Annotated in this window: 56 protein-coding genes, 1 tRNA gene and 3 pseudogenes (1 of these 60 only partly in view); 25 read left to right on the plus strand and 35 right to left on the minus strand. The window is 51.6% G+C overall.

The genetic code is table 11. The annotated features are described in order from the left end of the window. The 5 genes from AL515_RS04245 to AL515_RS04265 form a co-directional block, all read left to right on the plus strand. On the plus strand, positions 1-810 hold the 3' portion of the coding sequence (locus AL515_RS04245; protein WP_061067122.1) for a DgaE family pyridoxal phosphate-dependent ammonia lyase. The gene continues 309 nt to the left of window position 1, outside the view; the window shows 810 of its 1,119 coding nt (coding positions 310-1,119); the start codon falls outside the window, past its left edge; it ends in the stop codon at positions 808-810. Continuing rightward, complete coding sequence (gene dagF, locus AL515_RS04250; protein ID WP_048212847.1) at positions 807-1,547, plus strand: 2-dehydro-3-deoxy-phosphogluconate aldolase; 741 nt, start codon at positions 807-809, stop codon at positions 1,545-1,547. The genes AL515_RS04245 and dagF overlap by 4 nt, the downstream gene beginning before the upstream one ends. A gap of 21 nt (positions 1,548-1,568) precedes the next feature. Beyond that, a complete protein-coding gene (locus tag AL515_RS04255; RefSeq protein WP_061067123.1) occupies positions 1,569-3,482 on the plus strand; it encodes a BglG family transcription antiterminator in 1,914 nt (637 codons plus the stop codon). Positions 3,483-3,559: 77 nt separating this feature from the next. Then, positions 3,560-3,802: a type II toxin-antitoxin system RelB/DinJ family antitoxin gene (locus AL515_RS04260; protein WP_003839576.1), complete on the plus strand. Its 243-nt coding sequence runs from the start codon at positions 3,560-3,562 to the stop codon at positions 3,800-3,802. Continuing rightward, entirely contained in the window at positions 3,792-4,076 is a 285-nt protein-coding gene (locus AL515_RS04265; protein ID WP_003839578.1) for a type II toxin-antitoxin system RelE family toxin, read from the plus strand. The genes AL515_RS04260 and AL515_RS04265 overlap by 11 nt, the downstream gene beginning before the upstream one ends. Before the next feature lie 3 nt (positions 4,077-4,079). Here AL515_RS04265 and nrdG read toward each other — a convergent pair whose 3' ends face one another. The 5 genes from nrdG to treR form a co-directional block, all read right to left on the minus strand. Beyond that, entirely contained in the window at positions 4,080-4,544 is a 465-nt protein-coding gene (nrdG, locus tag AL515_RS04270; protein WP_005134199.1) for an anaerobic ribonucleoside-triphosphate reductase-activating protein, read from the minus strand. 106 nt (positions 4,545-4,650) lie between these two features. Continuing rightward, positions 4,651-6,789 (minus strand): anaerobic ribonucleoside-triphosphate reductase, encoded by a 2,139-nt coding sequence (gene nrdD / locus AL515_RS04275; protein WP_061067124.1) that lies wholly within the window; start codon positions 6,787-6,789, stop codon positions 4,651-4,653. Positions 6,790-7,197: 408 nt separating this feature from the next. After that, the gene (gene treC, locus AL515_RS04280) at positions 7,198-8,850 is read right to left on the minus strand and encodes an alpha,alpha-phosphotrehalase (protein ID WP_061067125.1); all 1,653 of its coding nucleotides are present in this window, start codon (positions 8,848-8,850) and stop codon (positions 7,198-7,200) included. Between the two features lie 49 nt (positions 8,851-8,899). Continuing rightward, positions 8,900-10,318 (minus strand): PTS trehalose transporter subunit IIBC, encoded by a 1,419-nt coding sequence (treB, locus tag AL515_RS04285; RefSeq protein WP_048212842.1) that lies wholly within the window; start codon positions 10,316-10,318, stop codon positions 8,900-8,902. A 157-nt stretch (positions 10,319-10,475) separates the two neighbouring features. After that, complete coding sequence (gene treR / locus AL515_RS04290) at positions 10,476-11,423, minus strand: trehalose operon repressor TreR (RefSeq protein WP_061067126.1); 948 nt, start codon at positions 11,421-11,423, stop codon at positions 10,476-10,478. 417 nt (positions 11,424-11,840) lie between these two features. Here treR and mgtA point away from each other — a divergent pair, with 417 nt between their 5' ends. The 7 genes from mgtA (at position 11,841) to AL515_RS04325 (ending at position 19,438) form a co-directional block, all read left to right on the plus strand. Next, positions 11,841-14,549, plus strand: a complete 2,709-nt coding sequence (gene mgtA, locus AL515_RS04295) for a magnesium-translocating P-type ATPase (protein ID WP_061067127.1) — start codon at positions 11,841-11,843, stop codon at positions 14,547-14,549. Positions 14,550-14,926: 377 nt separating this feature from the next. Continuing rightward, positions 14,927-15,904: a TRAP transporter substrate-binding protein gene (locus AL515_RS04300; RefSeq protein ID WP_061067128.1), complete on the plus strand. Its 978-nt coding sequence runs from the start codon at positions 14,927-14,929 to the stop codon at positions 15,902-15,904. Positions 15,905-15,966: 62 nt separating this feature from the next. Beyond that, positions 15,967-16,476, plus strand: a complete 510-nt coding sequence (locus tag AL515_RS04305) for a TRAP transporter small permease (protein ID WP_061067129.1) — start codon at positions 15,967-15,969, stop codon at positions 16,474-16,476. Between the two features lie 30 nt (positions 16,477-16,506). After that, complete coding sequence (locus AL515_RS04310) at positions 16,507-17,793, plus strand: TRAP transporter large permease (protein WP_061067130.1); 1,287 nt, start codon at positions 16,507-16,509, stop codon at positions 17,791-17,793. 193 nt (positions 17,794-17,986) lie between these two features. Next, positions 17,987-18,661 (plus strand): hypothetical protein, encoded by a 675-nt coding sequence (locus tag AL515_RS04315; protein WP_225807932.1) that lies wholly within the window; start codon positions 17,987-17,989, stop codon positions 18,659-18,661. Further along, complete coding sequence (locus tag AL515_RS04320) at positions 18,654-19,073, plus strand: hypothetical protein (RefSeq protein WP_071887313.1); 420 nt, start codon at positions 18,654-18,656, stop codon at positions 19,071-19,073. Before AL515_RS04315 ends, AL515_RS04320 begins: the two co-directional genes overlap by 8 nt. After that, entirely contained in the window at positions 19,070-19,438 is a 369-nt protein-coding gene (locus AL515_RS04325) for a hypothetical protein (RefSeq protein ID WP_048212837.1), read from the plus strand. The genes AL515_RS04320 and AL515_RS04325 overlap by 4 nt, the downstream gene beginning before the upstream one ends. A 34-nt stretch (positions 19,439-19,472) precedes the next feature. Here the strand turns inward: AL515_RS04325 and ridA are convergent, their stop codons facing one another. The 5 genes from ridA to pyrL form a co-directional block, all read right to left on the minus strand. Further along, positions 19,473-19,859 (minus strand): 2-iminobutanoate/2-iminopropanoate deaminase, encoded by a 387-nt coding sequence (gene ridA, locus AL515_RS04330; RefSeq protein ID WP_000047544.1) that lies wholly within the window; start codon positions 19,857-19,859, stop codon positions 19,473-19,475. 76 nt (positions 19,860-19,935) lie between these two features. After that, on the minus strand, positions 19,936-20,397 hold the full coding sequence (gene pyrI / locus AL515_RS04335; protein ID WP_003025816.1) for an aspartate carbamoyltransferase regulatory subunit: 462 nt from the start codon (positions 20,395-20,397) through the stop codon (positions 19,936-19,938). 13 nt (positions 20,398-20,410) lie between these two features. Beyond that, positions 20,411-21,346 (minus strand): aspartate carbamoyltransferase, encoded by a 936-nt coding sequence (gene pyrB, locus AL515_RS04340; RefSeq protein WP_061067131.1) that lies wholly within the window; start codon positions 21,344-21,346, stop codon positions 20,411-20,413. Positions 21,347-21,348: 2 nt separating this feature from the next. Continuing rightward, complete coding sequence (locus tag AL515_RS24065) at positions 21,349-21,402, minus strand: pyrBI operon leader peptide (RefSeq protein WP_106875647.1); 54 nt, start codon at positions 21,400-21,402, stop codon at positions 21,349-21,351. Further along, positions 21,383-21,484: a pyr operon leader peptide gene (pyrL, locus tag AL515_RS04345; protein ID WP_016155570.1), complete on the minus strand. Its 102-nt coding sequence runs from the start codon at positions 21,482-21,484 to the stop codon at positions 21,383-21,385. Before pyrL ends, AL515_RS24065 begins: the two co-directional genes overlap by 20 nt. On the opposite strand from pyrL, the gene AL515_RS04350 reads away from it, so the two are divergent. Next, a complete protein-coding gene (locus tag AL515_RS04350) occupies positions 21,464-21,586 on the plus strand; it encodes a hypothetical protein (protein ID WP_086523826.1) in 123 nt (40 codons plus the stop codon). The genes pyrL and AL515_RS04350 overlap by 21 nt on opposite strands. Here AL515_RS04350 and AL515_RS04355 read toward each other — a convergent pair. From AL515_RS04355 to arcA, 5 genes are all read right to left on the minus strand, one after another. Then, the gene (locus AL515_RS04355) at positions 21,583-22,062 is read right to left on the minus strand and encodes an arginine repressor (RefSeq protein ID WP_043018242.1); all 480 of its coding nucleotides are present in this window, start codon (positions 22,060-22,062) and stop codon (positions 21,583-21,585) included. The two genes, AL515_RS04350 and AL515_RS04355, sit on opposite strands and share 4 nt — an antisense overlap. A 144-nt stretch (positions 22,063-22,206) precedes the next feature. Next, complete coding sequence (locus AL515_RS04360) at positions 22,207-23,610, minus strand: YfcC family protein (RefSeq protein WP_048212835.1); 1,404 nt, start codon at positions 23,608-23,610, stop codon at positions 22,207-22,209. A gap of 55 nt (positions 23,611-23,665) precedes the next feature. Beyond that, the gene (gene argF, locus AL515_RS04365) at positions 23,666-24,670 is read right to left on the minus strand and encodes an ornithine carbamoyltransferase (RefSeq protein ID WP_048212834.1); all 1,005 of its coding nucleotides are present in this window, start codon (positions 24,668-24,670) and stop codon (positions 23,666-23,668) included. Between the two features lie 56 nt (positions 24,671-24,726). After that, entirely contained in the window at positions 24,727-25,659 is a 933-nt protein-coding gene (gene arcC, locus AL515_RS04370; protein ID WP_061067132.1) for a carbamate kinase, read from the minus strand. Between the two features lie 9 nt (positions 25,660-25,668). Continuing rightward, on the minus strand, positions 25,669-26,889 hold the full coding sequence (arcA, locus tag AL515_RS04375) for an arginine deiminase (protein WP_048212832.1): 1,221 nt from the start codon (positions 26,887-26,889) through the stop codon (positions 25,669-25,671). Positions 26,890-27,562: 673 nt separating this feature from the next. Here arcA and AL515_RS04385 point away from each other — a divergent pair. Further along, the gene (locus tag AL515_RS04385; RefSeq protein WP_008786059.1) at positions 27,563-28,015 is read left to right on the plus strand and encodes a YhcH/YjgK/YiaL family protein; all 453 of its coding nucleotides are present in this window, start codon (positions 27,563-27,565) and stop codon (positions 28,013-28,015) included. 48 nt (positions 28,016-28,063) lie between these two features. Here AL515_RS04385 and argF (AL515_RS04390) read toward each other — a convergent pair whose 3' ends face one another. Both argF (AL515_RS04390) and argL read right to left on the minus strand, forming a co-directional pair. Further along, positions 28,064-29,068, minus strand: coding sequence for an ornithine carbamoyltransferase (gene argF, locus AL515_RS04390; protein ID WP_061067133.1), 1,005 nt, complete (start codon positions 29,066-29,068; stop codon positions 28,064-28,066). Then, a complete protein-coding gene (argL, locus tag AL515_RS24070; protein ID WP_371414776.1) occupies positions 29,038-29,133 on the minus strand; it encodes a putative translational regulatory protein ArgL in 96 nt (31 codons plus the stop codon). Before argL ends, argF (AL515_RS04390) begins: the two co-directional genes overlap by 31 nt. Positions 29,134-29,231: 98 nt before the next feature. On the opposite strand from argL, the gene rraB reads away from it, so the two are divergent. The 3 genes from rraB to AL515_RS04405 all read left to right on the plus strand — a co-directional run bounded on the left by rraB (position 29,232) and on the right by AL515_RS04405 (position 31,462). Next, the gene (rraB, locus tag AL515_RS04395) at positions 29,232-29,657 is read left to right on the plus strand and encodes a ribonuclease E inhibitor RraB (RefSeq protein ID WP_003025845.1); all 426 of its coding nucleotides are present in this window, start codon (positions 29,232-29,234) and stop codon (positions 29,655-29,657) included. A gap of 51 nt (positions 29,658-29,708) precedes the next feature. Next, positions 29,709-30,467: a tRNA isopentenyl-2-thiomethyl-A-37 hydroxylase MiaE gene (miaE, locus tag AL515_RS04400; protein ID WP_061067134.1), complete on the plus strand. Its 759-nt coding sequence runs from the start codon at positions 29,709-29,711 to the stop codon at positions 30,465-30,467. Between the two features lie 164 nt (positions 30,468-30,631). Next, on the plus strand, positions 30,632-31,462 hold the full coding sequence (locus AL515_RS04405) for a hypothetical protein (RefSeq protein WP_003839625.1): 831 nt from the start codon (positions 30,632-30,634) through the stop codon (positions 31,460-31,462). A 26-nt stretch (positions 31,463-31,488) separates the two neighbouring features. Here AL515_RS04405 and AL515_RS04410 read toward each other — a convergent pair whose 3' ends face one another. The 4 genes from AL515_RS04410 to pepA form a co-directional block, all read right to left on the minus strand. Beyond that, positions 31,489-31,992 carry a GNAT family N-acetyltransferase gene (locus AL515_RS04410; protein WP_061067135.1) on the minus strand — a complete coding sequence of 168 codons (504 nt, stop codon included), beginning with the start codon at positions 31,990-31,992 and terminating at the stop codon, positions 31,489-31,491. A 215-nt stretch (positions 31,993-32,207) separates the two neighbouring features. Next, entirely contained in the window at positions 32,208-35,063 is a 2,856-nt protein-coding gene (locus AL515_RS04415; RefSeq protein WP_061067136.1) for a valine--tRNA ligase, read from the minus strand. After that, a complete protein-coding gene (gene holC / locus AL515_RS04420; protein ID WP_048212826.1) occupies positions 35,063-35,506 on the minus strand; it encodes a DNA polymerase III subunit chi in 444 nt (147 codons plus the stop codon). The genes AL515_RS04415 and holC overlap by 1 nt, the downstream gene beginning before the upstream one ends. A gap of 127 nt (positions 35,507-35,633) precedes the next feature. Continuing rightward, complete coding sequence (gene pepA / locus AL515_RS04425) at positions 35,634-37,145, minus strand: leucyl aminopeptidase (protein ID WP_005134172.1); 1,512 nt, start codon at positions 37,143-37,145, stop codon at positions 35,634-35,636. A gap of 153 nt (positions 37,146-37,298) precedes the next feature. Between pepA and AL515_RS23760 the strand changes: the two genes are divergently transcribed. From AL515_RS23760 to AL515_RS24075, 4 genes and pseudogenes are all read left to right on the plus strand, one after another. Then, complete coding sequence (locus AL515_RS23760; protein ID WP_212723231.1) at positions 37,299-37,349, plus strand: hypothetical protein; 51 nt, start codon at positions 37,299-37,301, stop codon at positions 37,347-37,349. A 62-nt stretch (positions 37,350-37,411) separates the two neighbouring features. Then, entirely contained in the window at positions 37,412-38,512 is a 1,101-nt protein-coding gene (lptF, locus tag AL515_RS04435; protein WP_048212825.1) for an LPS export ABC transporter permease LptF, read from the plus strand. Next, positions 38,512-39,594 carry an LPS export ABC transporter permease LptG gene (gene lptG / locus AL515_RS04440; protein WP_048212824.1) on the plus strand — a complete coding sequence of 361 codons (1,083 nt, stop codon included), beginning with the start codon at positions 38,512-38,514 and terminating at the stop codon, positions 39,592-39,594. The genes lptF and lptG overlap by 1 nt, the downstream gene beginning before the upstream one ends. 15 nt (positions 39,595-39,609) lie before the next feature. After that, a pseudogene (locus tag AL515_RS24075) lies at positions 39,610-39,688 on the plus strand (hypothetical protein); the annotation flags it as partial. Between the two features lie 11 nt (positions 39,689-39,699). Here AL515_RS24075 and AL515_RS04445 read toward each other — a convergent pair. The 5 genes from AL515_RS04445 to idnD form a co-directional block, all read right to left on the minus strand. After that, positions 39,700-41,202 carry a helicase HerA-like C-terminal domain-containing protein gene (locus AL515_RS04445; RefSeq protein WP_048213481.1) on the minus strand — a complete coding sequence of 501 codons (1,503 nt, stop codon included), beginning with the start codon at positions 41,200-41,202 and terminating at the stop codon, positions 39,700-39,702. A gap of 79 nt (positions 41,203-41,281) precedes the next feature. Continuing rightward, entirely contained in the window at positions 41,282-42,280 is a 999-nt protein-coding gene (gene idnR / locus AL515_RS04450) for a DNA-binding transcriptional regulator IdnR (protein WP_048212823.1), read from the minus strand. 52 nt (positions 42,281-42,332) lie between these two features. After that, positions 42,333-43,652 (minus strand): gnt-II system L-idonate transporter, encoded by a 1,320-nt coding sequence (gene idnT, locus AL515_RS04455; protein ID WP_016155581.1) that lies wholly within the window; start codon positions 43,650-43,652, stop codon positions 42,333-42,335. A gap of 123 nt (positions 43,653-43,775) precedes the next feature. After that, a complete protein-coding gene (idnO, locus tag AL515_RS04460) occupies positions 43,776-44,540 on the minus strand; it encodes a gluconate 5-dehydrogenase (RefSeq protein ID WP_061067137.1) in 765 nt (254 codons plus the stop codon). A gap of 11 nt (positions 44,541-44,551) precedes the next feature. Beyond that, on the minus strand, positions 44,552-45,595 hold the full coding sequence (gene idnD, locus AL515_RS04465; protein WP_061067138.1) for an L-idonate 5-dehydrogenase: 1,044 nt from the start codon (positions 45,593-45,595) through the stop codon (positions 44,552-44,554). Positions 45,596-45,812: 217 nt separating this feature from the next. Here idnD and idnK point away from each other — a divergent pair, with 217 nt between their 5' ends. Further along, complete coding sequence (gene idnK, locus AL515_RS04470; protein ID WP_048212820.1) at positions 45,813-46,334, plus strand: gluconokinase; 522 nt, start codon at positions 45,813-45,815, stop codon at positions 46,332-46,334. Between the two features lie 30 nt (positions 46,335-46,364). Here the strand turns inward: idnK and ahr are convergent, their stop codons facing one another. After that, positions 46,365-47,384: an NADPH-dependent aldehyde reductase Ahr gene (gene ahr, locus AL515_RS04475; RefSeq protein ID WP_061067139.1), complete on the minus strand. Its 1,020-nt coding sequence runs from the start codon at positions 47,382-47,384 to the stop codon at positions 46,365-46,367. A gap of 220 nt (positions 47,385-47,604) precedes the next feature. Here ahr and AL515_RS04480 point away from each other — a divergent pair. After that, positions 47,605-47,689, plus strand: a tRNA-Leu gene (locus tag AL515_RS04480). 115 nt (positions 47,690-47,804) lie between these two features. Further along, positions 47,805-48,788: pseudogene (locus AL515_RS04485) on the plus strand (tyrosine-type recombinase/integrase); the annotation flags it as partial. 54 nt (positions 48,789-48,842) lie between these two features. Here AL515_RS04485 and AL515_RS04490 read toward each other — a convergent pair. The 4 genes and pseudogenes from AL515_RS04490 to AL515_RS04505 all read right to left on the minus strand — a co-directional run bounded on the left by AL515_RS04490 (position 48,843) and on the right by AL515_RS04505 (position 53,188). After that, positions 48,843-49,325: a restriction endonuclease subunit S gene (locus AL515_RS04490; RefSeq protein WP_061067140.1), complete on the minus strand. Its 483-nt coding sequence runs from the start codon at positions 49,323-49,325 to the stop codon at positions 48,843-48,845. 1 nt (position 49,326) lies between these two features. Beyond that, positions 49,327-51,201 (minus strand): N-6 DNA methylase, encoded by a 1,875-nt coding sequence (locus AL515_RS04495; RefSeq protein ID WP_061067141.1) that lies wholly within the window; start codon positions 51,199-51,201, stop codon positions 49,327-49,329. A gap of 471 nt (positions 51,202-51,672) precedes the next feature. Continuing rightward, positions 51,673-52,096: pseudogene (locus AL515_RS04500) on the minus strand (phage polarity suppression protein); the annotation flags it as partial. A gap of 219 nt (positions 52,097-52,315) precedes the next feature. Further along, positions 52,316-53,188, minus strand: coding sequence for a phosphorothioated DNA-binding restriction endonuclease (locus AL515_RS04505; RefSeq protein WP_082759566.1), 873 nt, complete (start codon positions 53,186-53,188; stop codon positions 52,316-52,318). Positions 53,189-53,384: 196 nt separating this feature from the next. Here AL515_RS04505 and AL515_RS04510 point away from each other — a divergent pair, with 196 nt between their 5' ends. Next, complete coding sequence (locus AL515_RS04510; protein WP_061067143.1) at positions 53,385-53,711, plus strand: DUF1493 family protein; 327 nt, start codon at positions 53,385-53,387, stop codon at positions 53,709-53,711. Between the two features lie 217 nt (positions 53,712-53,928). Here the strand turns inward: AL515_RS04510 and AL515_RS04515 are convergent, their stop codons facing one another. The 4 genes from AL515_RS04515 to symE form a co-directional block, all read right to left on the minus strand. Continuing rightward, positions 53,929-54,408, minus strand: a complete 480-nt coding sequence (locus AL515_RS04515) for an Hcp family type VI secretion system effector (protein ID WP_048219803.1) — start codon at positions 54,406-54,408, stop codon at positions 53,929-53,931. A gap of 2 nt (positions 54,409-54,410) precedes the next feature. Continuing rightward, complete coding sequence (locus tag AL515_RS04520) at positions 54,411-54,758, minus strand: hypothetical protein (RefSeq protein ID WP_061067144.1); 348 nt, start codon at positions 54,756-54,758, stop codon at positions 54,411-54,413. Between the two features lies 1 nt (position 54,759). Further along, positions 54,760-55,434 carry a hypothetical protein gene (locus tag AL515_RS04525; protein WP_061067145.1) on the minus strand — a complete coding sequence of 225 codons (675 nt, stop codon included), beginning with the start codon at positions 55,432-55,434 and terminating at the stop codon, positions 54,760-54,762. A 249-nt stretch (positions 55,435-55,683) separates the two neighbouring features. Continuing rightward, entirely contained in the window at positions 55,684-56,046 is a 363-nt protein-coding gene (gene symE / locus AL515_RS04530) for an endoribonuclease SymE (protein WP_005134143.1), read from the minus strand. Positions 56,047-56,537: the final 491 nt, after the last annotated feature.

Here is a 56,537-nt window from a genome sequence, read left to right on the forward strand (position 1 = left end):
GAAATCGTGCTGCCCAGAGGCCACAACGTCAACTTTGGCGCACCGGTAGGCACTATGGTGGCGCTCGGCGGCGGCAAGCTGGTGGAAGCGGGCTATGCCAATGAATGTTCCGCGGCACAGCTGGCGGCAGCCATTACACCGCGCACGGCGGCGATTCTGTATATCAAATCTCACCACTGCGTACAGAAAAGCATGCTCAGCGTGGAGCAGGCCGCGGTGGTGGCGCGCACGCATAACCTGCCGCTGATCGTGGATGCGGCGGCGGAAGAAGATTTGCAGTGCTACTACCGCCTTGGTGCGGATCTGGTGATTTATAGCGGCGCAAAGGCGATTGAAGGGCCAACCAGTGGACTGGTGATTGGCAAAACCCAGTATGTTGAGTGGGTGAAACGCCAGACGGCGGGGATCGGCCGGGCGATGAAGGTGGGCAAAGAGGGGATTCTTGGCCTGACCTGCGCTATCGAACTGTATCTGAACGCGCAGAAAGAGAGCGGTGCGGAGATGGTCGAGAAAATGACGCCGTTCATTAATGCGCTAAATTCCTTTAATGGCGTCAGCGCCCGCGTGGTGTGGGACAGCGCAGGGCGCGACATCGCCCGTACCGAAATTAAGTTTGACGAAGCGGTAACTGGTATCGCCACGGGCGAACTGGTTGAAGCCCTGAAACACGGCGAGTACGCGATTTACTTCCGTGGGTACAAAGCCAACGAAGGCATTATCGAAGCCGATGTGCGCAGCGTGGATCGCGCGCAGCTGGAAATTGTGGCCCGTCGAATTGGTGAAGTGATTTCGCAGGAGAAAAACGCATGAAACTGACCCCTAACTTTTATCGCGACCGCGTCTGCCTGAACGTGCTGGCAGGCTCCAAAGAAAATGCGCGGGATATTTACGCGGCGGCGGAAGGACACGTGCTGGTCGGCGTGTTGTCAAAAAATTACCCGGATGTCGCAAGCGCGGTCGCGGATATGCGTGAATACGCAGCGCTTATCGACAATGCGCTTTCAGTGGGGTTGGGAGCGGGCGATCCAAACCAGTCGGCGATGGTCAGTGAGATCTCCCGTCAGGTACAGCCGCAGCATGTTAATCAGGTCTTTACCGGCGTGGCGACCAGTCGGGCGCTGTTGGGCCAGCAGGAGACGGTAGTCAACGGTCTGGTCTCGCCAACGGGTACGCCGGGGATGGTGAAAATCTCCACCGGTCCGCTGAGCAGCCAGACGCCGGACGGCATTGTGCCGGTAGAAACCGCAATTGCGCTGCTCAAAGATATGGGCGGTAGCTCGATTAAATACTTCCCGATGGGCGGCCTGAAATGCCGTGACGAGTACATCGCCGTCGCGCAGGCCTGTGCCCGGCATGACTTCTGGCTGGAGCCTACCGGGGGTATCGATCTGGATAATTTTACTGAAATCCTGCAGATCGCCCTGGATGCCGGAGTGAGCAAAATCATTCCTCACATCTATAGTTCGATTATTGATAAGGTGAGTGGTAACACCCGCCCGGACGACGTGCGCCAACTGATGGCGATGACCCGGGCTTGCATAGGCTAACTGACAGATGAGGAGACTGACGTGCGATTCCCCAACCAACGTTTAGCACAGCTGTTTGATATGTTGCAAAACGAAGCGCTTCCACAGGACGAGCTGGCGCAGCGGTTGTCGGTTTCCACACGCACCGTACGGGCGGATATCACTGCGCTAAACGCGCTGCTTACTCAGTACGGCGCGCAGTTTGTCCTCAGCCGGGGCAGCGGTTATCAGCTCAAAATTGACGACCCGGCAAGTTATCACTCTCTGCAAACGCAGCAGCCTGAAACGTTGCTGCGCATCCCGCGAACCAGCCAGGAGCGGGTACACTGGCTGGTGGTCCGTTTTCTGACGTCGGCCTTTTCGCTAAAGCTTGAAGATTTAGCTGATGAATGGTTTATCAGTCGTGCGACGCTGCAAAACGATATGGCCGAAGTCCGTGAACACTTGCAACGTTATCGTCTGACGCTGGAAACGCGCCCCCGTCACGGCATGAAATTGTTTGGCAGCGAGATGGCGATCCGCGCCTGTTTGACCGATCTGTTGTGGACGCTGGCACAGCAGGATCCGCAGCACCCGTTAGTGATGCAGGAGGCGCTGAATGCCGGGATCCCTGAGCAGCTACAGCCCGTTTTACAGGATATTTTTGCTCGTTTTCATATTCGTTTGACCGACGAGGGCGAGCTGTTTTTACGCTTGTACTGCGCGGTGGCGATACGGCGGATTAGTGAAGGGTATCCATTGCCGGAGTTTGCTGCTGAAGAAACTGAACAGGCGGTGTGCCTGGCCGCGCGTGAGATTGCTGCGGTCCTGCACCGGCTGGCAGACAAACCGCTTTCCGTTTCCGAAGAAAACTGGCTACAGGTGCATATTGCTGCCCGCCAGGTACAAGAGATCGCGCCCAGTGCTATCAATGCGGATGATGATGAAGCGTTGGTCAATTACATCCTGCGTTTTATCAACACCCAGTACAACTACAACCTGTTGAATGACAAACAGTTGCATGCTGACCTGCTGACGCATATTAAGACGATGATCACCCGCGTGCGTTACCAGATAATGATCCCTAATCCGTTGCTGGAAAATATTAAACAGCACTACCCGATGGCATGGGATATGACGCTGGCCGCCGTCTCGGGATGGGGGAAATATACGCCGTATACCATCAGTGAAAATGAGATTGGCTTTCTGGTCCTGCATATTGGCGTGGGGCTGGAACGTAGTTACAACATTGGTTACCAGAGACAGCCGAAAGTTCTGCTGGTATGCGATGCCGGAAATGCGATGGCGCGGATGATTGAAGCGGTGCTGGCGCGTAAGTATCCGCAGATAGAGATCGTCGATACCGTCACGCTGCGCGACTACGAACAGCGGGAAAGCATCAGCGAAGATTTTGTTATCTCTACCGCGCGGATCGGTGAAAAAGATAAGCCCGTAGCGATGATTGCGCCGTTTCCGACCGATTATCAACTGGAGCAAATTGGCAAGCTGGTGCTGGTGGACAGAACCCGCCCGTGGATGCTGAATAAATTTTTCGATGCCGCCCATTTTCGCGTGATCGACGGCACCATGGATCAGCAGACGCTGTTCAAAACGTTATGCCATCAGTTGCAGGATGAAGGTTTTGTCGACGCGGAGTTTCTTGATTCGGTGGTTGAACGTGAGGCCATCGTCAGCACTATGCTGGGTGATGGCATCGCGCTGCCGCACGCCCTCGGTCTGCTGGCAAAGAAAACGGTGGTCTACACCATCCTCGCCCCGCAGGGTATTGCCTGGGGCGATGAAACCGCGCACGTGATCTTCCTGCTCGCCATTAGTAAAAGCGAGTACGAAGAAGCGATGGCGATCTACGATATTTTCGTCACCTTCCTGCGTGAACGCGCCATGACGCGGCTCTGCGCATGCCGGAATTTCACCGAGTTCAAAACCGTCGCCATGGAGTGTGTCAGTCGTTTTTGAGAGGCGTTATCCAGAATTCGATGTAATGCGTATGTAATGCTAAACTGCATTACACATTCGATTCTACTGGAGGCATAATGGCCACGCTGAACGTCCGTCTGGATGACAAACTCAAAAATGAGGCTTATGCCGTGCTGGAAAAACTGAACATTACTCCAACGGAAGCTGTGCGATTACTGTTTCAGTACGTCGCGGAAACGGGGCGCATGCCAGTGAAAACCGTCACCGTTAGCGACAGCGAAGATACACTGATTCAGACAGTCCGGGAGAGGCTGGCCAGCCCGCAAAAAGGAATCAAGGTTAGTCTGGATGACTTATGAACTGGAATTCGACCCGAGAGCCTTAAAAGAGTGGCATAAACTGGGTGATACGGTGAAGGCTCAGTTTAAGAAGAAGTTGGCCGACGTGTTGTTGAACCCCAGAATTGACTCTGCCCGTTTAAACGGTCTTCCAGATTGCTATAAAATTAAGCTTAAATCGTCCGGCTATCGTCTGGTGTACCAGGTTCGGGATGAGGTTGTGACCGTGTTTGTTGTCGCGGTCGGCAAGCGAGAACATTCGGCCGTTTATCTCGATGCAAACAAACGGCTTTAGCGATCAACGCAAATGATGTACGACCTGGTTGCTGCTGCCGCGCCAGATTAGCGCCGGGTCTTTGAGATCCTGCACGTATTTGCCATCGACCAGCACGTTGATGAGATCGACCACCTGCATTTGCGCGGCGTTGAGTTCATCGAGCTTGTAGCCAGTCCACACCCAGATATCTTTGCCGGGGCACTCAGCGCGAACGCGCTGTACCAGTTTCAGGATATCCGGCACGTTTTGCGGATGCAGCGGATCGCCACCGGAGAGCGAGATCCCCTGACGCTTGATTCGCGTATCGTTCAGATCGGCAATGATCTTGTCTTCCATCTCTTTGCTAAACGGCTGGCCGGAATTGAGCCGCCAGGTGCTTTTGTTATAGCAGCCGGGGCATTCATGCACGCACCCGGACACAAACAGCGTGCAGCGGGTGCCGGGGCCGTTAACGATGTCGACGGGATAGTATTGGTGAAAGTTCATAGCTTGTAACCATGCCGGGTGGCGCTGCGCTTACCCGGCCTACAATAAGAGTGCGGTCCGTAGGCCCGGTAAGCGCAGCGCCACCGGGCATTAACGTAACAGCGGATTAACCTATCTGCCCGTTACCCAAATGCTTAACGCGGCGTTTCACTTCTTCCTGCTTACCGGCGTTAAACGGACGGGCGTCCGGGCTGCCTAAATAACCGCAGACGCGGCGGGTGACCGACACGCGCGCGGCGTCGTGGTTACCACATTTCGGGCAGGTGAAGCCTTTGCTGGTGCATTCGAACTCACCGGTAAAGCCACACTCGTAGCATTCATCGATTGGCGTGTTGGTCCCGTAATACGGCACGTGCTGGTAGCTGTAATCCCACACGTCTTCCAGCGCTTTCAGGTTGTGCTGAATATTCGGGTATTCGCCGTAGCAAATGAAGCCTCCGCTTGCCAGCGGCGGGTACGGCGCTTCGAAATCGATTTTGTCGTACGGGTTAACCTTTTTCTCCACGTCGAGGTGGAAGCTGTTGGTGTAGTAACCTTTGTCGGTAACGCCTGGCACCACACCAAACTCGGCGGTATCAAGACGGCAGAAACGGTCGCACAGGTTTTCGCTCGGCGTGCTGTACAGGCTGAAGCCGTAGCCGGTCTCGTCTTTCCACTGGTCGACCGCCTGACGCAGACGTTCCACAATGGCGATACCCTTGGCGCGCAGCTCCTCGCTGTCGTACAGATGTTTGTCACCAAACAGCGCGTTAATGGTTTCATGAATGCCGATGTAACCCAGAGAGATGGATGCGCGACCATTTTTAAAGATTTCAGACACATCATCGTCCGCTTTCAGACGCACGCCGCAGGCGCCTTCCATATACAGGATTGGCGCAACGCGGGCTTTCACACCTTCCAGACGCGCAATGCGGGTCATCAGCGCTTTACGCGCCAGCACCAGGCGATCGTCGAGTAGTTTCCAGAAGGTGGCTTCATCGCCGTGTGCTTCCAGCGCGATACGCGGCAGGTTGAGGCTGATAACGCCGAGGTTGTTACGCCCGTCGTGAATCTGTTCGCCGTTCTCGTTTTCCCAGACACCGAGGAAACTACGGCAGCCCATTGGGGTTTTGAATGAACCGGTGACTTTCACTACCTGATCGTAGTTCAGGATGTCCGGATACATACGCTTGCTTGCGCACTCCAGCGCCAGCTGTTTGATGTCGTAGTTTGGATCGCCGAACTTGTGGTTCAGACCGTCACGAATGGCGAACACCAGTTTCGGGAAGACGGCTGTTTTACGGTTTTTACCCAGTCCCGCGATGCGGTTACGCAGAATGGATTGCTGAATCAAACGTGATTCCCAGCTGGTTCCCAGGCCAAAACCAAAGGTGACGAATGGCGTCTGACCGTTGGCGGTATGCAGGGTATTCACTTCATACTCAAGGGACTGGAATGCGTCATAGCACTCTTTCTCGGTACGAGAATGCGCATAGCCGTCGGCATCCGGGATCTGCCACTCTTCAGCGGTTTTACGGTGCTTATTAAAGCTCTCGGTGACGAACGGCGCGAGAACTTCGTCAATACGGTTAATGGTGGTGCCGCCATAAATGTGGCTGGCAACCTGCGCGATGATTTGTGCAGTGACGGCGGTCGCGGTCGAGATGGATTTTGGCGGCTCAATCTCCGCGTTACCCATCTTAAAGCCCTGCGTCAGCATGCCTTTCAGGTCGATCAGCATGCAGTTAAACATCGGGAAGAACGGCGAGTAATCGAGGTCGTGATAGTGAATATCACCACGCTCATGTGCCTGGACGACATCACGCGGCAGCAGGTGCTGACGTGCATAGTGTTTGGCGACGATACCGGCCAGCAGGTCACGCTGGGTCGGGATCACTTTGCTGTCTTTGTTGGCATTTTCATTCAGCAGAGCAGAGTTGGTTTGCTCAACCAGACCACGAATTTCCTGGTTCAGACGGCCACGTTTTTCACGCTGGATATCACGGTCGTGGCGATATTCGATGTACGCACGGGCGAGTTGTTTGTACGGACCAGACATCAGTTGGTTTTCTACCGCGGTCTGGATCTCGTTGATATCGACCTGGCTGCGCTCATTCATCTGACTGCTAACGACTTCTGCGACGGTGGCACAGTAATCTGCGTCATCGACTCCCGCTGCTTTAGCTGCACGCAGAATGGCTTCTTTGATGCGCTCTGATTTAAACGGCACTTTACAGCCATCTCGTTTCATCACATGCGGTGTCATGATCACTCCATATTTATAAGAACAGGTTATCCACAGAGGTTGGGGAAGCGGTTATGGGTTTATTCATCTATCAGGCCAATGACTTCCCGCAATCCTGACCCACTTTATCCACAATTCCACCGTAAAGCGGTGCACTGTAGTTGTAGCAATTGTAGTCGATTAATACAACATATTGGGTCGGCGTGCATTTTAAGTTCTATATGTAGTGATTTGCATCAAGGATGTTTACGATTTATTTGATGTAGCGCAAAGTAAAAATCGGAGCGTACAGATGACGGGCAGTACAGCGATTGTAAATTGTGGCAAGAAAAATCTGATTAATTATTCAACAAAAACAGGAAGGTAAATGCAGTGTCAGCATTGAAGCCCGATAGCGCTATACGTACCGGGCTCAAAACCAATTGCAAGCTATTTTTGCACCCACCAGACGGCTTCGAAAGGACGTAGCGTCATGTCTGCGGGTTGGCTGGCGACCTCGGCATAGTTGTGCATCAGCACCTGCCAGTTTCCCCCGGTATGGGGCGGCTGCCAGCGTTGGAAGGTATCGCTCAGATTGGCAATGACCAGCAGTCGCTGCCCTTGCCACTCGCGCTGATAGCACCACAGATGCGGGCTGTCCGGTAACAGATCCTGATAGTCGCCCCAGGTGATCACCGGCTCCGTTTTGCGCAGTGCGATCAGCCTCTGATAGGCATAGAACACCGAGTCGGTATCGTTCAGCGCTGCCGCCACGTTGATCTCCGCCGCGTTGTCACACAGATTGATCCACGGCTCGCCCTTGGTGAAGCCCGCGTGTTGGCTGGCATCCCACTGCATCGGCGTGCGGCTGTTATCGCGGGATTTACTGGCGAGGATCGCCAGCAATTCGTTGGCATCTCGCCCCTGACCGTTCAGTTCGGCAAACATGTTATGGCTTTCCACATCGCGATAATCGGTAATCTGGCTGAAGTGCGGATTGGTCATGCCGATCTCTTCACCCTGGTAGATATAGGGCGTGCCCTGCATGCCGTGCAGCACCATCGCCAGCATTTTGGCCGACGGAATGCGGTATTTACCTTCATCGCCAAAACGCGACACGATGCGCGGCTGATCGTGGTTACACCAGAACAGCGCGTTCCAGGCCTGATTGTGCATGCCCTGCTGCCAGTGGCGGAACAGGGTTTTCAGCGCCACATAGTCGGGTTTGGCTAACGTCCACTTCTCACCGTTGGGGTAATCCACTTTCAGGTGGTGAAAGTTAAAGGTCATCGACAGTTCGCTGCCATCGAGTGCGGCATACTGCTGGCAGTTTTCCAGTGTGGTGGAAGACATCTCTCCCACCGTCATCAGGCCGCGTGGCGTGAAGACGTCGCGGTTCATCTCGCGTAAAAACGCATGCGCGCGCGGGCCATCGGTATAAAAACGGCGTCCATCGCCGTCGGGATCGTTCGGGAAGCTCTGATCTTTAGAGATAAGATTCACCACGTCGAGGCGCAATCCGTCCACGCCGCGATCGGCCCAGAATTCGCACACTTTTTTCAGCTCGGCGCGTACCGCCGGGTTCTCCCAGTTCAGGTCTGCCTGTTCAGGAGCAAAGAGGTGCAGATAATACTGCTCGCTTGCGGCGTGCCAGCCCCAGGCGCTGCCGCCAAATTTGGAACGCCAGTTGTTCGGTGTACTGTCTGGCGTACCGTCACGCCAGAGATAAAACTGGCGATACGGGCTGTCTTTATCCAGCGCCTCACGAAACCACGCATGCTGGGTTGAGGTGTGGTTAAACACCATATCGAGAATAATACGGATACCGCGCGCTTTCGCCTGCGCCACCAGTTCGTCAAAATCTTCCAGCGTACCGTAGGCCGGATCGACAGACAGGTAATCCGCGACGTCGTAGCCGTTATCAACCTGCGGCGAAATATAGAACGGCGTCAGCCAGATGGCATCGACACCCAGCTTTTGCAGATAGTAGAGACGCTGGGTCACGCCGCGTAAATCGCCGGTGCCGCTGCCGGTGGTGTCCTGAAAACTCTTGGGGTAAACCTGATAGATAACGCCGTTTTGCCACCAGTGTGGAATAGTCATGGTTGTTTCCTGGAAATACGCTGGGGCGCAACTGCGCCCCGAAGAAAAGTTAGATAATTTGTAATGTGCCCAGACGGTATTTACGCTGGTAAACAAATGAGGTCAGTATCATTGGGATAACAATCGCAATGACCATCGCCATGCCAAATACCTGCCAGTAGGTCGGCTGGATGGAGAGGATGCCCGGCAAACCGCCGACGCCAATCCCGTTTGCCAGCACTCCGTTCAGGCCGCACAGCAGTCCGGCGAGACCGGAGCCGATCATCGCGCACAGCATCGGGAAGCGGTATTTCAGGTTGATGCCGTACATTGCCGGTTCAGTGACCCCGAGATACGCGGAGATGGCTGCAGGGACTGAGATTTCACGTTCGTTGTGTTTGCGACTGGAGATAATGATGCCCACCACCGCAGAGGCCTGAGCGATATTCGACAGCGCGATCAGCGGCCATACCGGCGTGCCGCCCATGCTCTGAATCATCTGCATGTCGATGGCAAGCGTAGTCTGATGCACGCCGGTGATCACCAGCGGGGCGTACAGGAAGCCGAACAACGCCGCGCCGATCGGGGCAAAACTACCGGTCAGCAGATGACGGACCGCAAACGCGACACCATCGCCGATCATGCGGCCAAACGGACCGATAAAGGCGTGCGCAAGGAATACCGCAAGGATCAGCGAGCACACCGGGACGATCACCAGATACAGATAATCCGGCACGATGCGCTTCATGCGCGTTTCAATAAACCCGAGCGCCAGCCCGGCCAGCAACGCCGGAATAACCTGCGCCTGGTAGCCCACTTTCTCAATGCTGAACAGACCGAAGTTCCACACCTCCGGCACTTGCTGACCGAGCAAATAGGCGTTCATCAGTTGCGGTGAAACCAGGGTTACGCCCAGCACAATACCGAGGATCGGCGTACCGCCCATTTTTTTCACTGCCGACCAGCAGATCCCGACCGGCAGATAGAAGAAGATCGCCTCGCCAATCAGCCACAGGAAGTCGTAAAGGGTTTTCAGCGAAGGATGCATCTGCGCCAGCGTCTGGCCGTTGCTCATGGGCAGATCGCCGATTACGTTACGGAAACCTAAGATCAAACCGCCGCTAATTAGCGCGGGCAGCAACGGGAAGAAGATCTCCGCAAAATGAGAAATCAGCTGTTCGTGCCATTTCATATTCTGCCGCGCCGCTTTTTTCGCCTGCTCTTTGTCGGCGCTGGCCTGTCCGGTTGTCGCCAGCAGCGCTTTGTAGTAATCGCCCACCTCGGTGCCAATCACTACCTGAAACTGCCCGGCGTTGGTGAAGCAGCCTTTGACCATCGGTAGCTGTTCGATCTCTTTGGGTCTGGCATTCGCGGGTTGATTCAACACAAAACGCAGGCGCGTAATGCAGTGACTCACCGTGGCGATATTGTCGCGCCCGCCTACCAGCTCAATCAGCCGGTCGATATCCGCTTGTTTTACTTTGCTCATGATGACGTGTGTTCCCCGTAGGTCGGATTAGACGCTTTTGCGACGTCATCCGGCAGATGTCTCGTTGTTGGTGCCAGAGTATATCGTCGGTGAATATTTAAAAATGGGAACGTTCCCGAAACGCAGTGAAGATCACAAATTAGTGCTCAGAAAGCGATCAGGAGAGGGTGGCGGGGATGACGATTTGCCGCAGTTCGCTGCGGCCGTTGATCTGTTCGATCAGCTGCGAGGCCGCTTGCCGTCCGGCTTCAGCGTAGCCGGGATCGACGGTGATGATCTCCGGATGGAGGAATTTCATCAGCGGCGTATTACCGACGCTTGCCAGTTGCAGGTTGTCGATTCGCTGTTCCTGCAGATATTTGCTGACGCCAAGGGCAAGCGTGTCCGTCGCACAGACTAACGCAGTTGTTTCCGGCGTAATGACATCGGCGGCATGCTCATAGCCCTGTTTCATGGCCAGACCAGGCAGAGCAGCGACAGGATGCAGCTTATGTTTCTTGCAGAAGGTCAGGTAGGCCTCATGACGGCGCTTACCGGTGGTCACGTCGCTATGGGGGACGCCAAGGAAACTGATATGACGATGTTCGCGATCGTACAGACGCTGCATCAGGGTATGAATGGCGCCTTCGTCGTCATAACAGACGGAGGCAAAGCCTTTGGCATCCCTGGCCAGCAGAACCAGAGAGTCCTGCCAGGAGGTGAGCATGGTTTCCGTTACGCCGGTAAAACCAAACAACACGACGCCATCAATGTTGCGACGTTTGAGCATTCCCAGATGTTCTTCTACCAGTTCAGGTGAGAACTGGCTTTCCATCATAATCGGATCATAACCCTGCTCATAAAAGGCGGGTAGCATGGTCTGCACGGCGAGATTTTCCGAAAGTGAGTCCAGACGCGTGACGATAATCGCCACGACTTTGTCGCTTTGCCCACGCATGGCACGTGCGGAGCGGGAAGGGGAGAAACCGTGCTGATTCATCACTGCTTCAACACGTTCACGGGTGCGTTCGCTAACGCCGCTTTCGTTGTTGAGCACACGGGAAACCGTTGATTTCCCCACACCGCTTAAGCGGGCGATGTCTTTAATAGTCAGCCGATTTTGCATCCTGTTTTCCCGTTGCGCACTTTTTCAGTTATATCAAAGAGAGTAACTTTACCCATGTGGAGTGCAATGGGGAAAGTCTGCTTTAAACCGTTCACCCTTCAGGCGATGTGTATACGTTTGGTTTAGTTTCCATGCTGTATCATACCGCCATAATTGTCACAAACCTTATGGTTTTCTGCGTATAATCCGCAGCGCTTATCATTCACTTACCGGAGGCTATATGGATCCCGATCCCACCCCTCTCCCTAAATGGAGAACCCCCCCTCTCCGGTAAGCCTGTTTTCACTGTCTTACCGGAGCTGTAAGACAGTGACGTTCTGACGTCCCTGTTGTGATTTTAAAATTGCCACCAGGCAAGGCTTTGCCACGCCTGAAGGATTTACTGCGCCCGCTTATACTGGTGCAGAGGGACTGCCTATGTTCAAAAATATTACTCGCCAGCTGTTTGCCCGGCTAAACCGCCATTTACCGCATCGTCTGGTGCATCGCGATCCGCTACCCAATGCGCAGACCGTCGCCAGCACGCCGATCCCGCCTTCGCTGAGCGAACATTGCCTGAAAATGGCGCTGATGGACGAAGAAGCGCTGTGGAAAACGTTTGGCGCGCACCCGGAAGGATTGAACGCCGCAGAAGTGGAAAACGCTCGCGAGTTACATGGCGAGAACCAGCTACCGGCGCAGAAGCCGTCGCCATGGTGGGTACACCTGTGGGTCTGCTACCGCAACCCGTTTAATATTCTGCTGACTATTTTAGGCGGCATTTCTTATGCCACCGAGGATCTGTTTGCCGCGGGCGTTATCGCCTTGATGGTTGTCATCTCCACGCTGCTGAATTTTGTCCAGGAAGCGCGTTCCACCAAAGCGGCGGATGCGTTGAAAGCGATGGTCAGCAACACTGCTACGGTGCTGCGCGTCATCAACGAGAAAGGGGAGAACGGCTGGGTTGAACTGCCGATCGACCAGCTGGTGCCTGGCGATATTATTAAGCTGGCAGCAGGGGATATGATCCCAGCCGATCTGCGCGTGGTGCAGGCGCGCGATCTGTTCGTGGCCCAGGCTTCACTGACCGGCGAATCGTTGCCGGTGGAGAAAGTCGCCACCAGCCGCGACCCGCAGCAAAGCAACCCGCTGGAATGCGATACCCTGTGCTTTATGGGCACTAACGTGGTGAGCGGAACGGCACAGGCTATCGTCATTGCGACCGGAGCCAATACCTGGTTCGGGCAACTGGCGGGCCGTGTTAGCGAGCAGGAAAGCGAGCAGAATGCCTTCCAGAAAGGGATCAGCCGCGTCAGCATGCTGCTGATCCGCTTTATGCTGGTGATGGCGCCCATCGTGCTTATCATCAATGGCTACACCAAAGGTGACTGGTGGGAAGCGGCGCTGTTTGCCCTGTCTGTGGCGGTGGGGCTGACGCCGGAAATGCTACCAATGATCGTCACCTCAACGCTGGCGCGTGGGGCGGTGAAGCTGTCAAAACAGAAGGTCATCGTCAAACACCTCGACGCCATCCAGAACTTTGGCGCGATGGATATTCTGTGTACCGATAAAACCGGCACGCTGACACAAGATAAAATAGTGCTGGAGAATCATACCGATATCTCCGGCAAGCCCAGCGAACATGTCCTGCATTCCGCGTGGCTGAACAGCCACTATCAGACCGGGCTGAAGAATCTGCTGGATACGGCAGTGCTGGAAGGCGTGGACGAAGAATCCGCCCGCCGGCTCTCTACCCGTTGGCAAAAAATCGATGAGATCCCGTTTGATTTCGAACGCCGCCGCATGTCGGTGGTGGTCGCTGAAGAAACCGATGTGCACCAACTGGTATGTAAAGGCGCGCTGCAGGAGATCCTCAGCGTTTGCACCCAGGTGCGCCATAACGGTGAGATTGTCCCGTTAGATGACAACATGCTGCGTCGGGTGAAACGCGTTACCGATACGCTGAATCGTCAGGGGTTGCGTGTGGTGGCGGTGGCAACCAAATGCCTGCCTGCGCGTGAAGGGGACTATCAGCGTATTGATGAATCCGATCTGATCCTCGAAGGGTATATCGCGTTCCTCGATCCGCCGAAAGAAACGACCGCCCCGGCGCTGAAAGCGCTGAAAGCCAGCGGTATTACGGTGAAAATTCTGACGGGCGATAGCGAGCTGGTGGCGGCAAAAGTGTGCCATGAAGTGGGGCTGGATGCGGGCGACGTGGTGATCGGCAGCAGCATTGAAGGGTTAAGCGACGACGAGCTGGCCCGACTTGCCCAGCGCACCACGTTGTTTGCCCGCCTGACGCCAATGCACAAAGAGCGCATTGTCACACTGCTCAAGCGTGAAGGTCATGTGGTCGGCTTTATGGGCGATGGCATTAACGACGCCCCGGCGCTGCGCGCGGCGGACATTGGTATCTCCGTTGATGGTGCGGTTGATATTGCCCGTGAAGCGGCAGATATCATTCTGCTGGAAAAGAGCCTGATGGTGCTGGAAGAAGGGGTGATCGAAGGACGCCGTACCTTCTCTAACATGCTGAAGTACATCAAAATGACGGCCAGTTCTAACTTCGGTAATGTGTTTAGCGTGCTGGTGGCGAGCGCCTTTTTACCGTTCCTGCCGATGCTGCCGCTGCACTTACTGATTCAGAACCTGCTGTACGATGTATCCCAGGTGGCGATTCCGTTTGATAACGTCGACGAAGAGCAGATCAAAAAGCCGCAGCGCTGGAATCCCGCCGAGTTGGGCCGCTTTATGATCTTCTTTGGACCGATCAGCTCGATCTTCGATATTCTGACTTTTTGCCTGATGTGGTTCGTCTTCCATGCCAATACGCCTGAACATCAGACATTGTTCCAGTCGGGCTGGTTCGTGGTGGGTCTGCTGTCGCAAACGCTGATTGTGCATATGATCCGTACCCGTCGCGTGCCGTTCATCCAAAGCCGCGCCGCATGGCCGCTGATGCTGATGACGCTGGTCGTGATGGTGGTGGGCATTGCGTTGCCGTTCTCACCGCTGGCCAGCTATCTGCAATTGCAGGCGCTGCCGCTGAGCTACTTCCCGTGGCTGGTTGCGATTCTGGCGGGTTACATGACATTAACTCAGCTTGTGAAAGGTTTTTATAGCCGCCGCTACGGCTGGCAGTAATCCTCAACTTCTCTTCTGCAGGATGGTGTTAATACCATCCTGCATTTCACTTTTTCATTCGAAAGATATTCCCTCGAAATATTGGTGTTTTATTTTTATTGAAATGCTCACGCGGTAATTAGTATCAAATTGCCTTCTTTGCGTTGCTTTTTTATCAATAAAACGATCTGCATTGCAAAAATGAAACAGTGTGCTAAAAATAATGAGCGTCTGTGATTTTTTGTGAACACAGTCATCGAAATAAGTTGTTACACCAGTTAGTCTGCACAGGTAACATCGTTAAGAAAGTTTCACGCTGCCCATTTTTAATTCCGGCAGTCATTTGCTCTGCAAGCTATTCCTGTTAATGGATATTATGAACTTCTGGAGAAGGACAAATGAAACTGACAAGAAACCTGTTAAGTCTGTGTATTGGCGCGTCGGTATTACTAGCGAGTCATGCAACGCTGGCACAAACCTTTCGCGCCGCAGATGTGCATCCGGCTGATTACCCGAACGTTGTCGCCGTCAAACATATGGGGGAAAAACTGAGTGCCGCCACCGACGGTCGTCTGGAGATTAAAACCTTTCCCGGTGGCGTGTTAGGTGACGAAAAACAGATGATTGAACAGGCGCAATTAGGCGCTATCGATATTATTCGCGTTTCAATGACGCCGGTTGCCGCCATTCTCCCTGAAATTAACGTCTTTACCCTGCCGTATATCTTTCGTGATGAAGACCATCTGCATAAGGTTCTCGACGGCATGATTGGTCAGGAGATTGGCGACCGCCTGACGGCAAACAGCAAATCGCGGCTGGTGTTCCTCGGCTGGATGGATGCCGGAACGCGCAACCTGATCACCAAAAATCCGGTGGTGAAACCGGAAGATTTACACGGCATGAAAATCCGTGTTCAAGGGAGTCCGATAGCGCTGGATACCCTGAAAGCGATGGGCGCTAACTCCGTTGTGATGGGCGTCAGTGAAGTCTTTAGCGGCATGCAGACCGGCGTTATTGATGGTACGGAGAATAATCCGCCAACGTTTGTTGCGCATAACTATTTGCCGGTCGTGAAAAACTATACCTGGAGCAAACATTTTATTATTCCTGAGCTTTTTCTGTTCTCGAAAGCTAAATGGGATAAGTTGAAAAAAGAAGACCAGGATCTCATTATTAAGCTCGCTAAAGAAGCCCAGGTAGAGCAACGCAAACTTTGGCAGGATTATAATGCGAAATCGCTGGAGACCATGAAAGCCAATGGCGTTCAGTTCCACGATATTGATACGGACTATTTCTATAAAGCCACGCAGTCAGTGCGGGATAATTACGGTAAAGACCACCAGGATTTGATCAAACGGATTCAGGATGTGAAGTAATTCATCAGGTGGAGGATATCAACCCTCCGCCTGAATCTTTTGATTAATTCGAGGTGATGATTATGGGTGAATGCTATTCATCGGTAATGGATTTTCTTTATCGGGTATCAATGTGGATTGCCGGTATCGCATTATTAGTCATGGTTGCCATTATCCCTATTGGCATATTCGCGCGTTATGTTCTGAATAACGCTCTGTCATGGCCTGAGCCCGTCGCCATTCTCTGTATGGTGACATTCACCTTTATTGGTGCGGCGGTGAGCTATCGCGCAGGTTCGCATATCGCAGTGAGCATGGTGATTGATCGTCTGGGTGATGCTTCCCGTCGTTATTGCTCGATAATCGCAGACGTTATGCTGGTGGCGATAAGCCTGTTTATCCTCTGGTACGGAACCAATCTCTGTCTTGAACTGTGGGACCAGCCCGTGGCGGAATTCCCGCTTTTAAGCGCCGGGCAAAACTACCTCCCATTGCCGATTGGCTCTGCCATAACGCTGCTATTTATCGCGGAAAAGATTTTCCGTGGTCCGCAGTACCAACGTCCCGTTGTCATGCTGGGTTCGACCAGCTAGTTACCGCCCCCATTTCAGAAAGGAAAGCAGATGGATGCATTTATTCTCGTCTTTACGCTCGGCATTATGCTGGCGATTGGGGTACCGGTAGCGTACGCGGTTGGTATTAGCGCCATCATTGGGGCCTGGTACATTGATATCCCACTGGAAGCGGTGATGATCCAACTGACCAGTGGGGTGAATAAGTTTTCGCTGCTGGCGATCCCGTTCTTTATTCTGGCCGGGGCTATTATGGCCGAAGGGGGAATTGCGCGGCGGCTGGTGAACTTTGCCTATATTTTTGTTGGCTTTATTCGCGGAGGGCTGTCGCTGGTAAACATTGTGGCATCGACCTTTTTTGGCGCAATTTCTGGATCGTCCGTGGCTGATACCGCGTCCATCGGTTCGGTGATGATCCCGGAGATGGATAAAAAAGGCTACCCGCGCGATTTTGCCGCAGCGGTTACTGCCAGCGGCTCGGTGCAGGCGATCCTCACACCGCCCAGCCATAACTCGGTTATTTACTCGCTGGCAACAGGCGGGACGGTGTCGATTGCCGCGCTATTCATCGCCGGGATCCTGCCGGGCCTGCTGTTAAGTTTCAGTCTGATGGTAATGTGTGTGGCGTTTGCGCACAAACGCGGTTACCCAAAAGGGGAACGCGTGCCGTTTCGCCAGGCGCTGAAGATTTTCGTCGATACGCTGTGGGGCCTGATGACGGTTGTGATCATCATGGGCGGTATCCTGTCAGGTATCTTTACCGCGACGGAATCAGCGGCAATTGCCTGTCTGTGGGCCTTCTTTGTCACCATGTTTATCTATCGTGACTATAAATGGTCTGAGCTGCCAAAGCTGATGTTCCGCACGGTGAAAACGGTCACGATCGTCATGATCCTGATAGGCTTTGCCGCTGCGTTCGGCGCCGTCATGACTTATATGCAGTTGCCGATGCGTATCACTGAAGCCTTCACCAGTATTTCGGACAACAAATACGTCATTCTGATGTGCATTAACATCATGCTGTTGCTGATCGGTACGCTGATGGATATGGCGCCGCTGATCCTGATTTTGACGCCGGTTCTGCTGCCGGTGACCAACGCGCTCGGCATTGATTCGGTCCATTTTGGCATGATCATGCTGGTGAACTTAGGGATCGGTCTGATTACGCCGCCGGTAGGGTCAGTGCTGTTTGTGGCCAGTGCGGTGAGTAAGCAGAAAATAGAGCAGGTGGTGAAGGCGATGCTGCCGTTCTACCTCGTGCTGTTCCTGGTGCTGATGCTGGTGACGTACATTCCGGCGATTTCGCTGTTCTTGCCGAAACTGTTTGGCGTGATGTGATAAATGCCCGGTGGCGCTCGCGCTTACCGGGCCTACCTAAATTCATTCCGGGCTTCCATGCCCCTTTTTTTTTGTGTTTCACACAATGCAGCTAAATATTTTCTGAATTATGGCATTGCCAGTGTCTTCCAACAGAATACGCTAGATTATAAATGTTAACATCTTGTCATGTTAATTATTCTCAGGAGGCATTATGAACGCTTATATATTGGGGAGAGAGGAACCTGAATATAGTATTGATGTTGGAAGTGGTGAATGGTGCAGTGCGGGGCATTTTTCAGATCAATTTTATTATTATAAATATTACCTGGAGCAATTGATTGATGGGAGCTTATATTTAAAGTATCGCTATCCTTTTGCACGAGAAAATTTACTGCATTATTTGCAAAATACGGGTGAAGACATACATATTAACTTAACTGATATGATGGGAAAATCAGCCCAGTTAAGGGATAATTATGTGCAATTATTGGATGCAGCAAAGAGTTTTTGTAAAACATTACCGCCAGGTCAGCATGAGTTTACTTCTGCGCATGTTAATACTGATGATTTTATTTCTAGCGATCCAGACTTGTTTTATGCTATAGGAGGTTATCAATACTGGGGCAAAGGTCGAGTGCAAATTACCGAAGATAAGTATAAAAATACAATGAGCAATGGTAGTAGACTATGTAGTTATAATTTGACATTTCAGTTTAAGTTTTTTGACAGGTATAACTGGAATGTTAGTGTCGCAAATTCTGGAGTTCGTTTAGGTAGTATCGTTCCTGTGAATGATACTTTTATGGGGAGGTTTCATCAGGAGTGTCTGGCCAGAGAGTACAATATTTTTGGTGCCATTGAGTCAGAGGTAAAATGGTATGACTGAGCATGGCACTTTATTTTACATAGAAAAAATACTTACTTTCGCTTTAGTTTGTGCCTTTTGTTATATGCTGTATATTATTTCGGTTTGCTGGTTACCAGTACGTGAAAGTCACTATCTTCTGGTTGTACAATGGTGCCGTAACGATGATTCAAATACCCACTATGCAAAGAATTTATCCTGGCATGGTTTATATGTTTATTTGGAGAAATCGTCTGGGAATATTATTGTAAGGGAAATGAACACTCCTCTACACGATCCATTTCAGCCTTATCGGTACGTTTACCGTAAAATTGCACATGAAAATGATATATCCTTGGTCGCAGAGAAATGGGGGGTAATTAAGTGTCAGGGAAAAAATAAAGCGCTCATTGGTTCATCTGGTTATTCTTTTTTATGGAGACATGGCCAATGAAGACTTTTATAAGACGAGCTACTATAAAAATATTTTTTTTACTAATTATAATGTTTATCTGTATTTTTTCTATTAATTCAGTTGAAAGATATAACAACATTGTTGGTTTTAAAATTCACAATAAGGTAGTTTATACATTGGAAAAGATGAAGAATGATAGTGATGATGATCTTAAAATTAATATTTATAGTTCAAGGTTGAACTGGGTTTTAGGACAAACCTGTTTCTCAGAGAATATAGAATCACAGCAAAAAGGGGAAATGGAATTATATAATTGGGGTGTGGGGATAATCGAAAATGAAACCATCACCTTAAAGAATAATGGAAGAGAATTGATTTTTTCAGTTATAGGCTGCAATACTTAAGGAACCCTGCCAGAGCAGGGCTCTCTAATAAGACTTAGCGACGAACGGCGATCGCTTCAATCTCGATTTTCACGTCTTTCGGCAGACGGGCCACTTCCACGCAAGAGCGTGCCGGGAAGGTCGCGTTGTGCTCGGTGAAGAACGCTTCGTAGGTCGCGTTGACGGTGGCAAAATCGTTCAGGTCTTTAACGAAAACGGTCGTTTTTACGATATCGCCCACTTTCAGGCCTGCAGCTTCTACGATAGCTTTTACGTTTTCCAGCGACTGACGCGCCTGAGCGGACACGTCTTCCGCTACGGCACCGGTTTTCGGATCGACCGGGATCTGACCGGAAGTGATTACCATGCTACCCAGGTCAACACCCTGAACGTATGGGCCGATTGCTGCTGGTGCATTTTCCGTCGCGATAGTCTTGCTCATGATTTCTCCTGAATTACAGCGGTAATAGAATGTTCCCGCTCATTATAGGGAGCCGGGATTTCATAACCAACCCTAATTAGTTGGCCAGCACCACATAATGCGAAAACTCTTTTTCACAGTATTTGCATTTGAGTGCGATGTCATCGGCGCGCTTTTTCACTGCAAAACTGGAGGAAACCGGCTCAGCATGGCTGATACAGTTGCTGTTCGGGCAAACCAGCACGTTATCGATACGCTCAGGTAGACTCGGACGTGATTTACCCACCACGTCGTAATCGTCAATGCGGTTTACCGTTGCCTGCGGAGCGTACAGGGAGAGCTGGTTTACCTGCTCGTCGGTCAGGAACGTATTTTCGATTTTAATCAGGTCTTTACGGCCCATCTCGCCAGACGGCAGGTTCAGACCGATGGTGATACGTTGGTCGGTTTCCGTCAGTTTGAACAGCGTCAGCAGCTTAAAACCAACCTGTGCGGGGATATGGTCAATCACGGTGCCACGTTTGATGGCTTCAACCTGCAGTTTGTTATCGTGTGTCATCTCTTTTTCTCCCTTACAGTGCCAGTTCGCTATTCAGTACCAGTGCCAGTAACGCCTGGCGGGCGAAGATGCCGTTGCCAGCCTGCTGGAAATACCAGGCGTGCGGCGTCTTATCGACATCGGTGGTGATCTCATCGATGCGCGGCAGCGGATGCAGCACCTTCATGTTCTCTTTGGCTCCCGCCAGATCGCTGGCGCGCAGAACAAACTGTGCTTTCACGTTGGCGTATTCGGACGGGTCCAGACGCTCTTTTTGTACGCGGGTCATGTAGAGGATATCGACCTCCGCCATCACCTCTTCGATAGTGCCATGCAGGCTCCAGGCAATACCTTTTTCATTCAGCATATCCAGAATGTATTGCGGCATGGCCAGCGCGTCCGGGGCGATAAAGTAGAAGCGGTTACCTTCAAACTTCGCCAGCGCCTGGGTCAGGGAGTGGACGGTGCGGCCATATTTCAGGTCGCCCACCATGGCGATGTGCAGATTGTCCAGCCGACCCTGCGTTTCCTGAATGGTAAACAGATCCAGCAGCGTTTGGGTCGGGTGTTGGTTGGAGCCGTCGCCGGCGTTCAGTACCGGAACGTTACCGGAGAACTCCGTTGCCAGACGCGCAGCACCTTCCTGCGGGTGACGCATCACGATGGCGTCGACATAAGTGCTGATGACGGAAATGGTGTCGGCCAGCGTTTCGCCTTTTTTGCCAAGCGACGTGTTGCTGCTGTCAGAGAAACCTACCACGCTGGCGCCCAGGCGGTGCATCGAGGTTTCAAAGGATAAACGGGTGCGGGTTGACGCCTCAAAGAAGCAGCTGGCGATGACCTTATGCTTTAACAGCTCCGGCTGCGGGTTGGCTTTTAATTTCGCCGCCGTCGCGAGGACCAGATTGAGGTCGTCGCGGCTGAGGTCGTTTATGGAAATGATGTGTTTTTGATAGAGCGGGTTAGCCATGTTTATCTCCTGACGCCTGGGCAAAAAAAAAGCCCCTCAATTGAGGGGCTCGGAATGGATGATCAACGGAAAGAAAAACGGCAGGCCAGCGTCCTTTTTCAGACGCGGTAAGACAAAATGTCGTACACACTGAACCATACATCCTCCCGGCAAATTGTCCGCGATTATACTCAGCTCCGTTATGGGATCAAGCGAAAAATGCACGATTTATTCATCGCAAACGGTTCTTATGAATTTTAATTCATTTTAAATAGATAGTTAATCTGCTTGTGCACCAGCCCCGTTCGCTGCACGACTCGCGGCGCAACCCAGACAATACTGCTGCCAGCGATGACACCCAGAATCTCTGGTAACGCGTGGTAATCGAGGATTCTGGCAACGGCACGGCCATAACCTGCTGCAGTATGAATGAGGATAAACTCGCTATTGTGTTCCACGCTGACCACCATTTCAGCAATCGATCGGGCAGCATCAGGAGCGGGTCGCGATTGCGGATTTACAGAATAAATTTTTTGCCCTTTTGTATTTCTTATCTTTATAGCACCGAGCAGTTTCAACAGACGAGATACCGTTGACTGGCTAATCCCGGTAAAGCCATGCTGCTGTAGATCCCGACGCAGCGCTTCCTGGGACAGGTAGCTTTTTTCAGTAATCAGGCGCTGACAAATCGCCAGCTGTTTCTGTTCTTTGGTCGAGTAATCATCGAATTCCTTCATAAAAACACCCTAAATTTATTATTTGTATCAATGCGATGGCGAAATTCACCACATTTGCTATATCAATAACGGCTCAAACGGGCGGTTGTGCAGAAAAACGAGAGCACGCTCAAAAAAGCCGTCGGGAGCCGACGGCCAAAACGGCTACAGCATTGCGCCGATACTCAGGACGACCATGTTCAGCACCGTCAGAATCAGCAGCAGCGGGGCGACCCATTTCAGGTAGCGCACATAAGGAACGCGAGCGATAGCCAACCCGCCCATCACGACGGCTGAAGTGGGGGTGATCAGATTCACAATGCCAGAAGCGGATTGGTACGCAGTAACGACCAGATCCCTTTGCACATGGGCGAAGTCGGCCAGCGGGGCCATAATGGGCATCGTGAGCACCGCCAGACCAGACGAGGAAGGGACCAGGAAGGAGAGCAATACTTCCAGCCAGTAGGTCACATTGATGAAAATGGTGGTGGAAAGACCGGAGACTAAATTTTCGGCGCTGTGCAGAATGGTGTGGGTAATCATACCGTTATCCATCACCACGACGATACCGCGCGCAATGCCGATAATCAGCGCCACGCCGAGCAGATCCCGCGCACCGTCAATGAAGGTACTGGTGAAGGCTTCTTCGCTCATGCGGGCAATCACGCCGACGATAATCGCAGAAGCCAGAAAGACTGCGGATATTTCTGCCATCCACCATCCGAGTACCGCGACGCCATAAATCATTACCGCAAAGGCGGCGGCGAATATCAGCAGGATCCACTTACGCGTAGCTGTGAATTCAAGGTTAGCGTTGCCGCGATTGCCGAGGAAATGCGCGCGGTTTTCCTCCATTTTATCCGCCACAATCGACAACTCCGGGTGATTGCGGACTTTGCGCGCATAACGCATGACCCACACTACGCAGATAACATAGCCGACGACCAGCAGCAGAATGCGCATCAGCATTCCCTGAGTGAAGGGGATCCCGGCGGCGTTAGCCGCGATAACCGTCGCGAAAGGGTTGATTGTCGAACCGAGCGTGCCGATGCCTGCGCCGAGTAGCACGGTCGCCGCCGCAACCAGTGGATCAAAGCGCGCGGCCATCATGACCGGAACTAATAAGGTGTAGAAAGGGAGTGATTCTTCCGCCATGCCGTAAATCGTGCCTCCGGCGGCGAAAAGCCCCATCAGAATGGGGATCATCCACTCTTCTTTGCCGTTCAGCCTGACCGTCACGCGTTCGATGCCTGCGTCGATGGCGCCCGTTTTGTTTACCACGCCGAGAAACCCACCGATGATCAGGACAAACAGCGCGACATCAATTGCGCCTGCGGTGTAGGTTTCGTGGTTATAAAGCCCGTCAATCGGTGCCAGCAGGACAGCGGTTATGCCTTGTGGATGCGCCTCGGTCGGGGCATAAGTACCGGCAACCGGCACTTCTTTGCCGAGGGTAGCATTCATCGCCATCTGGTATTTCCCTGCCGGGACAATCCAGGTCATAACGGCGACGAGTGCAATGAGAATAAACAGGATGGTATACGCGCTGGGAAATTTGAATTTGCCCATGATGTTCTCCGGATAGCTTGGGCATATGCCGCCAGGCGACACATGCCCGCAGGGGTTAGTCGCCGAGTGTCGCTACCATGACCGCTTTGATGGTATGCATCCGGTTTTCCGCTTCGTCGAAGACGATGGAATGCGCTGACTCGAATACCTCTTCCGTGACTTCAAGTCCTTTCAGACCGTAAGCCGCTTCGATTTCACGGCCCACTTTGGTGTGCTCATTATGAAAGGCGGGCAGGCAGTGCATGAATTTCACATTGGGATTGCCGGTCGCATTGATGACCTGCTGATTAATCTGGTAGGGCGTCATCAGGCTGACGCGTTCTGCCCACGCTTCTTTAGGTTCGCCCATCGAAACCCAGACATCGGTATAGAGGAAATCTACGTCGTATACCCCTTCCGCAACATCGTCCGTGAGCGTAATGCGTGCGCCCGTTACGCTGGCGATTTCGCGGCATTCGGCAACCAGCGCCTCGTCCGGCCAGAAGGACTTTGGCGCGACCAGACGAATATCCATCCCCATTTTCGCCGCGCCGACCATCAGCGAATTACCCATGTTGTTGCGGGCGTCACCGAGGTAAGCGAAGCTCAGTTCGGGTAAGGTTTTACCCGGGGCGTGCTCCAGCATGGTCATCAGATCGGCAAGGATCTGCGTAGGGTGGAATTCATTCGTTAGCCCGTTCCAGACCGGCACACCGGCGAATTGTCCCAGTTCTTCCACGATCTCCTGGCCGTAGCCGCGGTATTCGATGCCGTCATACATGCGACCCAACACGCGGGCGGTATCTTTCATCGACTCTTTATGGCCGATCTGCGATCCGCTTGGGCCGAGATAGGTCACCTGTGCGCCCTGATCGAAAGCGCCGACTTCAAAGGCGCAGCGGGTGCGAGTGGAGGTTTTTTCGAAGATCAGCGCGATATTTTTACCGACCAGCGTTTGCCTTTCGCGCCCGGCTTTTTTTGCCGTTTTTAACTCGATAGCCAGATCGATCAGGTACTGGATTTCTGCAGGGGTGTAGTCCAGCAGTTTGAGAAAATTGCGATTTTTCAGGTTAACAGTCATGAAAATGTCCTTATGTAGGCCGGATAAGGCGCAGCCGCCATCCGGCAAAAAAAGCCCTAAGCGTGAGCGTCGGTGGTTTCGAGACGAATGAGCGTGCCTTTGTCGCCGGCGAGAATGGCCGGACCGTCGGCCAGTGAACCGATGCCAGCAATCCCCCGACAGTGAGAGACGAATTCCGCGCAGGCGGTGACTTTGGGGCCCATTGAACCGGCGTCGAATTGCATTTCACCGAGCAGTTCCGGGGTGACCTGGGCCAGCGGGCGCTGGGTAGGTTTGCCCCAGTCGAGGTACACGGCGTCAGCATCGGTGAGGATCAACAACGCATTGGCATGGAGTTGGCGGGCGAGCAGGGCGGCGGAGAGATCCTTGTCGATCACTGCTTCAATGCCGTGGAAGCCATCGGCTTTTTCCACCACCGGTACGCCGCCACCGCCGTTGCAAATCACCAGATGATCGCGGGCGATCAATGTGCGAATAGCATCACTTTCAACGATACGTTTGGGTTGTGGAGAGGGCACAACGCGACGGAACGCTTTACCATCGGCTTTGAAAATCCAGCCCTTTTCCGCGTGTAGCGTTTTAGCCTGATCGTTGTCGTAAATCGGTCCGATATATTTGGTCGGATTACTGAAGGCTGGATCGTGGGCATCGACTTCAACCTGAGTCAGCAGGACGCTAATTTCACGTTGCGGCAGCTGGTTTTTCAGGGCTTGTTGCAGCATATAGCCAATCATTCCCTGACTTTCCGCACCGAGAATGTCGAGCGGATAAGGGGTGACGCGGTCATAAGCGCTGTTCTGTAACGCCAAAAGTCCAACCTGTGGGCCATTGCCATGCACCAGAATCACGCGCCATTGCTGCGTAAGCTGAGCGATAGTTTTTGCCGCCAGCTCAATATTCTTGCGTTGGATGTCAGCTTCCAGCGGTTCACCGCGTTTGAGCAGCGCATTGCCGCCCAACGCCACAACCAGAGTAGGTTTGTTTTCCATAACGTCTCCTTAAATACCGTCGCGTTCCAGTGGGCAGCTCATGCAGCGCGCGCCGCCGCGTCCGCGTCCCAGTTCGTCGCCAGGAATGGGTAAAACGGTGATACCGGCTTTGTCGTATTTTTCGTTGGTCCAGATGTTGCGCTCGTAACCCACCACCACGCCGGGGCGCAGCGTCAGAACGTTGTTGGCGTCGTTCCACTGTTCGCGTTCAGCTTCGAAGGCGTCGCCACCGGTGGTGATCAGCGTGATTTGGTCGAGGCCCAGCGCTTTTTCGAGGGCGTGTACCAGCGTGCTTTCCTGGGTGCGTTTCAGGCCGCCGCGCCCGTCTGGCGTCAGGGTCCAGCACTGGACATCCGGGCGTACCACTTCCGGGTAGACGGAGAAGGTATCGATATCGATGTGGGTCATGACGGTATCGAGGTGCATACAGGAGCGATGTTTCGGCAGTTCAACCGCGATGACGCGTTCAGCCTGGCGATGCTTAAACAGCGACTGGGCAAGGAACTCAATGCCCTGCGGCGTGGTGCGTTCCGACATACCGATGAGTACCGCGCCGCGACCAATCACCAGCACATCGCCACCTTCTAATGTGGCGTGGTCGTAATTAATATTTTCATCGCCGAAATATTTAATAAATTCACCATCGGCAAATTGTGGATGCCAACGGTAAATTGCTCGCAGGTTATTGGTTTCCCGCTGGCGTGCGGTTTTTGCCATCGGGTTAATGGATACACCGTTATATATCCAACAGGAGGTATCGCGAGTAAATAGGTGGTTGGGTAATGGCTTCATAATAAAGTCATTAATATCGTGAGTATCGACCACCATATTTTTGATGGAGGCAGGAATTTCCCCGTAGGTTAGCCCGCCGCTTAAATGCCGGGCGAGTTCCCGGTGCTGCATATCTGCAAGCCATGCGCGAATATCGGTAGCGAAAGCGGGGCCAAGGCGATAATCAGAGATTTGTGTCTCCAGCAGCCAACCTTTGGCATCCGGGACATCTAAGGTTTGTGTCAATAAATCAGTGAGTAACAGAACCTCAATCCCTTGCTGACGTAACGTGTTGGCGAAAATGTCATGTTCTTCTCCTGCACGTTCTACCGAAAGAACATCATCAAAAAGCAGTTCCTGACAATTTGATGGCGTCAGCCTTTTTAAGCTGAGGTTAGGGCGATGTAGCATTACGCTACGTAATTGACCGATTTCAGACCCGACATAATGCTTTTCCATCATTATTCCTTTAATACGATTTTAAAAAATAAAGAGGAGGTGCCTGCAAATAATATTTATTGCAGTCATGATTTTTCAGCTGATTTCAGAATCTATATTTAGATCTTATTTGATGAGGAAATGTGATTTATTTCACAGTCAGGTCGATGGTTGGCTTTTGTTGTTTAATTTATGAGATGGCTCTGAGAATTAACAAAATAAAAATGCGAATAATTGAATTACTACGCGGGAATATGTCTTGTTATTTATCGGTGTTAATTTTATGTACATGTTTAAAAGTGCTGCAATATAAGTAATGTATTGATTTGTTTGTGCTTTTTTATGTGTAATGAATTATTATGCGAATTTATGATTTTATTATTTGCACTGTAATGCTTATTTCAAAATAAATATGATGATGAAGAAGGATAGTGAAGGAGATGTGAACTGTGATCGATGGCTGGTTTTTCTAACAAAGTTTTTAAGAACAGTGGGTTACTGATTGGATTGAAAAAGGGTGGCCGAAATTTATGCAGAGTTTATGCATAACCTGTTGCTGAGAGTTAGCAATTATTTAACATCATCAGCGATAAACATGCGTTGACGCAAAATATCAGCAAATAGCAGTGGTATGGCAGGCGGTTTTTTCGTATAACAACAAAAATGAAACGTTGTTTTAATTAAGGGGTTTGAGATGATTGTTGGCAATATTCACAACCTGGATGCCTGGCTGCCGGAAGAGCTGCGTCAGGCAATTGAACACATTAAAGCGCATGTGACGGATGCGACGGAAAAAGGTAAGCACGACATTGACGGCGATCGCCTGTTTTATCTGATTGCCGAAGATATGACGGAGCCGTTTGCACAGCGCCGCGCCGAGTATCACGCCCGCTATCTGGATATTCAGATCCTGCTCAAAGGCCAGGAAGGAATGACCTTCAGCACGCAGCCTGCGGGCGCGCCGGAAACTGACTGGCTGGCGGATAAAGATATCGCCTTCCTGCCGGAAGGGGTACAGGAGAAAACGGTGGTGCTGAACGAAGGTGATTTCGTGGTGTTCTATCCGGGTGAAGTGCATAAACCGCTGTGCGCGGTCGGCGCTCCGGCACTGGTACGCAAAGCTGTGGTGAAAATGCGGGTAGCATAAGCGTGATTGCCGGGTGCGGCTGCGCCTTACCCGGCCTACGAAACATCATTATTTGGCAAGCGTTGCGACCATCACCGCTTTGATGGTGTGCATCCGGTTTTCCGCCTGATCAAATACGATACTGGCGGGTGATTCAAAGACCTCATCAGTCACTTCCATACCGCCGTGCAGACCATATTCCTGTGCCATTTGTTTTCCAAGCGTGGTTTGATCGTCATGAAACGCGGGCAGACAGTGCAGGAATTTCACCTGTGGATTGCCGGTCAACGCCATCATCGTGCTATTAACCTGGTACTTACGCAGCAGCGCAATACGTTCGGCCCACTTCTCTTTTGCTTCGCCCATTGATACCCAGACGTCGGTATAGATAAAGTCCGCACCTTTCACGCCCGCGGCGACATCTTCGGTCAGCGTAATATTGCCGCCCTTTTTCAGCGCCAGCGCTTTGCACTCCGCCACCAGGCTCTCTTCAGGCCAGCATGCCTGCGGCGCAACCAGGCGCAGATCCAGCCCGGTTAACGCAGCGGCTTCCAGCATGGAATTGCCCATATTGTTGCGGGCATCACCGGTGTAGACCAGCGTCATCTCATTAAACGCTTTACCCGGCAGGTGTTCCTGCATAGTTAACAGATCCGCCAGCAGCTGGGTGGGATGAAACTCGTTGGTTAATCCGTTCCACACTGGAACTCCGGCATATTCCGCCAGCGTCTCGACAATCTCCTGGCCGTGGCCCCGATACTGAATACCGTCGTACATGCGGCCGAGCACGCGGGCGGTGTCTTTGATCGACTCTTTATGGCCAATCTGGCTGCCGCTTGGCCCGAGATACGTCACGCGCGCGCCCTGATCGTATGCGGCAACTTCGAAAGAGCAACGGGTGCGGGTTGAGTCTTTTTCGAAGATGAGCGCGATGTTTTTACCGGTGAGTTTAGCGACCTCAGTACCGTTGTTCTTATCCGCCTTAAGCTGCGCGGCGAGCTGGAGCAGTGACGTGAGTTCAGCAGAGGTGAAATCAAGCAGTTTCAAAAAGTGCTTCTGATAAAACGCAGACATGGTTCCCTCACATGGCTTAGGCCATTTATTGAATTAAAATTCAATTTATATGGATGTTTATTCATTTGCAACCTTGTTTAACAAATCTTTCCTGGAAAGGTGGAGGCAATGACAGCGGTATGTGACAATAAGAGTATCGGCAGGACATTATGAGGAACGAGCCATGGCAAACCCGGAACTACTGGAAGAACAGCGTGAAGAAACGCGCTTGATTATTGAAGAGTTACTCGAAGATGGCAGCGATCCAGACGCGCTGTACACCATTGAGCATCACCTTTCCGCGGATGACTTCGAAACCCTGGAAAAAGCGGCAGTAGAAGCCTTCAAGCTGGGTTATGAAGTGACCGAGCCGGAAGAGCTGGAAGTGGAAGAAGGCGACACGGTTATTTGCTGTGACATCCTGAGCGAATGTGCACTGAATGCGGAGTTGATCGATGCTCAGGTTGAGCAGCTGATGAACCTGGCTGAAAAATATGATGTGGAATACGACGGTTGGGGCACCTATTTTGAAGACCCGAACGGCGAAGAAGGTGAAGACGGCGACGATGAAGATCTCGTCGACGAAGATGATGACGGCGTGCGTCACTAAGTCATCTACTGACCTGCGGTAGCCCAGGCTGCCGCAGGCCAAGGACAATGTATGGATTACCTGCAAATACTCTCCCCGATCCACAATTTCCTGCACTGTAAAACGCCCCAGGCCTGGCTTGATAAAGCGCGAGACCCGGCTAATCTGCCTCTGTTATTGACCGACCACCTCGTCTGTGAGCTGAAAGCAGCGCAAACGGCGATGCTGCTGGTGCGTAAGTATGTCGCAGATAAACAGGGATCTCAGGCGCTGCTGGACTGGCTGAAACCCTATGAAGCGTTTGCTTTCAGAGAAGGGGATGAGCCGGATTTTATCGCGCTGAATAAACAGATAAGCAAAAGCGTGATGCCGCAAACCGACGACCCGTGGGGACGCAAGCTTATCGACAGCATGGTTTTGCTGATCAAGGAAGAACTGCATCATTTCTGGCAGGTGCGTGAGGCGATGATGAGTCGCAACATTCCCTATATTAAGATTACCGCCAGCCGTTACGCCAAAGGCATGCTCAAAGAGGTGCGCACCCACGAGCCGCTGACGTTAATCGATAAACTGATTTGCGGGGCTTACATTGAGGCGCGTTCCTGTGAACGGTTCGCCGCGCTCGCACCGTATCTGGATGACGATTTGCAGGCGTTTTATCTGTCGCTACTACGATCAGAAGCACGCCATTATCAGGATTACCTGGCGCTGGCGCAGCAGGTTTCAACCGATGATATCAGTAGCCGGGTACGTTTTTTTGGCGAAGTAGAAGCCGCGTTGATTACTTCTCCCGACGATGAATTCCGCTTCCACAGCGGTGTGCCAGCTTAGTTCCTTTCTTTGACGCGCGGTGCCCATCGCCGCGCGGTTTAATCCTTCCTGTTTCTATTAGCAAAATCTGGTGGCTGGAAATAGCTCGCTGCTGCCGTAATAATCAAAACATCAAAGGGGAAATATATCCCTGTAACAGAGACGATTTGGCATAAGGATGGTTAATGAACTGGGCACACGTTTTGTTGGCAGGTTATATCGGGGCGGTGATTGCTATCGTCGTCGGCATGTTTCGCAAAAAAGGCTGGCTGGGCAAGGTCTCCGGCGCGGTGGTCTTTGTGGTGGCGATTATCGCGTGGAATTTGTTTGATGTGCACTACCTGATCCCACGCGAAAGCCCGGATTATGGTCTGACGGATGCGCAGAAATTTGAAAACGCGATGCTGTCCATGCCCGTTTATCAGGTGCTTAAGGAGCAGGAGCCAGCGCTGTGGCAGAACATCCTCACCCAGGCAACGCAGCTGAAAGAGGCGGGGAAAAGCGAACAGCAGATTATCGACGCTATTCAGCCGCAGATCCTACAGGTACAGATGGCGCGTTTGCAGCAGGCGCCTGATGCCAACGTGATCGAGTATATGAAGATTAATCTCGAGCAGATTGCCGCGGTGGCAAAAGTGGGCAATGACGAATGTTTTCGCTTTTTATTCCCGGCAGTGAAAGGCGGGATTAACCCGGTGCGTATTATTCCGCGCGAGCTCATGAACCGTCGTATGGCCAGCGACATGAGTATGATGCACGCGGCCTATGGCCCGAACAAACATACGGTTACGGCGGAAGAAAAACAGTTGGCACTTCAGGATCTGCAATCCATCAGTCCGGGGCTGGTACAGCGCTTTGGACCGGATATCCAAATCATGGCCGATCCGAGTAAAGGCGTGGGCAAAGAGAAAGTCGCCTGTGAAATGGTGCAAGATTTATGGTCACAGGTGCTGAAGCTGCCAACCGCTCGCGCGGCTGGCGTTATTCGACTGATGCTCTCAGCCGAGATGCAGTAACGCGGTTAAAGCCTCTCGGCGTAAGGTCAGAGGGGCTTTAACATTCGCACTTCACAATCTACGTGCCCGGTACAGCCCAGCGCTTCGCTGATATGCTCAAAGCCTAAATGCTCATACAGGCGAATTGCCTCAGTCAGAAAAGCCGTGGTCTCAAGATAGCACTGCTTAAAACCCTGCTCGCGGGCATGTTCAAGTGCCATCAGCGCCAGCTTTTTCGCCAGCCCCTGACCGCGCGCGCTTGAGAGGAAGTACATCTTTTGCAGTTCGCAAATGTCCGGTTCGCTACACCCTAATGGTGCAACGCCGCCGCCGCCCACGACTTCACCGTTTAGCTCAACCACCCAATAAGCCGCGCCCGGCTGGCTGTACACCTGGAACAGCTCATCCAGATTGGGGTCGGCAACCGTGTAGCCTTTATCGGCGGTCAGGCCGTGTTCGGCGGAGACCTGGCGGATAACGTTGGCAATCGCGGCGTTATCATCGGCAGAAATTCGACGCAGCGTCGCCGCGACGGAGGTTATGGCACTCATAGCGAACTCATGACAAAAAAGTGGGACATATGCAGTTAATACCACTGCGATGAGGGGAAGCGCAAGCGAGGATAATTCAAGAAAAAGCCTCTGAGCGAGAACGCCAGAGGCTTTATCGGGTTCACGAGCTGTCGGTTGCTTATCCGACCTACGTTGACGGTGCCCGTAGGCCGGAAAAGCGCAAGCGCCATCCGGCAAACGTATGGGCACGATTTTTACAGCGCGGCGATAACTGCCTGCTGCTCAATCAGCTTCGCTTTGGCTTCCGCGTAACCGTCCAGCTTCTCACGCTCTTTGGCGATCACCGCTTCCGGTGCGCGGGCAACGAAGCCTTCGTTGGAGAGTTTGCCTTCGATACGGGCAATCTCACCTTCGATTTTCGCCACTTCTTTCGCCAGACGCGCCAGTTCATCTTCTTTGTTGATGAGACCAGCCATCGGGATCAGCAGCTCGGCGCCGTCGATGATTTTGGTCACCGAAACCGGACCTTTATCATCGGCAGGCAGCACGGTGATGCTTTCCAGACGCGCCAGGTTCAGCAGGAAGCTCTTGTTGTCGTTTACACGACGCATTGCATCCGCGCTGCAACCACGCAGTAACAGCTCCAGCGGTTTGCCTGGGGCAATGTTCATTTCCGCGCGGATGTTACGTACGGCAACGATCGCCTGCTTCAGCCATTCGGTATCAGCCAGTGCCGCTTCATCAACCTGAGCCGCGTTATATTCCGGGAACGGCTGCAGCATGATGGTATCTGCGGTGTTGCCACAAATCACTTTCACGCGCTGCCAGATGGTTTCGGTGATGAACGGAATGATCGGGTGCGCCAGGCGCAGCAGGCCTTCCAGCACGGTCACCAGCGTATTACGGGTGCCGCGCAGTTCAGCATCAGTTCCTCCGGTCATGACCGGCTTGGTCAGTTCCAGATACCAGTCGCAGAACTGGTTCCAGGTGAACTCGTACAGAATGCCCGCGGCGATATCGAAGCGGAAGTTATCCAGCGCTTCGCGGTACGCTTTGATGGTCTGGTTGAATTCAGCGAGGATCCAGCGGTCGGCCAGAGACAGGGTCATTTCGCCGCCGTTGAAGCCGCAATCCTGATCTTCGGTGTTCATCAGCACGAAGCGGCTGGCGTTCCACAGCTTGTTACAGAAGTTACGGTAACCTTCCAGACGCTTCATATCCCAGTTGATGTCGCGGCCGGTAGAGGCCAGCGCCGCCAGGGTGAAACGCAGGGCGTCGGTGCCGTGCGGCTCGATGCCGTTCGGGAACTGCTTCCCGGTACGTTTGGCAATCTTCTCAGCCAACTGCGGCTGCATCATGTTGCCGGTACGTTTTTCCAGCAGCTCCGGCAGCGAGATACCGTCGACCATATCCAGCGGGTCAATCACGTTGCCCTTGGATTTGGACATCTTCTGGCCTTCGTCGTCACGGATCAGACCGGTCATGTAGACGGTATGGAACGGAACCTGCGGCTTGCCGTTTTCATCTTTGATGAAGTGCATGGTCATCATGATCATGCGGGCAATCCAGAAGAAGATGATGTCGAAGCCGGAAACCATCACGCTGGTTGGGTGGAACTGACGCAGCGCATCGGTGTTTTCCGGCCAGCCGAGGGTAGAGAAGGTCCACAGCGCGGAGGAGAACCAGGTATCCAGAACGTCTTCGTCCTGACGAAGCTGAACGTCGGCACCGAGGTTGTTTTCCTGACGCACTTCGTCTTCGGTACGGCCAACGTAGACGTTGCCGTCGTTGTCATACCATGCCGGGATACGGTGACCCCACCACAGCTGACGGGAGATACACCAGTCCTGAATATCGCGCATCCAGGAGAAGTACATGTTTTCGTACTGCTTCGGTACGAACTGGATGTCGCCGTTCTCAACCGCTTCAACCGCCGGTTTTGCCAGCACGTCGGCACGGACGTACCACTGGTCGGTCAGCATCGGTTCGATAACCACGCCGCCACGGTCGCCGTAAGGAACGGTCAGATCGTGAGGTTTGATCTCTTCCAGCAGGCCCATCGCATCGATGGCAGCGACGATCGCTTTACGCGCGGCAAAGCGTTCCAGCTTCTGGAATTCAGCCGGGATAGCGTTGGAGTAAACGTCAGACTCTTCACCTTTGGTGTCATACACTTCCGCGGTTTCGCGGATGTCGCCATCAAAGGTCAGAATGTTAATCATTGGCAGGGCGTGACGACGGCCGACTTCGTAGTCGTTAAAGTCGTGTGCCGGGGTGATCTTCACGCAGCCGGTGCCTTTTTCCATATCGGCGTGTTCGTCGCCCACGATAGGAATACGGCGGTCAACCAGCGGCAGCATGACGAATTTGCCGATCAGATCTTTATAACGCGGATCTTCCGGGTTCACGGCCACGCCGGTGTCGCCCAGAATGGTTTCCGGACGGGTGGTCGCCACGACCAGGTAATCTTTACCGTCTGCGGTTTTCGCGCCGTCGGCCAGCGGATAGCGGATGTGCCACATGGAGCCTTTAGACTCGCGGTTTTCCACTTCCAGGTCAGAAATAGCGGTGCGCAGTTTCGGGTCCCAGTTGACCAGACGCTTGCCACGGTAAATCAGGTCTTCTTTGTACAGGCGAACGAAGACTTCTTTCACGGCATTGGAAAGGCCTTCGTCCATGGTGAAGCGCTCGCGCTCCCAGTCAACGGAGTTGCCGAGACGGCGCATCTGACGGGTAATGGTGCCGCCGGATTCCGCTTTCCACTGCCAAATTTTGTCGATAAACGCTTCGCGACCGTAGTCGTGACGGGTTTTACCTTCTTCAGCGGCAATCTTACGTTCAACCACCATCTGGGTTGCGATACCCGCGTGGTCGGTACCGGCCTGCCACAGGGTGTTTTTGCCCTGCATGCGCTGGTAGCGAATCATGGTATCCATGATGGTTTGCTGGAAAGCATGACCCATATGCAAACTGCCGGTGACGTTCGGCGGCGGGATCATGATGCAGAAGGACTCTTTGCTTTCATCGCCGTTAGGTTTGAAATAGCCCTGCTTTTCCCAGTGCTCGTAAAGCGGCTGTTCGATATCTTGTGGGTTGTATGTCTTTTCCATTATTTCCAGGTTGCCGTATTCAGGTTAAAACCAGCCACGCGGTAAGCTTTGTAGCGATCGCGTGCCGATTGTTTCAAAGAATCTTCGTAAGGAACGAAGTCTATCACTTCTGTGAAAGCGGTGGCAAAATCTGCAAAGCCAACGCGTAAACTGATAAGCAGGTCGCGCGGGCTGCTGTTGCGTTTTTCCGGCCAGGCAATCTCTACCGGGGCGCCGCCTCTGGGGCCTTCACCCGCCAGATTATGTGGAACAAAGCTTTCTGCCGGTCTTGCCCACAGGGCTTCATCCAGTCGCAGAGCCTGCTTTTCGTTTTCACAGGCGATCAGCACACGCTTGCCAGCCCGCCAACGTTCTGCGGCAATTTCACACACCAGTTGTTCAACGGCGCTGAGGCCGTCGATGGTGTTGTCATTGTCCAGAATATAGAACGTTGCATTTCTCATATATTGGGCTTCTTTTGGTGGATTTAAATGCGAAGCCGGATGGCGCTACGCTTATCCGGCCTACGGTTAAATACCCAATGTAGGCCGGATAAGACGCGTATGCGGCGCCATCCGGCAATCATGCAAACTACTCTTCGCCGTTAAAACCGGCACGATTGAGCAGGAACTGCGACAGCAGCGCCACTGGACGACCAGTTGCGCCTTTGGCTTTCCCGGAACGCCATGCGGTACCGGCGATATCCAGGTGCGCCCAGTTGTACTTACGGGTAAAGCGTGACAGGAAGCAGCCCGCGGTAATGGCGCCGCCAGGGCGTCCGCCGATGTTCGCCATATCCGCAAAGTTGGACTCCAGCTGTTCCTGGAACTCATCACCCAGCGGCAGACGCCATGCGCGATCGCCAGCCTGCTCGGACGCGCCGATCAGCTCATGCGCCAGCGGGTTGTGGTTCGACATCAGGCCGGTGATGTGATGGCCCAGCGCAATCACGCACGCGCCGGTCAGGGTCGCGACGTCAATCACCGCTTCCGGCTCAAAGCGTTCGACGTAGGTTAACACGTCGCACAGCACCAGACGGCCTTCGGCGTCGGTATTGAGCACTTCAACGGTCTGCCCGGACATAGTGGTCAGCACATCGCCAGGGCGATACGCGCGGCCACCCGGCATGTTTTCGCAGCCCGCCAGTACGCCGACGACGTTGATGGGTAGTTGAAGCTCGGCCACCATGCGCATTACGCCGTACACTGCCGCCGCGCCGCACATGTCGTACTTCATCTCATCCATGCCTTCGGCTGGTTTGATGGAGATACCGCCGGAGTCGAAGGTTAACCCTTTACCGACCAGCACAATCGGACGCGCGTCTTCGGACGGATTGCCTTTGTACTCGATGACCGACATCAGTGACTCGTTCTGCGAGCCGTGGCCGACGGCGAGATAAGAGTGCATACCCAGCTCTTTCATCTGCTGCTCGCCGATCACGCGGGTCACAACATTTTTGCTGTAGCTGTCTGCCAGCTGACGCGCCTGAGAAGCCAGATAGGCGGCGTTACAAATATTTGGCGGCATATTGCCGAGATCTTTCGCCGCTTTAATACCGGCAGCAATGGCCAGGCCGTGCTGGATAGCACGCTCGCCGCTGGTCAGCTCACGGCGGGTCGGTACGTTGAAGACCATTTTACGCAGCGGGCGGCGCGGCTCGCTTTTGTTGGTCTTCAACTGGTCAAAGCTGTACAGCGTTTCCTGGGCCGTCTCAACGGCCTGGCGCACTTTCCAGTAGTTATTGCGTCCTTTGACGTGCAGCTCAGTCAGGAAGCAGACGGCTTCCATTGAGCCAGTATCATTCAGCGTATTGATGGTTTTCTGAATGACCTGCTTGTACTGGCGCTCATCAAGTTCACGCTCTTTGCCACAACCAATGAGGAGAATTCGCTCAGACAGAACGTTAGGAACATGGTGCAGCAACAGGGTTTGACCCGGTTTGCCTTCCAGTTCGCCACGACGCAGCAGTGCGCTGATGTACCCGTCGCTGATCTTGTCGAGCTGCTCTGCAATCGGAGAGAGGCGGCGTGGTTCAAAGACACCCACGACGATGCACGCACTCCGCTGTTTCTCCGGGCTACCGCTTTTTACACTGAACTCCATGCACTACGCTCCTGAATCTTAAAGACAACAGCGGTGGCTACGGATAGAATTGCAAGCTTTCGTAACTCATACCCGCTGTTGCGGTGACTTCGTGTTAATCTTAACGTTATTACGGCATTGGCACGTCAGAACAATTTCTGAGAGGTGGATCCGTTGAGTATAATGATCTTAGCGACGATTTCGACGACTCAAGAGAATAAATGACGTTTAAGCCATGAAACAAGCTAAATTCCGGCAAAAGACGGGTTTTTACGGGCGTATTTAAAGTGATAATCATAAGATATCTGGTTCGGGAAACGCTCAAAAGCCAACTTGCGATCCTATTCATCCTGCTTTTGATCTTCTTTTGTCAAAAGTTAGTCAGGATCCTGGGTGCGGCTGTTGACGGTGATATCCCGGCGAATCTGGTGCTCTCGCTGCTGGGGCTGGGCGTGCCAGAAATGGCGCAACTTATCTTGCCCTTAAGCCTGTTCCTTGGGCTGCTAATGACGCTGGGCAAACTGTATACCGAAAGTGAAATTACGGTCATGCACGCCTGCGGGCTGAGCAAGGCTGTGCTGGTAAAAGCGGCGATGGTGCTGGCGTTGTTTACCAGTATCGTTGCGGCAGTCAACGTAATGTGGGCCGGGCCGTGGTCCTCCCGGCATCAGGATGAAGTGCTGGCGGAAGCAAAAGCGAACCCCGGCATGGCGGCGCTTGCTCAAGGGCAATTCCAGCAGGCAACGAACGGCAGTTCGGTGTTGTTTATCGAAAGTGTTGATGGTAGCAGCTTCAAAGATGTGTTCCTCGCGCAAATCCGCCCGAAAGGTAACGCCCGTCCTTCGGTGGTTGTGGCTGATTCCGGACATCTGACTCAGTTGCGTGACGGCTCTCAGGTCGTGGTGCTGAACAAAGGTACGCGTTTTGAAGGGACCGCGCTGCTGCGCGATTTCCGCATTACCGATTTCCAGGACTACCAGGCGATTATCGGCCATCAGGCCGTGGCGCTGGATCCCAACGATACCGACCAGATGGATATGCGCACACTGTGGAATACCGACAACGCTCGGGCCCGTGCGGAGCTGCACTGGCGTATCACATTGGTATTCACCGTATTTATGATGGCGCTGATGGTTGTCCCGCTGAGCGTGGTTAACCCGCGTCAGGGTCGCGTGCTGTCGATGCTGCCAGCAATGCTGCTCTATTTGCTGTTCTTCCTGGTGCAGACGTCGCTGAAGTCGAACGGTGGCAAAGGTAAACTGGATCCGGTGTTCTGGATGTGGGTGGTAAACCTGGCCTATCTGGCGCTGGCGATTGTGCTTAACCTCTGGGATACGGTGCCGATGCGCCGCTTGCGTGCCCGTTTTATGCGTAAAGGAGCGGTATAATGCAGCCCTTTGGTGTACTTGACCGCTATATCGGTAAAACCATTTTTACCACCATCATGATGACGTTGTTCATGCTGGTGTCGCTCTCCGGGATCATCAAGTTTGTCGACCAGCTGAAAAAAGCCGGGCAGGGGAGCTACGATGCGATGGGCGCCGGGCTGTATACCCTGCTCAGCGCACCGAAAGATATCCAGATCTTTTTCCCGATGGCGGCGCTGCTGGGTGCGTTGTTGGGGCTGGGCATGTTGGCCCAGCGCAGTGAACTGGTGGTGATGCAGGCTTCCGGCTTTACCCGTATGCAGGTAGCGTTGTCGGTGATGAAAACCGCGATTCCGCTGGTGCTGCTGACGATGGCCATCGGGGAATGGGTGGCACCGCAGGGTGAACAGATGGCGCGTAACTACCGTGCGCAGCAGATGTACGGCGGCTCGCTGCTCTCTACCCAGCAAGGACTGTGGGCGAAAGATGGCGACAGCTTTGTTTACATCGAGCGAGTGAAAGGGGACGCCGAATTAGGCGGAATCAGCATTTACGCCTTTAACGACAAGCGTCGTTTGCAGTCCGTTCGCTATGCCGCCAGCGCGACGTTTGACCCGGAGCAGAAGGTCTGGCGTTTGTCGCAGGTGGATGAGTCCAACCTGACCGACCCGAAACAAATTACCGGTTCGCAGACGGTGAGCGGCACCTGGAAAACCAACCTTACGCCCGACAAGCTCGGCGTCGTGGCGTTGGATCCTGACGCGCTGTCGATTAGTGGTCTGCATAATTACGTGAAGTACCTGAAGTCGAGCGGCCAGGACGCCGGACGCTACCAGCTCAATATGTGGAGCAAAGTGTTCCAGCCGCTGTCAGTGGCGGTCATGATGCTGATGGCGCTGTCATTTATCTTCGGCCCGCTGCGTAGCGTGCCGATGGGTGTGCGTGTGGTGACGGGGATTAGCTTCGGTTTTGTGTTCTATGTGCTGGACCAAATCTTTGGCCCGCTGACGCTGGTGTACGGCATTCCGCCGATTATCGGCGCGCTGCTGCCAAGTGCCAGCTTCCTGCTGATTAGTCTGTGGCTGATGCTGCGTAGGTCGTAATCACAGTAAAGCGCAGTGCCTGATGGCGCTGCGCTTATCAGGCCTACCAGGGCCTGTAGGCCGGATAAGGCGTTTACGCCGCCATCCGGCACAGTAACACGGACACTAGCGTTTTCTCCCGCCCATCAAACTCCCCAACATGCCGCGGATTATCTGATTAGTGACCTGTCGCGCCGCGCTTTTCGCCACGCTCTGTACCACGCCATCGCGCTTGCCGCCGCGCGGTCCTGTGCTGCCAAACAAAATATCCTTCAACCCACCGAGAATACCGTCGTCAACCTCGACCGCTTTACCGTTGGCGGGAGGCGTATTTTGCTGCCCGGTGCTGGCTTGCACGCCTTGCTGTAAACGCTCATAGGCGGATTCGCGGTCGACCTCTTCCTCATATTTGCCGTACAGCGAGGAGTGATTGATCAGCCCGTTTCGCTCATCGTCGGTTACCGGCCCCATACGGGAGCAGGGCGCAATCACCATTGCCCGCTCCACCACCGACGGGCTGCCTTTGGCGTCCAGGAACGACACCAGCGCCTCGCCGGTGCCCAGCTCCTGAATAGCTTTCTCGGTATCAAACGCCGGGTTGGCGCGCATGGTTTGCGCCGCGCTTTTCACCGCTTTCTGATCTTTCGGCGTGAACGCGCGCAGGGCGTGCTGCACGCGGTTACCCAACTGGCCAAGCACGTTGTCCGGAATATCCGACGGGTTTTGCGAGACGAACCACACGCCGACCCCTTTCGAGCGGATCAGGCGGATCACCTGTTCGATTTTATCCAGCAGCACCTGCGGGGCATCGTTGAACAGCAGATGCGCTTCATCAAAGAAGAACACCAGTTTTGGTTTTTCCAGATCGCCTGCTTCCGGCAGCTGTTCGTACAGTTCGGAGAGCATCCACAGCAGGCTGGCGGCGTACAGTTTGGGCATCTGGTAGAGCTTCTCGGCGCTGAGGATGTTGATCATCCCTTTGCCGCTGGCGTCGGTTCGCATCCAGTCTTTGATATCCAGCATCGGTTCGCCAAAGAAGTGCGCCGCGCCCTGTTGTTCCAGTGACAACAGTCCGCGCTGGATAGCGCCCACCGAGGCGCTACTGATGTTGCCGTACTGGTTCTGGAACGATTTAGCGTTATCGCCGATGTACTGCGTAATGGCCCGCAGATCTTTGAAATCCAGCAGCAACAGACCCTGGTCATCGGCAATACGGAAGATAATATCCAGCACGCCGGACTGAACGTCGTTGAGATTCAGCAGACGAGCCAGCAGCAGCGGCCCGAGATCAGATACCGTGGCCCGCACCGGGTGACCCTTTTCGCCAAAGATATCCCATACCGTGACCGGATTGGCATGCGGTTGCCAGTCGGTAATGCCGATGTTTTTCAGGCGGGCGAGCAGCTTTTCAGAGGATTGGCCTTCCTCGGCTACGCCGGTTAAGTCACCTTTCACATCGGCCATAAATACCGGTACGCCAATCCCGGACAGCGATTCGGCAAGCTTTTGTAACGTGACGGTTTTGCCGGTCCCGGTCGCGCCGGTAATCAGCCCGTGACGGTTGGCCATGCCTGGCAGTAAAAACAGTTCAGTGTCCGGCGTGCGGGCAATTAGCAGGGGTGCGCTCATTGAGATTTCCTCCATTTATCCTGCCTGGAGTATAGGCAATGTCCATCAAAGAGAGTATGCGATGGCGAGAGAAAATGACTTAAAGCGTATTGCCGTGATAAATCTGATACCCAAGATCCACGGTGTTGTGGTTATGGTCGTTGTTCTTGATTTTGCTCAGCAACATCTGCGCCGCCATGCGGCCAATGTCAAAACGCGGGGTGATCACGCTGGCGAGGCTTGGGATCATCTGCCTGCCCATTTCCAGCCCGTGAAAACCGGCAATTGAGATCTGCTCCGGAACGGCCAGCTCGCGCTCGCGGCACAGCAACAGCGCGCCCATCGCAATATCGTCGTTGGTGCAAAACACGCCGTCTACATCCGGATGCGCAGCCAGCGCGTCCCGCATCATCTGGGTGCCAAGATGAATGGACGAAATAGCGCGCGGATTGACGCGCAGCGGCACCAGACCCCGACGCGTCATGGCATCGCAGTAGCCGCGATAGCGTTGTTCATCGCGGACGTCGTCTTTCGAACCGAGATAGAGGATTTTGCGCCGCTGACGTTTATCCAGCATGGTGCTGACCATATCAAACGCCGCCTGACGGTTATCGAAACCTACTTCCATGTCCAGACGATCGCCCTGAATATCCATCAGCTCGACCACCGGAATGTTGGCTGAACGCAGAAATTTAACTGTGCGCAGAGTGTGATATTTCTCGGACAAAATAATGCCGTCGATATTGTACGACAGCAGGTTAATCACCGACTCTTCCTCTGATTCCCGGTCGTAATTGTAGTTGGCGATCAGCGTCTGATAGTTATGGTCCGAGGTGACTGACTCAATACCGGCCAGAATATCTGCGAACAACTGGTTTTGAAACGAGGGGATCAGCACGCCGAGCGTGTAGCTTTGCGCGTTCAGCAGCATCGCGGGCGCGCGGTTGGGGATGTAATTAATCTCCTCCATAATCTGCGCGATGCGTTCACCGGTTTCCTTTGCGACCTTTTTCGGCGAGCGAATGTAGCGGCTCACCGTCATTTTGGTCACGCCCGCCAGCGTGGCGATGTCTTGCAAAGAAATTCTGTGGTTCCTCATTTTCTCTCCAGTGCCGGGGAGCGCAGACCTGTGCTCCCCGGTGATGACCGTCTTAATGTAGGATGGCGTTCAGCGCCAGAACCCCCAGCAGCCCCATAATGGAAATCAGTGTCTCCATGACCGTCCATGTGCGCAACGTTTCCCCCACGCTGAGATTAAAATAGCCTTTAAACAGCCAGAATCCCGGATCGTTAACGTGGGAGGCAATCACGCTGCCCGCGCCGGTAGCCAGCACCATCAGCGCCGGGTCGGCATGCGTGACGTTGATAATCGGCAGCACCACGCCTGCGGTGGTGATCGCCGCCACGGTGGCTGAACCGAGCGCGATGCGCAGCAAGGCGGCAACCGTCCAGCACATCAGCAACGGAGAAAGCGACGTGCCGGTCATCAGGTGCGAGATATATTGTCCCACGCCGCTGTCGACCAGAACCTGCTTAAACGCGCCGCCCCCGGCGATGATAAACACAATCATCGCGATTGCGCCGATAGAGTCGCCAATGATATCCATAATTTGCTCGATCGTACGCCCGTTACGTCGACCAAGGGTAAAAATGGCGAGCACGATAGCGATAAACAACGCGACCGCAGGGTTACCGATAAACTCAAAGAACACCCGCACGCTGTTGGTCTTTGGCAGCGTAATTTCGCACACGGCGGCGACCGCCATCAGTATGACCGGGATAACCGCCGCAAAGATACTGTTCCAGAACGACGGCATCTCTTCTTCGGTGAACAGATGCGGGTTGAATAATCCTTCCGGCGGCGCTTTCTCAAAGCGGGTCAGCAGCTTAGAAAACAGCGGCCCGGCGACAATCACCGTCGGGATAGTAATAATAAATCCGTACAGCAGGGTGGTACCGAGATTGGCCTCGAAAATGGTGGCAATCGCGGTCGGCCCCGGGTGAGGCGGCAGAAAACAGTGGGTCACGGACAGCGCGGCGACCATCGGTACGCCAACATACAGCAGCGGCAGGCCGGACGAGGCCACCACCGTAAACACCAGCGGTAGCAGCAGAACAAAGCCGACTTCGAAGAACATCGCCAGACCGACAACCAGACCGGTGATTACCAGCGCCCACTGCACGCGCTTTTTACCGAATGTGCCAATCAGCGTGGTGGCGATGCGCTGAGCCGCGCCGGTATCGGAAATCAGCTTGCCGAGCATTGCGCCGAAGCCGAGGATCATCGCCAGCCCGCCAAGCGTGCCACCGATCCCGTTTTGTATTGAGTGCAGAACGGCCTGTGCATCCATCCCTTCGGCAAAACCAACGACCGCCGCCACCAGGACCAGAGCAATAAAGCCGTTAACTTTAAAGCCAATCATCAGGACCAGGAGCAGCGCGACGCCTGCCGCAATTATTATTAATGGCATAATCGTTTCTCTTATATCCCCGTCATCCTTCAAGCTGCAGGTGTGTTGGCTGCAACTCGAATTATTCAGGGGGGAGCCAAAAATGCAGCGCCTGGGCGCTGCGTGATGTTGCGTTGTGTGGTATCAGACGGCGACCAGCATGCCGCCATCGACAAACAACAGGTGTCCGTTAACAAAATCGGATGCTTTAGAAGAGAGGAATACCGCTGCGCCGATCAGCTCCTGTGGATCGCCCCAGCGCGCGGCTGGCGTACGTTTGCACAGCCAGGAGGTGAAGGCTTCATCCTCTACCAGCGCTTTGGTCATTTCGGTTTTGAAGTAGCCCGGCGCGATCCCGTTGACCTGGATATTGTGGCGTGCCAGCTCAACACACATCCCGCGGGTAAGCATTTTCACCGCGCCTTTCGAGGCGGCATACGGCGTGATGGTGTCGCGGCCCAGTTCGCTCTGCATGGAGCAGATGTTGATGACCTTCCCGGCCTGACGTTCCACCATGCGACGCGTTACCGCCTGGGAGACCAGGAATACCGCCGTCTGGTTCACGGCAATCACATCGTTCCAGTCCTGCTCCGGGAACTCGGTAAACGGATGGCGACGCTGGATACCGGCGTTATTCACCAGCACATCAATTTGGCCAATGTCTTTTTCGATATGGTCGATGGCGGCATCAATGTCTTGTTTATGCGTAACATTGAACGGCGCGGCCACGGCGCGGATCCCTTCCAGCTGCAGTTTGGCGACGGCGGCCTCCGCGCGCTCCGGCGTAATGTCATTGACGATAATCTGCGCGCCATATTTACCCAGCCCGGTCGCCAGTAAATAACCAATACCCTGGGCCGAACCTGTGATCAGAATATTTTTGCCGTCCAGTGAAAAAAGATCGTTCATCATGCTATTCCTTATTTTATGTCTTCGAAAACGAGCTGGACCTTCGCCGCCTGGGTTTTATCCCCGGCGAAGATCAGCGCCTGTTCGAGGTCGGTAAACGGATACTCGGCGCTGAGTAACGGCAGCGGATCGATAACGCTATTTGCCAGCCACGACACCGCGGTGTTGAACTCGGTGGTAAAGCGGAACGAGCCTTTGAGCGCGATCTCTTTGCCGATCAGCATCATCATTGGGAAGTCCGGCACCGCGCCGCCCATGCCGACCTGCACCATAACGCCTTTCGCGCGGGTCACTTCCAGACAGGTGGTGATTGAGGACGGATGGCCGGAGACTTCGAAACTGACGTCGAAGTAGCCTTTCTCTTTTTTCCACTCATCGAGCGAGTCCTGCTGCGGGTTAATCAGCGTGTCGGCTCCCATTTGTTGCGCCAGCGAGAGCGAACGTGAACTGATATCCGCACAGACGATTTCTGCCGCGCCGAGCGTTTTTACCGCGCTGACGATGAGGCAGCCGATAGGCCCAACGCCGGAGATAAACACGCGCTTGCCCTGCAGGTCGCCCGCTTCATGCGCGGCGTGGATCGCGACCGCCAACGGTTCGGCAAAGGCCATGACTTTTTCATCGGCCTCTTGAGGGTAGGGGATGCACTGCGCAGTATCGACAGTTTTAAACTGAGTAAAGCCGCCGTCGACGTGGGGAAAATACATGGCGCTGCCAAAAAAGCGCATTTCCGTACACTGGTTTTCTTCATGCTGCAGACAGTATTTGCAGTGACCGCAGGGCTTCGACGGATTAATCGCCACCGACTGACCTTCATGTAATTCTGTTGAATCGCTGTGCACTACTTTACCAATAACTTCATGGCCTAAAATCATCGGCGCTTTAACGGTAAAATTACCAACTTTGCCTTCCTGATAATAATGTAAATCGGAACCACAAATTCCCCCGCGGGTAATTTGTACCAGCGTTCCTTTATTATTCCATTCTATATTTTGGTCGGTAATGGCAACAGTTTTCTTACCCGCGACAACGCAGGATTGGGTTTTGACTTGCATAAATGCCTCACTGGTCAGGTAGTAACCTCGGCAGCATTTAAACGGTTTTAATTGTTATTATTTGTGACGCAGATCACGCTGAGAAATTGTTACACTACAATGTTACGCATAACGTGATGCGCCCTGTAAATCTGCTCAGTCGCGGCGAAAAAAGGTGAATTCTGCAATGTGGAAGGCGTAGTATCGCGCCATGGAATATGAATCTGGAGTTTTTTCAATGGCCGGGGAAAGTTATATTTTGATGGGCGTTTCGGGAAGCGGTAAATCTTTAATTGGCAGCAAAATTGCCGCAATGTTATCGGCTAAATTCATTGATGGCGACGATCTCCATCCTGCTAAAAATATTGATAAAATGTCTGACGGTATTCCATTAACCGATGAAGACCGACTGCCGTGGCTAGCGCGATTAAATGACGCCTCATACAGTTTATATAAAAAGAACGAGACCGGGTTTATTGTCTGCTCGTCATTAAAAAAACAGTACCGCGATATATTGCGTCAGGGCAGCCCGAATGTGCATTTTCTGTGGCTGGACGGCGACTACGAGACCATTCTGGCGCGCATGCAGCGTCGGGCAGGGCATTTTATGCCAGTGGGATTACTCAAAAGCCAGTTCGACGCGCTGGAGTGCCCGCAGGACGATGAGAAAGATATTGCCCGCATCGACGTGAACCATGACATTGAACATGTGACGGAACAGTGCCGCCAGGCGGTGCTCGCGTTTCGTAACGGGCAATAAGCCCAGCCCCTTGCGGGACTGAGCCCGGCATCAGAAGTCGGCTTTCAGCACCACGCGGTAGCGGGCCTTGCCATCACGCACATGCTGGATTGCTTCGTTAATTTGCGACATCGGGTACAGCTCGGTGGTAGGCGACACCTTGCTGCGCCCGGCAAACTTCATCAGCTTGCGCAGCTCGAATGGCGTCCCGGTCGCCGAACCGGAGATGCTGCGATCCCCAGCAATTAAGGTAAATGCCGGCACCGGCAGCGGCTTCAGCACCGCGCCGACGGTATGGAAGTTTCCGCCGTAGGCCAACGCTTCAAAATAGGGCTGCCAGTCGAGATCGACGTTAACCGTGTTAATGATGAGATCGAACTGGCCCGCCAGCGCTTTTAGCGCATCTGGATCGCGGCTGTTGACCACCTTATCCGCCCCCATCGCCAGCACTTCCTGCTCTTTCGCCGGATTGGAGCTGAATGCGGTCACTTCGCAGCCCATCGCGTGTAACAGCTTAATGGCGATATGCCCCAGGCCGCCGATACCGATCACCCCGACGCGGCTGGTGGCGGTGATATGGTGCATCAGCAGCGGTTTGAACACGGTGATACCGCCGCACAGCAAGGGGCCAGCCGCCGCCAGATCAATGCTCTCCGGTAGCGGGATCACCCACTGCCAGTCGGCTCGCAGCTTCTCGGCAAAGCCGCCGCGATTGAGAATAGTAGGAACGGACCCTTCCAGGCAGTTAATCTGATTACCGTTGATACAGGCGTCACAATGTCCGCAGCTGCGCGCCGTCCAGCCAATACCGACGCGCTGACCAACCTTCAGACCCTTATCCTGCGCCGCGCTGCCGAGAGCTGCCACGCGACCAATCACCTCATGCCCGGCAACCAGCGGATACTGAGAGAACCCCCATTCGTTGTCGATCATCGACAAATCAGAATGGCAGATACCGCAGTAATCGACCTGGACTTCGACATCTTCCGGCTTGAGCTCGCCCGCATCATATTCATAGAGTTCGAGTTCGCTGCCTGCTTCTTTGGCGGCGTAGCTTTTTATCATCGACATCGTGTTTCCCTCAGTGTGGTGTTGAACTGGAAGTGTAGAGCATGGGGAAACGGGACGCTTCGCAGAAGGGGGGATTAAGAAGAGGGCAAACTGTGATGAGGGTTGCAGCTAAGAAAGGTAATGCTGAAATTTTCAACACTTAGCAGGCCAGACACACGCTGGCGCTTGCATGGCGGCGCACGACAGGTATAATCCACAACGTTTTCCGCATCCCTTCCGTGCCGGAGTGGCGAAATCGGTAGACGCAGTTGATTCAAAATCAACCGTAGAAATACGTGCCGGTTCGAGTCCGGCCTTCGGCACCATTAGTAATTCCAAGATCATCCGAGAAAGTCCAATTATCCCTTAAAAATCAACGCCTGCAGCGATTTTTACGTCCTGAGTCGTCCGAGGTTGTCCGTTTAAATCAGGATGCTATTGGGGGCATATACTTTCGAAACCATTGCTCGTGAATGGCATGAAAGTAACAAGCGCTGGAGTGAAGACCATCGATCGCGCGTTCTTCGCTATCTTGAGCTTTATATCTTCCCTCATATCGGTTCGTCCGACATTCGGCTACTCAAAACCAGCCACCTGTTAGCTCCGATTAAAAAAGTTGACGCAAGTGGTAAGCACGACGTTGCTCAGCGCTTGCAATAGCGCGTCACGGCTATTATGCGTTCTGCCGTACATAACGATTACATCGACTCAAATCCAGCCAGTGATATGGCCGGTGCGCTATTTACAACCAAGGCGCGACATTATCCAGCTTTACCCTCTAACCAGTTCCCTGAATTTCTTGCTCGTCTTGTTGCATATCGTGGCCGAATAATGACACGGATCGCGGTCGAGCTTTCCTTACTAACTTTTGTGCGTTCCAGTGAGTTACGTTTCGCGCGCTGGGATGAGTTCGACTTCGAGAAATCTCTTTGGCGCGTTCCTGCAAAACGAGAAGAGATTGAAGGCGTGCGCTACTCGTACCGTGGCATGAAGACGAAAGAGAAGCATATCGTTCCGCTTAGTCGGCAGGCGATGATTTTGTTACAACAGTTAAAGCAGATTAGTGGTGATAAAGAGCTGCTTTTCCCGGGTGATCATGACACAACTAAGGTTATGAGTGAAAACACGATAAACAGCGCTTTACATGCCATGGGGTATGACACGAAAACTGAGGTTTGCGGGCATGGTTTTAGGACGATGGCCAGTGGTGCGTTGGGTGAGTCAGGGTTATGGAGTGATGATGTGATTGAACGGCAGCTGAGCCACACTGAGCGTAATAGCGTTAGGGCTGCTTATATTCATACTTCAGAGCATTTGGATGAGCGTCGTTTGATGGTTCAGTGGTGGGCTGATTATCTTAATGCATACCAGATAAATTATATTACACCTTTTGAGTTTTCAAAAAACATTAAAAATAAGGGATGAAATTTTACGTTAATAAACGCCTTTGTTGACAAAGGCGTATGAAATTATCTGTGATTATTTTTTTAATTCTTCTTCTTTCTTTAAAAGTAACGTGGTAATTATTGAGTTATTATTATCAATCTCTGAAGTCATGTCTAAAGGGCTTTCAGAGAAAACTGGAGACAGTTCAAGGTTTTTTATTCTTGTAGTGTTACTTTTTCTACCAAATGTAAATCGCCAACCATGTGATACATTAAACAATGCAGCATAATAGAGTATTTCGTAGTTGCTCATTTCTCGTAATGGAGTTAAAACTGTGCAGGAGTCTCCGCCATTACCTTTTGGAAGAAATTTTCCAAGGTGAACGGTGGCATATCCCAACCCGGATATACAAATAGCAGGTCCGCAGAAAACTTTATCTTTTTCTAATGGTTCTACATATTTCACAACGCCATTATTAATCTCAGTATTTGTAACAAAGGGAACGTTTCCCATGCCGTAATCTTCGGTACTTTTCGAACGGGCAGCTTCAACATTAAATATTTGATTTATGCGCATATTACTGGAGGCCTTTTCTAATCTGCTGGAAAAGTAATTCGGAATGAATTTTTACCAAAGCATCTTTCAAACGATGTGGGTTTGTTTTTTCATTATCAAGATATTGCTGCGGGATGAATTCCAACCCGTTATTTTCATGAGATAACTCCTTGGCTTGGATGATTCCATTTATTTCACGACAAGTTCCTTTATGTATAAAATTAAAAACTTCACTTTTAAGTGAATCTAACTGACTGATTTTGCCATGTTTAACTCTTCTTCTTTTTTGCTTTAGAAAACCATCATCCGTAATTCTACAAAAAAGGCATTTTTTGGCGTTTTGTGGAACTCCTTTTCTAATAACTATTATTACTGGTTCTACTGATGCTTGTGGGTAGAATAAATCATTTGGAAGGGTCATTACACATAATAAAGAATTGTTTTCAACAATTCTTTTTCTCCACTCAGCTTCTTTCCCGGAGGAATACATAACAGAAATAGGTATTACACAAAGCAATAAGCCTCCCTCACACATTTGTGATAGTGCGTGATTTATGAAAGTATATTCTTGTTCATCATCACGCTTAAGTGCAAATGGAGGGTTCATTAACACTTTGGTCACAGGCGGAATCTTCGAAGGTTTGGTTTGCCTTGAAGCATCAGTTTTCTCATCGTGAATATATTCAGCAGAAACTTCATCATTTCTGATTTTACGATTTAAATCTACGCTAAGACAATCACCATTAATGATGTTATTTTTCCCGTCACCTCGAAAAATCATATTCACAATTGCAAGGGCTGCTACATTTGCCTGCTGTTCAATTCCAAATATTCGATGTTTTTTAAACATTTCAACACCGGTTTTATCTTCTTTTCTGACTTTATCATATGCAGCAACCAAGAAACCTCCGGTCCCACAGGCAGGGTCATAGACTAAGTCGTTGGCTTTAATATCTAAAATATCTGCTGCGAATTCCGTTATATGCCTGGGTGTCAAAACTATACCAATATCTTTTGCTCCATTACCGTATTTTAAGAAAACTTCATAGAATTTTCCTAAAAGGTCATGACTACCGTCCATTGCTGCTTTTATATTTATTTTTCTTAATAAGAAAAATACTTTTGTAACAGCGGATTTATATTTTTCTTTGGCGGATGGTTCTTGTGGTAATTTTAGTTCAATATAATCTGCAAATTCTCTTTTTGCATGATGGATAAGAATATCTTCGGCTCTATTGTTAATGTCTTTTATGAAAACATCTGGAGATGCGTTGAAGTTTGGTAATGTATCTGAAACCATGGAAAGTAAGACTGCCGACATAACTGTTGCTCTGGAATCTTTGTTTATTGAGGCCCTGTGCAACTCTTCGTTTATGCTTTCGGCAATATCCATGAGGATGTCTTCATCAGTTACCAACTCATTGAGATTTGCTGTGTCATTTTCTGATAAATACTTTGCCTGCTGTGGAGATAGTAAACCTGTAATTAATTTGTTGTTGTATTTTATTAAGGTGTAATTACCGTTTGTATCAATGAAGGCTGTTTTTAATAAATAACCTTCATCATCGTTCCCCGCCACACCTGTAACTATTTTTGCTTTGATAATGTCTGATTTATTTATATCGCAAGCATAATTAAATGCTTCATTAAAAGCATCATCAAGATTTTGGTGACGAGCTTTTGCTTCTATCACCCAGAATGTATCTTCACTGATTTTTATGACATATTCTGGTCGTTGTTTACCCAACCCAAGTGAGATCTCAGGGTGATCAAGACATTCCTGCTGAGTATATACTTGCCCTCCATGACCTTTACTAGGGTTTTTTGTATTCCATCCCATTCTTTCAAGATCGTTTTTGATAAAGACATATGAAGAAAATTCTGAGCTGCGAGACATAAGTGTAAATCCTGTTACATTTAAAACTGTTTATTATAACACATAGGCATTAGCAAGAGAAGATGATTTCTTCCTGTTTTTATCAGCCGTCAAGTTGTTAAGTAATTCTATGATATATAGCCTCTTCATATTTAAGAGGTGTTTCATTTTTTATATGCCAGACTGTGTATAAAATCCATATAAATCCAAGATGGAATATTGATTTATTGAGTTTTTATAGGCATTGAAACAATAATTATAGGGTTGATTAGAACAATCATTAGATTCAGTATTAATTTACTTGATGCTTGGAATATATGGTTAATATTCATGATAGTAAACATTTCTATTATTATGGTTGTTAGCGCGCAATGCTCTCTCCGCCACATCTGCCCGCTTAAGAGGTCAGGTGCATGAATTGGCTCAGACCGCGCCGGTACCGATGCTGAGGGGGATAAAAAATACGGGGATTTGCATGCAAAGCCATACACTTTATGGAAGCATGGCTTTTTTCGGGAAAAATTGCTGAATTTTCGGGGGGGCGTGCAACCGTGTGGCAAGTTCTGCTCGTCGGCGGGTGTAAATCAGGTTCTGTGCCGGGGGGAATTTCTCACGATTATCATCCCGCTAGGTCGCGTTAGGTCTGAACCCGATGGTCGTTAAAATGTCGCTGTTCTGTGCGGAATAATTAATTTTTCATTGCTGGTCAGCCACACCGACAGGGCTTCATGCAGATAATCAACCGAGTGCTGCATGGCACTCTGTTTTACTGAGGGATACCCCATCAGCTCAGGTGCCAGCGTGGCGGTCAGCTCCGCGCCGTGCTGCTGCATAAAGTCATGGAGCCGGTTGTGGATATGTTGCACCTCCTTGTGTGAGAGGATATAGAGAGAGCGGCGGCCTGATTAATCTCCCATTATTCAGTATTGATGATAAAAGCGTTAATACCAGCCTAAACCCGTTTCGATAGTCATATCGGTGTTCTACTGATATGGTTTTATATCCACTCGCAATGTCTATTTTTTATGCGGATTTTAACTTGTGGGTACAAGTGCGGGTATAACTAATTATTCCTGCTTATAAACTACATTGATATCAGTCTATTGGGTGTGAAATTCGAGTCCGGCCTTCGCACTCACCCTCTAAACACCTCCTTCCTGTGCCACTCCACAAACCCTTCTTTTGGGTAATTCTCGCGCATCATCGGCAGCGCTATCGATTTACCGTCGAAATCCCAGAACAGTCTGCCCACCATGCCGCTGCCATTCACTGCGGGAGATACCTGAATCCGCATACGCTCATCCAGCCCAATCGAACCTTTATCAAAGGCTTTATGGTGGATTGCGCACAGCGCCAGGCCGTTTGAAGTCTCGCACGGGCCGCCGTGCTGTTTCCATTTGATATGGGCAGCTTCTAACGCAACTGAAGTGCTATCGTGGCGCATATTGAAGCCACAAATGGCGCATTCGTAGTTATAGGCACGCAGAACCTGCTGGCGGAAAAATGGGTCCCGCTGTTTGCGGATTTGCAGGATATCAAATCCCAGTTCATCCGCGATCTCTTCCTGAATGCTTTCGGTGAAGTGCGCCTCGAGGATTTGCTGGGCCAGGGAATTAATGAGGTTTTTGCTCTTTTTCAGCAGGGCAAAATGTTGTTCATCAAAACCTCCGGCAACGTTGTGCGTTACCAGTTCCCCGGCAGGGGGCTGCTTGCTGCTACCGGGTGTTGAACAGTGCTCGGCGTTTCGTAGCTCCCAGAACCCATCTCCCTGTAAGCGCCAGAAAGGCATATCCGGGCGGTATTGCGCGCGCTGTGGCCCAAATCGCTCCAGCAGGCTTTGCAACGGGTCGCGAACTTCCGAACCGTAGTCAAACAGGCGACCATGTCCCTGCTGATAACCTGCCAGCACATGAAGCAGCAGCAGAGGCTTGTGCGGAGCACGCTGCTCGCCTTTACGCCAGATGGTGATGTCGGCAATTGCCTGTTGCAGGGTTTTACTGGAAGTCATTGATTTCATTATCGGGTAAATAATTGCGATGATGCTCGCAAAATATCACCTGATCAAGCAAAGACGGGTAGATGCGCTATCAACGTCACTTTTATGTTTTCTGAAAAACACATACGCCATGGCGGTTACCGTTCCCCGAACTGGAGACGCAGGAGTACGATAAGTAAGCAAATTATTGCATATCGAAGGATCTTCGATGGTGATGAATAACGAGGTGTTGGAATTTTTTCGGGGGGAGTTATCTCTCGCAGTAACGTTTACTTTCAAGCCTATCCCGATTGAACTCGATACGCCGTTGCAAGGTTACACTGAATGGGATGAATTACCGTATGCCATTGATGATTTTAGAGAGAAATATAACGTTGATGTTTCAGTCATTGATTTCGAGGCCTATTACCCGTGGGAAAGAGAAGCGATCTATCGAAAGTGGTTTACCAACGAAACCATCAAACAAGTGTCAAAACCGCTTACTGTGCGAATGCTTGCAGAGTCAGCCAGTGCAGGTCGCTGGTTATATGATTGACAGTATGCTTACAGAGGATACTGACGCAATTAGATGTTGATTGCATCGACAAAATCTGGGAAATAATTATACGAAGAATAATGGCAGTATCAGTTTACTCAAAAGTTTTGGTGGTGTATCTCACTGTTTATTAGAGAGGAATGACCTCGTTTGTTCATAAAACGTATGCTTTCACAACCAGCACATTTTTCTGTGCTGGTGAAATACTCAATGGCAGTTACGAAATTACTCTGTGATTCCAGGCATCCTTATAAATGATATTTCCATCGCAGTGCTTCCATGTAATAGCCTCATATCTTAGTTGAATAGTTTCATTGTGAGTTCCTGTTCCCGAACCGGGGAATAAATTTGGTGTGATTCCTGTCACTTTTACATTTTCTAAAATGATATTAAAATATTCACTTTCAATACCAACCTCCAGAATTTGATACATTTTTATTGTGGCTGATTTTAATGTCTGGCTTTCACTTAACGCTTTATACAAAAGGGGCGTTGTTTTATCAAACTCCTTCTGTATTGTAATCGGCGCGTGCACACGCGTTCCTGTCAGTCTACCTGTATTCCCATCTACAGGGACAGACAGGTGATGAGTGACTGCTTTCAGTTCAATAGCACCAATGCGTCCAGCGACTTGTGAGCTTCCCATTACGGGGGAGCCATTTGCATCGGTTAACCACAGATAGGCTGGGTTTGACATGATTAGTCCTTATCTATATTTATACGGGAAGGGAAATAAAGCATGATGAGAATCCAAACGAATGTTCCAATAATTTTTATGGGCCAGGGTTCAAGAAAAGCGAAACAGGCGAGGCCCCCTGCGATTAGCAATGGACCGGATAATAGATCAAGAACTCCCCCCATCAGGTGTATCTTTGTTGGTAAGAACCTATTGGCTATAAAGGCGATAATATAAGCACTTCCAACGATGATAATAATGGCAAGGATTTTATCCTGCCATGAATCGAATTCGATGAGAGAAATTAAACAAAGGGTGGCAACATACCCACAAAACAATGAATTTATTATTAGGGTGATAAGTTTTTTCATGTTACCAGTCCTTAGACTTACCGTTTAAATGTTCTCCCACTAACTCAATTATTTTTATAAAAGTAGGTTTTCCTTCTGTATATCCAGAATGTATAGCATCAACGAAAGGTTGTACTGCATCAATGAAAAGGAAATAAAGAAGATCGTAGTCATGAGGTCTTAATAACTCGTATATCTCGGGTGCATCTGTACTGAGGCCATCCGATGTCCTGATAGAACGTTCGGTCATACCTCCCAATAAAAGGAAGGTGCTTAACAGTGTTATGGGATTACCTTTACCCTTAAAGACAACATAAGTGAAAGATGTTTTTTCGATAACGGCTTTCGCAATGTTTGAGGCGATTGTATTTGCAATAATCCTTCCTGCTATAGATGTAATAACGACTCTGTATATTTTATCTTGTGCCTGTTCGGATAAGAAATTGTTAAAAAGATGAAAGATGCGAGAAACAGCATTGACGATATTCTCATAATTTAGAATGTCATTTTTTATGGCTGTCATGATGCGAATACGTTCTGTTTCTCGTTTAAATCTGCTGTCTGTATCAAAGACACCGTAAATCATATATCCATAATCTAAAGGAACAGATAGGCCACCATTGATAAGTCCTGTGACTGTATCAGGTGAAATGATAATGTTATAGATCCTTCTTGCAATGCCTTCTATATCGGCCATGGCAATCCTTTAATAAAATAAGATGGCTAGAAATGAAAGCATGTAAATAACAAAAATAGATGGTGAAATAGTTGACCTGAGTAACAGTTTCTCAAATAACATATAAGAATATCGACATTGGTTATTAATTAGAGATATTCATTATTGAAATAAATATTATGGTGCTGATATAAATAATTACATGAAAATTCGTCACCAATAAAGGCGCCCGCAGGCGCCTCAATTACAATTACAATAAAAATCACACACTCACCCCTTCAACGCTTTCCCCGCAATTACCCCGATAAACTCCAGCACCTGCTTTTGCTTACGCGCGGAGAGTTTTTCCACGGCGCGCAGGGATTTCATCAGCTCTGACTCTTCGGGTTCGGCGGCGCGGGCGGTTAATACGATGCAGCCTTGCATTACGCGCACATCAACGTCGGTGCCGGTGTCGAATCCGGCGGCTTTCAGCCACTGGCCCTTCATCACAATTGACGGAAACCGAACGTACTTCACCGGAATACGGCTGTAATCGGGATAACGGCTCGCATAACCCACCTTCAGGCGACGGTTATCTGCGGCGTGGACTTCTGGATCAAATGAAACTGCAATACAATGCGTATCAGTCATGGTGACTATTCTCCTTTAATAGTTACTGCGATCAGCGATGCATTGGTGCGCCAACACCTTTGCATCGCGCTAATAAAACCCCTGTAAATGACGCCAGTAAACTGGGGAAAGTCCAGATGTAAATAATATGAAATAAGCGCGAATAGCACGCTTTCGGAATAAATAGAAAACGCCTTCATCCCAATAAACCCGGTATTATTCACCGTATAAATCCATTCCCCTCCAGTCTGCTAAATACCGGCCATTTCCAGAAAACAACGCCTGTCGGCATCTGGCCAAAAATGCGATCTAACTCACTGAAGCAAATAGTAAACTCTGAAACAACACCGTTTTGTACACTTTGCTTTACACTTTTGGTGATGTGAATCACAAATATTACTCCGTGAAGTGATCCGACTCTCACAAAATGGGGTGTACTCATTCACGAATACATTATGCGCACAGCCTGGAAAGTTAAGTTTTCAGTATTTCCCCCCTCAGTGGGCGCACTA

Source organism: Citrobacter sp. FDAARGOS_156 (assembly GCF_001559235.2).
GTDB classification, from domain to species: domain Bacteria; phylum Pseudomonadota; class Gammaproteobacteria; order Enterobacterales; family Enterobacteriaceae; genus Citrobacter; species Citrobacter youngae.

Excerpts from the sequence above, each read along its gene's own strand:
- AL515_RS04320 (WP_071887313.1), top strand. The coding sequence starts at position 18,654 with ATGACTGAGCATGGCACTTTATTTTACATAGAAAAAATACTTACTTTC.
- AL515_RS04325 (WP_048212837.1), top strand. The coding sequence starts at position 19,070 with ATGAAGACTTTTATAAGACGAGCTACTATAAAAATATTTTTTTTACTA.
- AL515_RS04315 (WP_225807932.1), top strand. The coding sequence starts at position 17,987 with ATGAACGCTTATATATTGGGGAGAGAGGAACCTGAATATAGTATTGAT.
- AL515_RS04490 (WP_061067140.1), bottom strand. The coding sequence starts at position 49,325 with ATGCGCATAAATCAAATATTTAATGTTGAAGCTGCCCGTTCGAAAAGT.
- AL515_RS04405 (WP_003839625.1), top strand. The coding sequence starts at position 30,632 with ATGAACTGGGCACACGTTTTGTTGGCAGGTTATATCGGGGCGGTGATT.
- mgtA (WP_061067127.1), top strand. The coding sequence starts at position 11,841 with ATGTTCAAAAATATTACTCGCCAGCTGTTTGCCCGGCTAAACCGCCAT.
- AL515_RS04385 (WP_008786059.1), top strand. The coding sequence starts at position 27,563 with ATGATTGTTGGCAATATTCACAACCTGGATGCCTGGCTGCCGGAAGAG.
- miaE (WP_061067134.1), top strand. The coding sequence starts at position 29,709 with ATGGATTACCTGCAAATACTCTCCCCGATCCACAATTTCCTGCACTGT.
- treR (WP_061067126.1), bottom strand. The coding sequence starts at position 11,423 with ATGCAAAATCGGCTGACTATTAAAGACATCGCCCGCTTAAGCGGTGTG.
- AL515_RS04525 (WP_061067145.1), bottom strand. The coding sequence starts at position 55,434 with ATGGCCGATATAGAAGGCATTGCAAGAAGGATCTATAACATTATCATT.
- idnR (WP_048212823.1), bottom strand. The coding sequence starts at position 42,280 with ATGAGGAACCACAGAATTTCTTTGCAAGACATCGCCACGCTGGCGGGC.
- AL515_RS04360 (WP_048212835.1), bottom strand. The coding sequence starts at position 23,610 with ATGGGCAAATTCAAATTTCCCAGCGCGTATACCATCCTGTTTATTCTC.
- argF (WP_061067133.1), bottom strand. The coding sequence starts at position 29,068 with ATGTCTGCGTTTTATCAGAAGCACTTTTTGAAACTGCTTGATTTCACC.
- AL515_RS04300 (WP_061067128.1), top strand. The coding sequence starts at position 14,927 with ATGAAACTGACAAGAAACCTGTTAAGTCTGTGTATTGGCGCGTCGGTA.
- nrdG (WP_005134199.1), bottom strand. The coding sequence starts at position 4,544 with ATGAACTTTCACCAATACTATCCCGTCGACATCGTTAACGGCCCCGGC.
- AL515_RS04510 (WP_061067143.1), top strand. The coding sequence starts at position 53,385 with ATGGTGATGAATAACGAGGTGTTGGAATTTTTTCGGGGGGAGTTATCT.
- pyrI (WP_003025816.1), bottom strand. The coding sequence starts at position 20,397 with ATGACACACGATAACAAACTGCAGGTTGAAGCCATCAAACGTGGCACC.
- ridA (WP_000047544.1), bottom strand. The coding sequence starts at position 19,859 with ATGAGCAAGACTATCGCGACGGAAAATGCACCAGCAGCAATCGGCCCA.
- AL515_RS04415 (WP_061067136.1), bottom strand. The coding sequence starts at position 35,063 with ATGGAAAAGACATACAACCCACAAGATATCGAACAGCCGCTTTACGAG.
- ahr (WP_061067139.1), bottom strand. The coding sequence starts at position 47,384 with ATGTCGATGATAAAAAGCTACGCCGCCAAAGAAGCAGGCAGCGAACTC.
- AL515_RS04305 (WP_061067129.1), top strand. The coding sequence starts at position 15,967 with ATGGGTGAATGCTATTCATCGGTAATGGATTTTCTTTATCGGGTATCA.
- argF (WP_048212834.1), bottom strand. The coding sequence starts at position 24,670 with ATGACTGTTAACCTGAAAAATCGCAATTTTCTCAAACTGCTGGACTAC.
- idnO (WP_061067137.1), bottom strand. The coding sequence starts at position 44,540 with ATGAACGATCTTTTTTCACTGGACGGCAAAAATATTCTGATCACAGGT.
- AL515_RS04355 (WP_043018242.1), bottom strand. The coding sequence starts at position 22,062 with ATGAAGGAATTCGATGATTACTCGACCAAAGAACAGAAACAGCTGGCG.
- AL515_RS04260 (WP_003839576.1), top strand. The coding sequence starts at position 3,560 with ATGGCCACGCTGAACGTCCGTCTGGATGACAAACTCAAAAATGAGGCT.
- pyrB (WP_061067131.1), bottom strand. The coding sequence starts at position 21,346 with ATGGCTAACCCGCTCTATCAAAAACACATCATTTCCATAAACGACCTC.
- AL515_RS04495 (WP_061067141.1), bottom strand. The coding sequence starts at position 51,201 with ATGTCTCGCAGCTCAGAATTTTCTTCATATGTCTTTATCAAAAACGAT.
- nrdD (WP_061067124.1), bottom strand. The coding sequence starts at position 6,789 with ATGACACCGCATGTGATGAAACGAGATGGCTGTAAAGTGCCGTTTAAA.
- AL515_RS04310 (WP_061067130.1), top strand. The coding sequence starts at position 16,507 with ATGGATGCATTTATTCTCGTCTTTACGCTCGGCATTATGCTGGCGATT.
- arcC (WP_061067132.1), bottom strand. The coding sequence starts at position 25,659 with ATGGAAAACAAACCTACTCTGGTTGTGGCGTTGGGCGGCAATGCGCTG.
- dagF (WP_048212847.1), top strand. The coding sequence starts at position 807 with ATGAAACTGACCCCTAACTTTTATCGCGACCGCGTCTGCCTGAACGTG.
- lptG (WP_048212824.1), top strand. The coding sequence starts at position 38,512 with ATGCAGCCCTTTGGTGTACTTGACCGCTATATCGGTAAAACCATTTTT.
- AL515_RS04505 (WP_082759566.1), bottom strand. The coding sequence starts at position 53,188 with ATGACTTCCAGTAAAACCCTGCAACAGGCAATTGCCGACATCACCATC.
- arcA (WP_048212832.1), bottom strand. The coding sequence starts at position 26,889 with ATGGAAAAGCATTATGTCGGGTCTGAAATCGGTCAATTACGTAGCGTA.
- symE (WP_005134143.1), bottom strand. The coding sequence starts at position 56,046 with ATGACTGATACGCATTGTATTGCAGTTTCATTTGATCCAGAAGTCCAC.
- idnD (WP_061067138.1), bottom strand. The coding sequence starts at position 45,595 with ATGCAAGTCAAAACCCAATCCTGCGTTGTCGCGGGTAAGAAAACTGTT.
- AL515_RS04265 (WP_003839578.1), top strand. The coding sequence starts at position 3,792 with ATGACTTATGAACTGGAATTCGACCCGAGAGCCTTAAAAGAGTGGCAT.
- AL515_RS04515 (WP_048219803.1), bottom strand. The coding sequence starts at position 54,408 with ATGTCAAACCCAGCCTATCTGTGGTTAACCGATGCAAATGGCTCCCCC.
- AL515_RS04445 (WP_048213481.1), bottom strand. The coding sequence starts at position 41,202 with ATGAGCGCACCCCTGCTAATTGCCCGCACGCCGGACACTGAACTGTTT.
- idnT (WP_016155581.1), bottom strand. The coding sequence starts at position 43,652 with ATGCCATTAATAATAATTGCGGCAGGCGTCGCGCTGCTCCTGGTCCTG.
- rraB (WP_003025845.1), top strand. The coding sequence starts at position 29,232 with ATGGCAAACCCGGAACTACTGGAAGAACAGCGTGAAGAAACGCGCTTG.
- AL515_RS04350 (WP_086523826.1), top strand. The coding sequence starts at position 21,464 with ATGTCGTACACACTGAACCATACATCCTCCCGGCAAATTGTCCGCGAT.
- holC (WP_048212826.1), bottom strand. The coding sequence starts at position 35,506 with ATGAGAAATGCAACGTTCTATATTCTGGACAATGACAACACCATCGAC.
- argL (WP_371414776.1), bottom strand. The coding sequence starts at position 29,133 with ATGAATAAACATCCATATAAATTGAATTTTAATTCAATAAATGGCCTA.
- treB (WP_048212842.1), bottom strand. The coding sequence starts at position 10,318 with ATGAGCAAAGTAAAACAAGCGGATATCGACCGGCTGATTGAGCTGGTA.
- AL515_RS04520 (WP_061067144.1), bottom strand. The coding sequence starts at position 54,758 with ATGAAAAAACTTATCACCCTAATAATAAATTCATTGTTTTGTGGGTAT.
- treC (WP_061067125.1), bottom strand. The coding sequence starts at position 8,850 with ATGACTATTCCACACTGGTGGCAAAACGGCGTTATCTATCAGGTTTAC.
- AL515_RS04410 (WP_061067135.1), bottom strand. The coding sequence starts at position 31,992 with ATGAGTGCCATAACCTCCGTCGCGGCGACGCTGCGTCGAATTTCTGCC.
- pepA (WP_005134172.1), bottom strand. The coding sequence starts at position 37,145 with ATGGAGTTCAGTGTAAAAAGCGGTAGCCCGGAGAAACAGCGGAGTGCG.
- idnK (WP_048212820.1), top strand. The coding sequence starts at position 45,813 with ATGGCCGGGGAAAGTTATATTTTGATGGGCGTTTCGGGAAGCGGTAAA.
- pyrL (WP_016155570.1), bottom strand. The coding sequence starts at position 21,484 with ATGGTTCAGTGTGTACGACATTTTGTCTTACCGCGTCTGAAAAAGGAC.